This is a genomic window from Xanthobacter autotrophicus ATCC 700552 (assembly GCF_043194565.1).
Taxonomy (GTDB): Bacteria; Pseudomonadota; Alphaproteobacteria; order Rhizobiales; family Xanthobacteraceae; genus Xanthobacter; species Xanthobacter autotrophicus_F.
The window spans coordinates 54872-110639 of record NZ_JBAFVS010000010.1 but is presented as its reverse complement, the minus strand read 5'-3'; the positions used below and the strand labels follow the sequence as shown (position 1 = coordinate 110639).

The following is a 55768-nucleotide window of genomic DNA, read 5'->3' as shown; positions in this document are numbered from 1 at the left end:
GGCCCGCCCATGTTGCCGAGGCCGATGAATGCGATGGTGGTCATGTGGTTCCTCCCCGATGCTGCAGGGGGCCTGCCCCCTCCCCACCCCTCCCCCGCAAGCGGGAGAGGGAGCCGACCGTTTCCTACGGCCTCAATCTTCGTGCCCCAGCCGCGCGGCCGGGAGCGCTGCAAACCCTCTCCCGCCCGAACTCGCCTGTTGCCGAGTTCGGTTCCCAAGAGCCGAAGCCGGAAACATTCGGCTTCGGAGCGGGGGAGGGCAGGGTGGGGGCTGGTGCCTCCCCCCGGCGTGATGTCTGCGGGAAGGGCCTGCCCCCTCCCCAACCCTCCCCCGCAGGCGGGAGAGGGGGCGGGCCGGTGTTTCCGGCCAGAATTGTCCTGCCCCAGCCTCAGCTGGGAGCGGTGCAAACCCTTCCCCGCTTGCGGGGAGGTCCGCTCCGCTCAATTCCCCTGCGCGATCAGCGCGCGGGAGATGATGAGCCGCATGATCTCGTTGGTGCCTTCCAGGATCTGGTGGACCCTGAGGTCGCGCACGATCTTCTCCACCCCGTAGTCGGCGAGATAGCCGTAGCCGCCGTGGAGCTGGAGCGCCTCGTTGGCGACAGTGAACCCGGCATCGGTGGCGAAGCGCTTGGCCATGGCGCAGAGCTGTGTCGCGTCAGGCGTCTTGGCATCCAGCGCCGCCGCCGCGCGCCACAGGAAGGTGCGCGCCACCTCCAGCTCGGTGGCCATGTCGGCGAGGCGGAATTGCAGCGCCTGGAAGGCGTCGAGCCGTTGGCCGAACGCCTTGCGCTCGCGCATGTAGGCGAGCGTCTTGTCGAGGGCCGCCTGGGCCCCGCCGAGGGAGCAGGCGCCGATGTTCAGCCGCCCGCCGTCGAGGCCGGCCATGGCGATCCTGAAGCCGTCGCCCTCGGCGCCGAGGCGGTTTTGCACCGGCACCCGCACGCCCTCGAGGATGACGGCGCGGGTGGGCTGCACGTTCCAGCCCATCTTCTTCTCGTTGGCGCCGAAGGAAAGGCCGGGGGTGCCCGCCTCGATCACCAGGGTGGAGATGCCCTTGGACCCGTCGCCGCCGGTGCGCACCATCACCACATAGATGTCGGAGGCGCCCGCCCCCGAGATGAACTGCTTCTGGCCGTCCACGATGTAATGGTCGCCGTCGCGCACCGCCTTGGTCTTCAACGCGGCGGCGTCCGATCCCGCGCCCGGCTCGGTGAGGCAGTAGGAGGCGATGTGCTCCATGGTGGTGAGGCGTGGCACCCACCGGTTGCGCTGGTCGTCGTCGCCGAAGCGGTCGATCATCCAGGTGGCCATGTTGTGGATGGAGAGAAAGGCCGCCGTGCCGGGGCAGCCGGTGGCCAGCGCCTCGAAGATCAGCGCCGCATCGAGGCGGGAGAGACCGGAGCCGCCCACGTCGTCGCGCACATAGATGCCGCCCATGCCCAGCGCGGCGGCCGCGCGCAGCGTGTCCACTGGGAAGTGCTTCTTCTCGTCCCATTCCACGGCAAAGGGGGCGATCTCGGCGTTCGCGAAATCCCGCGCCATCTCGCGGATGGCGATCTGGTCCTCGGTGAGCGTGAACATGTCAGGGGCGCCAGTGATCGAGGGGGAGGATGGAGGAGGCATAGGGCGACGCCGAGAATTTCCGGACAAGGCGCAGGTCGGCGGTGACGAGGGGAAGGTCGAGACGGCGCGCGCCTTCCACATAGAGGCAGTCATAGACGGGGTGGTCGAACGCGCAGGCCATCCGCAGGGCCTCGGTCATAAGGTCTCCTGTGGCGAAGACGTTGCCGATGAAGCCCGGCAGGAACCCGATCGCATCGAGGGCTGTCCCCGACGTGATGTCTCCTTTGCGGGCCTTCTTCCACAAGGCATTGGCGACCTCTCCGAAGACAATCTGCGGCGCCCTGATGTCATCGGCGCCTTCGAGCAGGCGGAGGGCGCTTTCGACGTCCTCCTCCTTCACCAGCCATTTCACCGCCACGCTGGCATCGACGACGACGGCCTTGCTCATTCAAGGCCTTCCCGGATTTCATCCAGCGTGAGCGGGGGCGAAACCTTCAACGTCTTGGAATGGAGATAGCGGGTGATCGCCACCCGCTCCTCCGGCGTATAGGGCCGGTTCTTTTCCAGCAGGTTGCGGATTTCCTGCTCCAGCGAGATCCCGTTCCGTTTGGCCCGCTCCCGGTAGACGTTGAGGGTCTCGTCGGGAATGTTGCGGATCAGCACCTGGGCCATGGCATCCTCCTGCGTTCCTCTCGTGCTATCAAAAATGATAGCACGAGATTTCGGTTGCAAGGAGGAGGATGCACGTCTTCGCTCAGGCGCCGCGCGGGCTTGACCCGGCCCCGGCAGGCCGGGACCGGGGGCCTCACCCCATGGTGGGGATGACGAAGTCCGCGCCGTCCTTGATGCCCGAGGGCCAGCGGGAGGTGACGGTCTTGGTCTTGGTGTAGAAGCGCACGCCGTCCGGCCCGTGCTGGTTGAGGTCGCCGAAGCCCGAGCGCTTCCAGCCGCCGAATGTGTGATAGGCCAGCGGCACCGGGATCGGCACGTTGATGCCCACCATGCCCACGTTCACCTTGGAGGCGAAGTCGCGGGCCGCGTCGCCGTCGCGGGTGTAGATGGCGACGCCGTTGCCGTATTCGTGCTCGGTGGGAAGCCGCAGGGCTTCCTTGTAGTCGGGCGCGCGCACCACGGAGAGGACGGGTCCGAAGATCTCCTCCTTGTAGATGCGCATGTCGGCGGTCACGTGGTCGAACAGGCAGCCGCCCATGTAGAAGCCGTTCTCATAGCCCTGCATCTTGAAGCCGCGGCCGTCCACCAGCAGCTTGGCGCCCTCCTGGAGGCCGATGTCCACGTAGTTCTTGACCCGCTCCACCGCCTCGCGGGTGACGAGGGGGCCGAAGTCCGCCGCGCCGTCGGTGGAGGGGCCGATCTTCAGGTTCTCCACGCGGGGCACCAGCTTTTCCAGCAGCCGCTCGGCGGCGTCCTCGCCCACCGGCACCGCCACCGAGATGGCCATGCAGCGCTCGCCGGCGGAGCCGTAGCCGGCGCCGATGAGGGCGTCCACGGCCTGGTCCATGTCGGCGTCGGGCATGATGATCATGTGGTTCTTGGCGCCGCCGAAGCCCTGCACCCGCTTCCCGTTGGCCGCGCCCCGGGCATAGATATACTGGGCGATGGCGGTGGAGCCCACGAAGCCGATGGCCTGGATGTCCGGATGGTCGAGGATGCCGTCCACCGATTCCTTGTCGCCGTTCACCACGTTGAGGATGCCCGCCGGCAGGCCGGCTTCCAGCATCAGCTCGGCCAGCAGCATGGGCACGCCGGGATCACGCTCGGACGGCTTCAGGATGAAGGCGTTGCCGCAGGCGATGGCGGGGCCGAACTTCCACATGGGGATCATGGCCGGGAAGTTGAACGGGGTGATGCCCGCCACCACGCCCAGCGCCTGGCGCATGGAATAGATGTCGATGCCGGGGCCGGCGCCGTCGGAATAATCGCCCTTCATGAGGTGGGGGATGCCCACCGCGAACTCCACCACCTCCAGCCCGCGCTGGATGTCGCCGCGGGCGTCGGGCACGGTCTTGCCGTGCTCGCGGGCGAGCAGGTCGGCGAGCTTGTCATAGTCGCGCTGCACCAGCTCCAGGAACTTCATCAGCACGCGGGCGCGGCGCTGGGGATTGGTGGCGGCCCAGGCCGGCTGCGCGGCCTTGGCATTGGCGACGGCGGCGTTCAACTCGTCCGTGGAGGCGAGGGCCACGTGGGCGATCACCTCGCCGGTCATGGGCTGGTAGACGTCGGCATAGCGGCCCGACGTGCCGGGCACGTGCTTGCCGCCGATGAAATGGCCGATCTCGCGCATGATGGGGGTTCCCTTGTGGTGCGTTTCCAAAGCGGGGGTCGCCTGACCGGCGCCCTGTGTTGGCCGGCACATTGCCCTATCCTTTTGTGCACAGCTACGGCAATCTTCGCACCATTGATGTGCGTCAATCCACACCAACGGCTCCGGTCCTCGACCGCTGCCAGGGTGCCACCCAAGCGCCATGCGGGTTTGTCCCGGCGGCCTCCGGGATCACATGGGCGGGATCACATGGGCGGGATCATATGAGGGGGAGCCGTGCGCGCGGGCGATTTCGAGTGGTCGGACCTCACCTTCTTCCTCGCCGTGGCGCGTGCCGGCCGGCTGACGGCGGCGGCTGCGCGTCTGAAGGTGGAGCATTCCACGGTGAGCCGGCGCATCGGCGCGCTGGAGGCGGCGCTGGGGGCGAAGCTGTTCGATCGCCGGCCCCACGGCTACGGCCTCACCGCCGCCGGCGAGCGGCTGATGGCCGCCGCCGAGGGCATGGAGACCCTGGCGCTGGCGGCGCAGGGCGAGATCGGCGGGACGGACCTGGGCGTCGCCGGCACCGTGCGCATCGGCGCGCCGGACGGCTTCGGCACCTTCTTCCTCGCCCCGCGCATCTCGGCGCTGGCCGATCTTCACCCGGAGCTGGACATCCAGCTGCTCGCCATGCCGCGCCTGTTCTCTTTGTCGAAGCGCGAGGCGGATATCGCCATCTCTTTGTCGCGGCCGAAGGAGGGGCGGCTGCATGCCCGCAAGCTCACCGACTACCGGCTGGGGCTTTATGCGGCGCGGTCCTATCTGGAGCGGCATGGGCCCATCGAGAGCCGCGCCGGCCTCCAGCGCCACCCCTTCATCGGCTATGTGGACGACCTGATCTATGCGCCGGAGCTGGATTATGTGCCGCTGGTGGCCAAGGACATAAGGGTGCGGCTGAAGAGTTCGAGCCTCGTCGCCCAGCTCACCGCCACCCAGTCGGGCGCCGGGGTGTGCGTGCTGCCCTGCTTCATGGCGGACCGGTTCGCGGGGGAGGGACCCGACGCTTTGGTGCCCATCCTGCCGGGCGAGGTGGGGCTGACGCGCACCTTCTGGCTGCTCACCCATACGGATACGCGGGACCTCGCCCGCATCCGCGTGGCGGCGGATTTCATCGCCGGGGTGGTGCAGAAGGGCAGGGGCGTGCTGCTGCCGGGGTGATCAGGCGATGTCGTCGAGATCCACGTCGAGCGCGTTCGCGACTTTGCGCAGTATGCCGACGCTGCCCTTGCGCGCGCCGCTCTCGATCTGGGAGAGCGTCGCCGGGGCGATGCCGGCGGCCTGCGCCACCGTGCGCGCGGTGAGGCCGCGATGCTCGCGCCAGACGCGGACCTTGTTGTCCCCGTCGACAATACGCTTCACCACGGACGCGGGAACCAGCTCCTCTTCCCCCGCGGCGAGGCGCGCGCGAAAGGTGTGCACGGCTGCGAGGTCGCCGGCGGCTTCCACGGCGTCGAGCAATGCCTGGTAATCGGCTTCCGGCAGCACCACCAGCCGCTCGCCGCCGGGGGCGACGATGGTCTGGACGCTGGGACGCGCAGTGGCGGTCATGACCGGCTCCTATTCATAAGCGGACCCGCGCGGCGCGATGCGGATGATCGCGAGCACCGTGCCGTCCTCCGAAAACACCACCCGCCAGTCGCCTATCCTCAGGCGAAAGCAGCCCGGCTCTCCCTTGAGTGCGCTGACATTGTTGGCAAGCGATGCGGGATCGGCGGCATATTGCTCGATCTTGGCGAGGATGGTGCGAGATACATTGGCCGGCAGGCGCGTCAGGACCTTGAGCGCCGCCCGGCTGTATGTGATCTCTTTCATGGGGCAAAGTTAGCATAGTGCTAACATTCCGGCAACGCGCTGGTGGCGGAAGACCTTGCCCCATACCTTGACTGGCGGCCCCTATCCCCCTATACGAGCCGCTTCCCGATAGAGCGGGTGAGTGCGGCAGGGTCGTCTGGCCCCGCTTCGCGTTCCCCGCTGAAGACCAGATAAGAAGGACTTCTGCCATGTCCCGGCGGTGTGATCTGACCGGCAAGGGGGTTCTGAGCGGCCACAAGGTGAGCCACTCGAACCACAAGACCAAGCGCCGGTTCCTCCCGAACCTGTGCAACGTCACCCTTGAGAGCGAGACGCTGAAGCGCACCATCCGCCTGCGGGTGAGTGCCAACGCGCTCAAGAGCGTGGATCATCGCGGCGGCCTCGACGGCTTCCTCAAGAAGGCCCACGACGAGGAACTGTCCCCCCGCGCCCTCGAGTTCAAGCGCCTGATCGCCAAGGCTGCGACTGCCGAGGCGGAACCGGCCGCGGCCTGAGGCTGTCGTCCGGGGTTCCGGGCGTTCGAGACGAATCAACCCGCGGGCGGCCATGCCTCCGCGGGTTTTGTCGTTTCCGGCCGGGCGTGCTTCTGCCTCGGGGCCGAGCCGGCCTCACGCCAGTTCGGCCACCGCGTCGGTCAGGCGCTCCAGGTCTTCCGGCCGCGACAGGCGGTGGTCGCCATCCTTGATCAGGGAGAACACCACGTCGTCCTCGGCCAGGCAGCTGACGAGGCGCATGGCGTGCGGCCACGGCACGTCCTCGTCTTGCGCGCCCTGGAGGATGCGCACCGGGCAGCCCACCGCGAACGGCGCGCCGAGCAGCAGGTGGCGGCGCCCGTCCTCGATGAGGGCGCGGGTGATCACATAGGGCGAATCAGAATAGGCGGACGGCTTCTCGAATCGCCCCGTGGTCTCGATGGTCGCGCGCACCTCCGGCGGGAAACCCGCCCACATCAGGTCTTCGGTGAAGTCCGGCGCCGGGGCCACCAGCACCAGCCCCTTCAGGCGCGTCTCGCCCCGCCTGGCCAGCAGCCGCGCCAGCAAAAGCGCGATCCAGCCGCCCATGGACGAGCCGATCACCACCTGCGGGCCCTGCGTCTTCGCATCGAACACCGCCACCGCCTCCTCCAGCCAGCGGGAGATGGTGCCGTCCTCGAAGGCGCCGCCGGAGGTGCCGTGGCCCGAATAGTCGAAGCGCAAATTGGCGCGGCCATGCTCGGCGGCCCAGCGGGCCAGATGCTCGGCCTTGGTGCCGGTCATGTCCGATTTGAAGCCGCCCAGCCAGAACAGGCCCGGCGCCGCGCCGGCCAGCGCGCGCACGGCGATGGCGCGGCCGCCCACGTCGAGCCGGGAGAAGGTTTCATCGAGCGTCATGTCAACGGATGTCATGGGGCTCACGCGAAGGTTGAAAAATAGCGGGCGATGATGCGGCCGTAGATGGCGGTGAGGGCGTGGATGTCCTTAACCGGCGTCGCCTCGTCCACCTTGTGCATGGTGCGGCCCACGAGGCCGAATTCCACCACTGGGCAGATATCCTTGATGAAGCGCGCATCCGAGGTGCCGCCCGAGGTGGAGGGCGCGGGCCGGCGCCCGGTCACCTCCTCCACCGCGCCGGCCACCAGCTCGGTGAACGGGCCGGGGGTGGTGAGGAAGCTCTGGCTGGCCCCCGGCCGGAATTCGAGGTCATAGGCCGCCCCGGCGGTGTCGAGGCGGCGGACGATCTCGGCCTTCAGGCTCTCTAGCGAGAACAGGTCGTTGAAGCGCACGTTGAAGCGCGCGGTGGCCTGGGCCGGAATGAGGTTGAAGACCGGATTGCCCACGTCCACCGAGACCACTTCGAGGTTGGAGGGCGGGAAGAAGTCCGAGCCTTCATCCAGCGGCGCGGCGGTGAGCGCGGCCACCAGCTTCACCAGCCGGGGAATGGGATTGTCCGCCAGGTGCGGATAGGCCACGTGCCCCTGCACGCCCTTCACGGTGATGATGCCGGAGAGGCTGCCGCGCCGGCCCACCTTGAAGGCGTCGCCCAGGGCGTCCGGATTGGTGGGCTCGCCCAATATGCAATGGTCGATGGTCTCGCCCTTCTCCTTCAGCCACTCCACCACCTTCACCGTGCCGTCGAGGGCCGGGCCCTCCTCGTCGCCGGTGATGAGGAAGGAGAGGCTGCCCCGCTCCGGCCGGCCGAAGGCGAGCGCGGCGGCGAGGAAGGCGGCCACCGCCCCCTTCATGTCCACCGCCCCGCGCCCGTGCAGCACACCGTCCTGAACCGTGCCGGCGAAGGGGCCGTGGGCCCATTGGGCGGCATCGCCTTCCGGCACCACGTCCACATGGCCGGCGAAGCACAGGTTGGGGCTTTCGTCGCCGATGCGGGCGTAGAGGTTGGGGACGGGTACGCCGCCGGTGGCGAAGGTCAGGCGTTCCACCCGGTATCCGGCAGCCTCCAACCGTCGGGCCACCAGCTCCAGCGCATCGTCCGAGCGGGGTGTCACCGAGGGCGCGCGGATCAGCTCGGCGGCCAGCGCCACGGGATCGGTGGCGGCGTCCATGGGCGCGGGCGGCCTGGAAGGTTCAACCTGGGGCTTGACGGGAGCGGCGCCGGTCATCAGGACAGTCTCTCTGCGTCCGGCAGTGGCCGGAGGATGCAAAATCACGAAAATCGCAACAATCGGGACGACTTTTATACCGATTTTCGCGATTTCGAAGCCCCGCCCCGCCGCCTTTCTCTCCCATCCGCCACGAACATGCCGCCTTCGGGCGACAGGAACACCGCCGCGGAGGTCCGATATGCATGTAACGAAGCCCGCGGCCGTTCTGGTCGCGCTCTTCCTGTCGATGGGTCTGTCGATGGTGCCCCTGGCGCCGGCCGGGGCGCAGAGTGCGCAGGGGCAGGGCGCGCCGGGGCAGGGCGCCCCGCACCAGAGCGTGCCCGCCGCCGGCGCGCCGGCTGTGCCTGCGCCGGCCGCTGGAACCCCGCCCGCCGTTCCGCCGGCCGCCGGCACGGCGGCGCCCGCCGCTGCGCCGGAGGCGGCCAAGCCGGTCGTGCTGCCGACCGATCCCACGATCACCGCCGCCCGCGAGAAGCTGGAGGCGGCGCGCGCCACCCTGGATGCCCTCGACGCCTCGCTGGCGCTGGAGGGGCTGCGACCCAACGACCTCGATGAGGTGCGCCAGCGGCTCGACCCGGCGCGCCGGGATCTCGCGGCGGTGAGCGACCAGATCGCCCCCCGCGTCGCCGATGCCGAGAGCCGGCTGAGCGGGCTCGGCGCCAAGCCCGCCGACGGCGCCGCCGAGGACCCGGCGGTGGCTGCCGACCGCGAACGGCTGCAGAAGATCAACTCGGACCTCGGCGCGGTGCTGAAGCAGAACCGGGCGCTGCTGCTGCGTGCCGACCAGATCTCCGACCGCATCAGCACCCGCCGCCGGGCGCTGTTCACCGGCCAGCTGTTCGAGCGCTCGGACTCCATCCTCGATCCCGACCTGTGGGGCAATGCCCTGTCCTCGGTGTCGTCCGAGTGGCGGTCCATCCGCTATTTCGTCAACGATTGGTCGACCTTCGCCGGGCGCCGCCAGGACACCCTCACGGTGCTCGGGATTTTGCTCGGCGGCTTCGGCATCGGCGCCGCGGTGGTTCTGGGCGGGCGCCTGCTGCGCCGCCGACTGCGCACGCCGCCGCCCGCACCCGGCGAGAGCTTCACCCGGCTGCGCTCCGCCCGCGAAGCGCTGAAGGTGCTGCTGCTCAACGCCTGCGTGGCGCCCGCCGCGACCCTGGCCGCCCTGGCCTTCGTGGGCGGTTTCGATTTGGTGCCGCCGCGCGCCTCAGACCTGCTGCACGGTCTGGTGGTGGCGGTCTTCATCAAGGCCATCGGCAATGCGGTGGCGCGCGCGCTGCTCGCCCCCGACGAGCCGTGGCGCCGCCTGCCGCCGCTCCCGGATGCGGCAGCCTCGCTCGCCTTCCGCTATTTCTCGTTCGCGGTGTGGACGCTGGCCATCGCCGCCTTCCTCAATGCCCTGCACAAGGTGCTGTTCGCACCCGTGGGCCTCACGGTGGTGACGAGCGCCCTCCTCGCCCTGTTCATCGCCGGCTTCATCGCCCGCTTTCTCGTGGGGGTGGCGCGCTCCGAGGATGACGAGACGGAAGCCGAGGGCGAGGCGGCGACGGCCTCCGGGAGCCGCCCGCAATGGCTGGGCCTCGGCATCTGGCTGGCGGTGATCCTGCTCCTCGGCGCGCTGGTGGCGGGCTATGTGAGCTTTGCCGCCTTCATCGCCGCCCGCATGATCGTCGCGACCACGGTGCTGGGCGGGCTCTACCTGCTCTACGCCCTTATCGATTCCTTCTTCGGGGAGGGGCTGTCGGCCGAGACGCCGCGCACCCGCCACCTGTCCAAGGCCCTCGGCCTGCAGCCCACCAGCCTTGAACTGATCGGGGTCGTGTTATCGGGCCTCCTGAAGCTGCTGCTGTTCGTGGTCGCCGGCTTCCTCATCGCCGGCAGCTGGGGCACCTCCACCGCCGACGTGATGGACACGGTGGAGCGCGCCTCCTTCGGCGTGCGCATCGGCACTGCCACCATCACCCTGTGGAGCGTGTTCTACGCGGTGCTGCTGCTGCTGGTGAGCCTGGTGGCCGCCCGCGCCTTCCAGCGCTGGGTTTCCACCGCCCTGTTGCCCCGCTCGGGGCTGGAAGCCTCGCTGCAATCCTCCATCGCCACCATCGTCAGCTATGTGGGCACCATCATCGCGATCATGATCGCCATGAGCGAGGTGGGGCTGAACCTTGAGAACATCGCGCTGGTGGCCGGCGCGCTCTCGGTGGGTATCGGTTTCGGCCTCCAGGCCATCGTGTCCAACTTCGTGTCGGGCCTGATCCTGCTCGCCGAGCGGCCGATCCGGGTGGGCGACACCATCAATGTGAAGGGCGAGGAAGGTTATGTGCGGCGCATCTCGGTGCGCTCCACCGAGATCGAGACCTTCGAGCGCGCCACGGTGATCGTGCCCAATTCCGACCTCATCACCGGCATGGTGAAGAACTGGACGCACTCCAACACCACCGGCCGCGTCATCGTGGCGGTGAACGTGTCCTACGACTGCGATGCGGAAGAGGTGCGGGACATCCTTATCGGCTGCGCCTGCGACCATCCGCAGGTGCTGCAGACGCCGCCGCCGCGGGTGTTCCTCATCAAGTTCACCGATGCGGGCATGGCCTTCGAGCTGCGCTGCGTGGTGGCGAACGTGGATTACGGGCTGACGGTGAAGAGTGACCTGCATTTCCAGGTGCTGTCGCGCTTCCGCAAGGCCGGCATCGGCATGGCGATCCAGCCCTGGGCCTCGCTCTCCCGCGCGCCGGTGGACATGGTGCCGCCCCCGCCGTCACCGCCTGACCCGCAGCAGTGAGGCGCGGGACGGTGCGCGCGTCCTGCCGGTCCCTCGCGAGCCGTCGCCCCCGCCCGCTAACGCTTCCTCAACCCTGAGGGCGCACAAGGCAGGCGGTCCCGCCGAGCCGGATCGCGCCCTTTCCTTCCGTCCGGAGGGCGCGCCGGGTGGTCCCGGCGGGATGTGCCAAGGGGCGGGGAGCCCCCGAACCAGCTGGAAGAGAGAAATGCGCGACCCGATCCTCCGCCGTCCCCTTCTCGCCGGTGCCGGGCTCGCGCTGCTGCTGACCCTTGGCGCCTGCGGCACCACCGACACCCAGCTCGACAGCCAGCCGGCCTTCTATATCAACCTCGCCAAGACCGGGAAGCCGGTGGATGCGGCGGCGGCCGCCTCCATCATCTCCGATTACCGGGTCGGGCGGGGGCTGAGCCCCGTCACCATCGACGACCAGCTCAACAAGATCGCCCAGGACCAGGCCAACGCCATGGCGCGGGCCGACAACCTCTCCCACGAGGTGGGCGGGCGCAATTTCATGAGCCGCATGAAGGCCTCCGGCTACAACGCCTCCAAGGCGGTGGAAAATGTGGGCGCGGGATATCACACCCTTGCGGAAGCCTTTTCCGGCTGGCGCGATTCCCCCTCCCACAACAAGAACATGCTGGAGCCGGGGGTGAGCCGCATGGGGATCGCCACGGCCAATGCGCCCAATTCCAAGTACAAGGTCTATTGGGCGCTGGTGCTGGCCGAGCCGGACAAGAGCGGGCGCTGACCTGACGGCGCTGCTCCCGGCCGGCGCCCCCTGTCGGAACCCGGCAAAAGACCCCTTGCACCGCGGTGCCGCGAAGCTGTAGCGTGCGCTGCAACATTGTGGGGGCAGAAGGGTCGGCCGGGTTATGCTGGCGCACGCAAGCGAATATGAGCGCCGGCGCCGGGCGTTCGTCTGGGACATTCCGCGTCGCTACAACATGGCGGTCCACGCCTGCGACGCCATCGCCGCCCGCGCGCCCGATCGGCCGGCCCTGTTCCTGCCCCACGGCGCCGGCTTCCGGCCGCTGTCCTATGGCGCGCTCGCGGCGGCCTCCAACCGGCTCGCCCACGCGCTGCTTGCCCACGGCATCGGCTGCGGCGACCGGGTGGCGATCCTGTTGCCCCAGTCGCTGGACGTGCTGGTCACCCATCTCGCCGTCTATAAGATGGGCGCCATCGCGGTGCCGCTGGCCGGCGCCTTCGGGGTGGACGCCATTGCCTATCGCCTCGCCGATTCCGGCGCGAAGGCCCTCGTCACCGACGATGCCGGCCTTGCCAAGGTGGTGGAGCGGCCTGAGGCGCTGGGGCTGGTCATCAATGTGGACGGCGCGCGGACGGGGGTGCTCGATTTCAACACCCTGCTGGATACGGCCTCCGACCGGTCCTTGCCCATCACCTCCGGCCCGGACGATCCGGCGCTGATGATCTACACCTCCGGCACCACCGGCCAGCCCAAGGGCGCGCTGCATGGCCACCGGGTGCTGCTGCCCCATGTGAGCGGCGTCACCTACACCCATGACGGCATCGGGCAGGCGGGCGACCGCATGTGGACGCCGTCCGACTGGGCGTGGGCCGGCGGGCTGCTCAACACTGTCCTGCCGGCGCTGGCGCTGGGCGTGCCGGTGGTGGCGCAGCCGCGCGGCAAGTTCGATCCCGAGGCCGCCTTCGATCTGATCCGGCGGGCGCAGGTGCGCAACGTCTTCATCCCGCCCACCGCGCTCAAGATGATGCGCGCCGTGCCCAACCCCAAGGCCCGCTTCAGCTTCGACCTGCGCACCGTGGGCTCGGCGGGCGAGGCGCTGGGGGCGGAGACCTTCGAATGGGGCCGGCAGGCCCTCGGTGTGCCGGTGAACGAGTTCTACGGCCAGACCGAATGCAATTACGTCATCGGCTCCTCGGCCGCTTTGGGCGTGGCGAAGGCGGGCGCCACCGGCAAGGCGGTGCCGGGCCACGAGGTGGCGGTGCTGGGCGAGAATGGCGAAATTCTGCCCCCCGGCCAGATGGGCCAGATCGCCGTGCGCGCGCCCAATCCGGTCATGTTCCTTCAATACTGGAACCAGCCCGACGCCACCAAGGAGAAGGTGCGCGACGGCTGGCTCATCACCGGCGATCTCGCCACGCGGGACGAGGAGGGCTATTTTCATTTCCTCGGCCGCGACGACGATGTGATCACCTCGGCCGGCTATCGCATCGGCCCGGCGGAGATCGAGGACGTGCTGCTGCGCCATCCGGCGGTGTCCATCGCCGCCGCGGTGGGCAAGAAGGACCCGCTGCGCACCGAGATCGTCAAGGCGGTGATCGTGCTGATGCCGGGGATCAAGCCCTCGGCGGCGCTGGAGGACGACATCCGCGCCTTCGTGCGCACGCGCCTCGCGGCTTATGAATATCCCCGCGAAATCGAATTCGTGGACGAGCTGCCCCTGACCACCACAGGCAAGGTCATCCGCCGGCTGCTCAGGGACTGACGGCGTGGCGGGACGGCAGGAACCGCCTCACCCCCCTCTCCCGCTTGCGGGGGAGGGCTGGGGAGAAGGGTCCCATCGCGGTCGGCCTCAGCCGCCGCCTTTCAAGCCAAGACACCGGCTGCCCAGCATTTCGGCTTGCCCGCGGGGCGCGTGCGCCTACACTGAAGTCTTTCCAGCTTCATCCCTTTTCATTCGACGGATACTGTTATGCATAACAAGAGGCTTGAAGCCTTGCGCGCCAATCCCGGCGGGGAGTGGCGGCCCGCCGACATCGAGATCACCGCGTCCCAGTATGCGATGAAGTTCCGCAAGGTGACGGGAACCCACGTGGTCTTCACCCACCCGTCCGTGCCCGATTGCGTCGCCGTGCCCATGAAGCAGAAGATCCGCTCCGTCCACGTGAAGGCGTTCGTCGCCATGGTGGATCGCATGGATGAGATGGACCAATGAGCGCCCCCGTCCCCACCGATCTTGAAGCCTATCCGGTCACGGTGGCACCCATCCCGCCCGAGGAGGGCGGCGGGTTCGTGGCGAGCTTCCCGGATGTGCCCGGCTGCCACGGCGTGGGCGAGACCGAGGAGGAGGCCCTGGCCGACGGCCGGCAGGCCCTGTTCGCCTGCATCGACGCCCTGAAGGCTGCCGACCGCGAGCCGCCCGCGCCCGGCTCGGCGAAGGGGTGAGGCGGTGCCGGCCTCAGCGTCTGCCGCCGCGCGCCTTCTCTTCCAGGTAGGAGGAAACCGTGTCGAGCAGGCGGATGGCGCCGGGCAATTGGGCGTGGGCCTCGGTCTGCGCCTCGTTTTCCGGCTCCAGGGTGCGCCACCACACGATGAAGCGGCGCATCAGCGCGCGGCCGGGGATGGCCTCGAACGGCATGCCGGGAAAGCCTTGCGTGCCGAAGGCCGCCTCCACCTGCCGCAGGCACCCTTCGATATAGGCGCGGTCGTCGGCGTCGAGGGCGTATGGCCCCTCCGGCGCGCGCCGCTCCATGCGCACTTCGCTGAGTTCGGGAATATAGTCGGTCTTGACCAAGATGTGCCCTCTCGCCCGCCGCGCCTCGGGGGCGATCCGGGCCAAGCAGGAACAATGCCAGCGGGATTGATCCCGGCCGGCCTTTTCTCGGGCGCGCCTGCATGAGCGCGCCGCTGCAGCCGCCGCTCGGCGCCGTCGCGTCTGTTCATGACGAGGCGGTGGCCATCCATGCCGTTCCCGCCCTGGCGCTGGAGCACGGCTTCCGCGTGCTGGTGCTGCGCGAGCTTGCCACCGGCGACGGGCCGGCGGGCTTCGCCGTCATCGAGCAGGGGCTGGTGCGGCCGCCGCCCCGCACGATCCGGCACGGCATCGCCTTTGCCCTCGCGTTTCGCCCCGAGGTGGTGGCCTTCCTGAGCGTCCATCTCGGCCGTCCGGGGGAGCGGGGACCCGATGGCCTGCCCCGGCGCAACCCGCGCTGGCCGGTCTTGTCGTGGCATCGCGCCGAGCGGATCTGGCCGGACGGCACGCTCAGCATCGAGTGGAACGCCGACATCCTGTTCGCGCAGGCGGACGACCACGCCGCCTTCGCCCGCCAGTTCCGCGCCGCTCTCGCCGGAGGGGCGCGCGACGCGGCCTGAGGCCCGCTTCTTGCTTCCTCGCAAGGCGGGCCACGCCTTTTGTTTGATCGCCTTTTTGGGAGTTCCGTCCATGTCGGATGTTATCGAGACCCGCTCCATCGTCACCGAAGCCGAGTTCGAGCAGCCGGTGGACATCGTATGGCGCGCCATTACCGATTCCGAGTGGCTCGCCGTCTGGTTCTTTCCCAACGACATCCAGCCCCTGGACGGGCACAGGTTCACCATCTGGGGCCGGCCCATCGAGCGCTGGGACGGCGAATTCCAGTGCCAGGTGAAGACCGCCATCGCCCCGCGCGAATTGTCCTTCAGCTGGAAGGGCGGCCACGAGGAACTGAAGGGCTTCGGCCATTATATCGATACGGTGGTCACCTGGACCCTCACGCCGACCGAGAGCGGGGGCACCCATTTCCACTTCGTCCATGACGGCTTCAGCATGGACGCCACCTCGGACGCGGTGTTCGACGTGATGAACAAGGGCTCCCAGAGCGTGCTGCGCACCCTGACCCGCCGCCTGCCGGACCTGATCCTCCACGGCGCGTGAGCTGAGGCGCAAGCCATCTCGCGCCCGGGATGAGGGAACCCTTCGGCGAAGGCCGCGTTCATTCTCCGGTGGCCATGATGCGCCCGCGCGGCGCGCCGGCAGTGGAGATCACCATGGGACGCAGCCTTCCGCCGACCGATCCCTTTTCCCTGCGCATCGTCATCGGCGATGCGGAGACGCAGGCCTCCAGCATCGACGACGTGGTGCGCTTCCTGCGCCAGCAGGAGGCCGACGATTTCGCCGACCTGCTCCTGACGGCGCCGGGCGATGGCGCCGCGCCGTCCCTGAGCGATGTCTGCGCCCGCATGGAAGCGCTCTGCGCCATGGTCTGAGGCGCCGACCGACTTCCGCCGTGCGGCTGTGCTTGACTTTCCCTCGCTGCGCCGCAGTCTGCCCCGTTGCTGGGGGCTGAAGTCGGGGGTTGAAGGTTGGGCGCAGACGAGAGGGCCGAAGCTGGCGAGATCCATTCGCTCGACGCCGCTGCGCCCGGACCCGCGCCTGAAGGCCATTCGCTGGACGGCCATTCGCTCGAAGCCCTGTCGGCACGCATCCACGCGCGCCACCGCGACCTCATCAAGGTGCAGAAGCCCCATGTGGCGGTGGCCAACCTCGCCCGCATCATCGCCGCGGCGCTGAAGCTCTCCAACCGCCAGGGCTTCCATGCCATGACCCTGCGCCAGCTGGCCGCCGAATCCGGCCTTAGCATGGGCGGGCTCTATTCCTATCTGGACAGCAAGGACACCCTGCTGCTGATGATCCTCGGCGAGGTGTCCCACGCCGTCGAGGCGGCGCTGGGCAACGCGCCTGAGGCGGTGCGCGCCGATCCGGTCGCGCACCTCAACTGGCTCATTGCGGCACACGTCCAACTCTCCGAGGCCATGCATCCCTGGTTCGTGTTCGCCTACATGGAGGCGAAGGCCTTCCCGCCCGAGGCGCGCAAGCGCGCGGTGGACAGCGAGCGGCTGACCGAGCGCATCTTCGCCGACGTGATTGCGGAAGGTATGCGGCAGGGCGTGTTCGTGGCCGAGGACCCCCTGTTCGCCGCCGCCCTCATCAAGCCGCTGCTTCAGGACTGGTACGTGAAGCGCAGCAAGTATCGCGCGCGCGGCATCGATGCGCAGGCCTATGCGGCGCAGGTGACGCGCTTCGTGGCCGGCGCGCTGGCGGTGCGAACGGTGTGAGCGACTGCCTACAAGGCGCGAACGGATGGGGAGGCTTTCGCCTCCACCGCGAGGCCGGCGCGAGACGGCTCCCTCTCCCCTTGCGGGAGAGGGTCGGGTGAGGGGTTCTCAGGTAAATTCCGCCGCGCGCCGGGCGAAGGCTGCGGCCAGCGCGCCGGTTTCCGCCGCGCCTTCCGCGGCCGCGTTGCCGGCTTTCGCCCGCGCGGCAATGCCCTCGAAGATCACCGCCCAGCGGAACAAAGCGAACGCCATGTGGAAGTTGGTGAGCGTCAGGCCGTGGGTCGCCGCCGCCTCGTACTGCGCCACGAAATCCGCGCGGGAGGGGATGCCCAGCGCGTCGAGGTCGAGCCCGGCGATGCCGCCATATTCCTGAGGCCGCGACACCCAGGCCATGGCGCAATGGGCAAGGTCCGCCAGCGGATGGCCCAGGGTGGACAATTCCCAGTCCAGCACCGCCACCACCTCGGGCCGGGTGGGGTGGAACATGAGATTGCCCACGCGGTAGTCGCCATGGGCGATGCGTGTGGTGTCGTCCGCCGGCAGATGGGCCGGCAGCCAAGCCACCAGCCGGTCGATGTTGGCGTCCTCGCGGGTCTTCGACAGCTCCCATTGGCGGGTCCAGCGGGTGATCTGGCGGCCGAAATAATTGCCGGGGCGGCCGAAATCGGCGAGGCCAACGGCGGCAAAATCCACGTTGTGGAGCGAGGCCAAAGTCTGGGCCATGGCGGCGTACATGGCGGTGCGCTCCTGGGGCGAGACGCCGGGCAGGGTGCAGTCGTGGAACACGCGGCCCTCCACCTTGTCCATCACATAGAACAAGGTGCCGATGACGGAACGGTCCTCGCACAGCAGCAGCGTGGGCGGCACCGGCACTGGCGTGTCGGCCAGCGCCCGCATGATGCGGAATTCCCGGTCCACCGCGTGGGCGGAGGGCAGCAGTTCCCCCGGCGGCTGCTTGCGCAGCACCAGCGCGCGGTTGGCGTAGGTGACGAAGAAGGTGGGGTTGGACTGGCCGCCGGAAATGGGCTGGAGCCTGGGCGCGCCTTCGAGCCCGGCGATATGGGCTTTCAGATGGGCGTCGAGGGCGCCGACGTCGAAGCCGTAAGCGCTGGAGCCGCAGGCGTTGCTTTCGGATCCGCTCATGCGTCCGCTCCCACCGGCCAGTTCCAGAAGGCGCCTTCTTCCTTCTCCAAAAAGCGGTTCAGCACCATCTCGTGCACCGCGTCGGCGCCGTCCACCAGGCGGGCCTGGCGGGCGTAGCGGTAGATCCACTCCAGCACCGTATCCTTGGAATAGCCACGCGCGCCATTGATCTGGATGGCGCTGTCGGCGGCGAGGTGCAGGGTGTTGGCGGCCTTGATCTTGGCCATGGACACCTCCTTGCGGGCAAGCCCGCCGCGATCCAGCTCCCACGCCGCCTTCATGGTGAGCAGGCGGCTGATCTCGATGTCCATGGCGATGCGGCCCAGCAGGGTCTGCACGCTCTCCCGGTCGGCGAGGCGCACGCCGAAGCCGTAGCGCACGTCCGCATAGGCCCGCGCGATCTCCACGCAACGCATGGCAAGGCCCAGCCAGCGCATGCAATGGGTGAGGCGCGCCGGCCCGAGGCGGATCTGGGTCACGCGCAGGCCCTTGCCCTCGCCCAGCAGCACGTCCTCGCGCGGGATTTCGAGGCCGTCGAACTCCAGCTCGCAATGGCCGCCATGCTCCTCCGGCCCCATGATGGGGATGCGGCGCACGATGCGCCAGCCCGGCGCGTCGCGATGGAAGGCGAAGGCGGTGAGGCCGGTGCGGGGATCATCGCAGGTGCGGGCGACGAGGATGAGGTGCGCCGCCTCCTCCGCGCCGGTGATGAACCATTTGCGGCCGAAGATGCGGTAGCTGCCGTTCGGCTGCTTCTCGGCGCGGGTGAGCATCATGGTGGGGTCGGAGCCGCCGCCGGGATGGGGCTCGGTCATCACGAAGGCCGAGCGCACGGCGCCGGAAGCGATGGGGGCGAGCCATTTCGCCTTCTGCTCCGGCGTGCCCACGGCCTCCAGCACCATCATGTTGCCGTCATCGGGCGCGGCCGAATTGAACACCACCGGGCCGAAGATGGAGCGGTTCATCTCGGTGTAGCAGACCGCCATGCCCACCCGGCCGACACCAAGGCCGCCGCTCTCCGGCTTCAGCTGAAGGTTCCACAGGCCCTCGGCCTTCGCCTTCTCCCGCAGCCGCGCCAGGGGCTCGGGCGCGATGTTCTCATGGGCGTCATAGGCGGCGGGGTCGGCTTCCAGCGGAATGATCTCGCGATCCACGAACGCGCCGATGCGGCGCCGCAGGTCCTCGAGGGCGGGGGAGATGGTGAAGTCCATGGTGACCTCGATGGCAGTGGCGAAAAAGAACGAGCGCTCGCTTTTATATCGCTGCCTGACAAATCTCAAGCGGCCAGCACTCGCAGGCCATGGTCGGCCCGGGACGCGTCAGCAGCCCGTCCGCCAAAATTCACCCGCTGCCTGATGGTCTTTGGCGGTCTTTTGGTTGAATCCGGCGCGCGGATGCCCCGAGAAAATGGGTTCGATCGGCGCGCACCGCCGTCAGGCCCGCACCGGCTGCGTCGCGCCTCCGGACGAGCGGTCTGCTGCCCACCGGCGTCAACCGGCAGGAGCAGTTGTCATTCCGCGGCGGATTTGGCCGCGGATTTGGCCGAAGCCTCGGCCACCGCGGCCGTGTGGGCCGCCGCGCTCCCGTCCGGCACGGCCGGCGCCTTCGGGCTGATGAAGCGCAGGCTCAGTTCCCGTGCCCCCAAAAGGGTGAGCGAAAGGGCGAAGGGCACGATGTAATAGAACAGGCGGAACAGCAGCAGCGCGCCCACCATTTCGTTCAGGTCGAACTGCGGCAGCGCCGCGAGCAGCGCCGCGTCGAACACGCCGAGCCCGCCGGGAGCGTGGCTGGCGAAGCCGAGCAGCGTGGCGGTGACGAAGATGACCGCCAGCGACACCGGGTCGATATAGGGCGTCGACGGCATCAGCATGTACATGGCGGCGGCGCACAGGGTGAGGTCGAGGATGCCGATGCCCACCTGCACCAGGGTGGTGCGCCCGCGCGGCAGCGTCACGAACCACGACGAGCGGCCGATGTTGCGCGGCGCCAGCGACACCCAGGTGATGTAGCCCGCCAGCACCGCCAGCGCGCCGATGCCGATCATGCGGTTGATGAAGGGGGGCAGCCGGTCCACCGCCGTGGCGGCTTCGGGATGGATGGTGATGCCGAGGCCCAGCACCGCGATGTTGCCGAGCCAGAAGGTGAGCCCCGCCACGAAGCAGATCTTGGCCACGTCGATGGCCCCGAGCCCCCACGCGGAATAGATGCGGTAGCGCACCGAGCCGCCGGTGAAGACGGTGAAGCCCACGTTGTGGCCGATGGAATAGGAGCAGAAGCCCGCCAGCGCCGCGATGCGGTACGGCACATGGTGCTTGCCGATGGTGCGCAGGGCGAACCAGTCATAGAAGGTGAGGGTGAGATAGGCCCCGGCCACCAGCAGGAAGCCGATGATGACGTTGCGTGGGTCCTTCGCGGCGAGGGCGTCCATCACGTCCGCGAGCTTCAGGTTGTGAAGCATGCGGTAGAGCACTGTGGCGGCGAACGCGATCACCACCAGGCTGAGAACGAAGCCCAGCCCGTGCAGACCGACCCGATCCCGCAGAAAAACCCAGATTTTCGAACCGACCGCCCGGACACCCATTGCGTCACCGATATCCCCGCCCGCACCGTCACCGGCCCGCCCACATCTGCACGCTTTCGCGCGAGATTGAAGGGCCATTCGCACTCTTTTGCTTGGTGACGCCGCCGGCTCGCTCAGATTGCGTTGTTCGATTGCCGCCCTTCAAGAACGGCGCGCTCCCCGCCGCCGCTCCGTGGCGGCCTGCCGAATTCTACCCGTCTTGCCCACCGTGACGGTGCCGAACCGACCGGCGCGGCCATTCAAAGCTTCACCGGATAGCCGATTTCCACCGTGCGGGCCCGCGGCAGGCCGAACCGGTCCACCGAGCGTTCCGCGTTCCGGGCGAGGAAGGCGAACACATGCGCCACCACGTCCTTGATCTTGGTCACCTCGTCCGGCGGGATGATCCGCTCGTGGCCGATCACGTAGATGGCCGCGTCCGGATCGATGCCGCGGGCGCTAAGCGCCGGGCCGAGCACGGAGGGAACGTCGATCTGCTGCATGTAGCCGAAGCGCAGATCCACCCGCACGAAGCCCTCGTTGAGGGTCGTCACCTTCACCCGGTCCTCCACCGAGACCCGGGGCCGCGCGGCGATCCACACCGAGACGATCACCGCCTTCTCGAACCGGACCTTCAGCAGGTCCGCCATGCGCGAGAGGGCAACCGGCGTCATCGCACCCGCTCGCGACAGAAAGATGGCGGTGCGCGGGGCTTCCACGTCGTTCACCCGGTCCTTGCGGGCGACGAAGCTGTCGAGGGGCTCGGTGAAGCGCACCTGCTGGGCCACCACGCCCTCCAGTCCGCGCCGCCAGCTCACCATCACGAAGATGACCGCGCCGGCGATGCTCAGGGGCAGCCAGCCGCCGTCATGGATCTTGGTCATGTTGGCCGTGGCGAAGGCCAAATCGATGACCAACAGGCCCGTGGCCATCGCCCACACCGCCGGCGCCGGCCAGCCCCAGGCCCGGTGCACCTGGGCGATGAACAGGATGGAGGTGGTGACCATGGCGAACGCCACCGCGATGCCGTAGGCCGAGGCCAGCCGCTCGGAGGCCTCGAAGCCCAGCACCACGGCGATGCAGGCGATCATCAGCAGCCAGTTCAGGCGGCCCACATAGATGTGCTGCTCGTTGTGCTCCGAGGTATAGCGGATGCGCATGGGCGGCAGGTAGCCGAGCTCGATGGCCTGCTTGGCCAGCGAGAACACGCCGGTGATGATGGATTGGGAGGCGATCACCGTCGCCGCCGTGGCGAGGAACAGCAGCGGGATGTCGAACCAGTCCGGCGACAGGTCGTAGAACGGGTTGCGCACCGCATTGGGATCCACCAGCAGGATCGCGCCCTGGCCGAAATAATTCAGCAGCAGCGCCGGCATGGCCACGAACAGCCAGGCGCGGGCGATCACCGGGCGGCCGAAATGGCCGAGGTCCGCATAGAGCGCTTCGCCGCCGGTTACCGCCAGGAAGCAGGCGCCGAGGATGACACCGGCGAGCCCGGGATGCTGCACCATCAGCATGATGCCATGGCGCGGATCGAGCCCGGCCAGCACCTGGGGCGCCTGCAGGATGCCATAGACGCCGAGCGCCGCGAGCGAGCCGAACCACAACAGCATGACCGGCCCGAAGAAGGCGGCGATGCGCTCCGTGCCGAGCCGTTGCGACAGGAAGATGGCGAGCAGGACCAGCACGGTGAGGGTCACCACCCAGTGCTCCAGCTCCGGCGCGATGACCTGGAGCCCCTCGATGGCCGAGAGCACCGACATGGCCGGGGTGAGCACGCCGTCGCCGATGAGCATGGCGGCGCCGAGCAGGCCGGCCGCGAGCAGGTACCAGCGCATGCCCAGCGCGCTGCGGTGGAGATCCAGCAGGGTGACCAGGGCGAGGATGCCGCCTTCGCCGTCATTGTCCGCCCGCAGCACCAGCATCACGTATTTCACCGTGACGGAAAGGATGATGCTCCAGGTGATGAGGGAGAGCAGGCCGAGCACGTCGGCGCCGAGGAAATTGGTGCCGCCCACCGCCAGCACGCCCTGCTTGAGGGCGTAGAGCGGGCTGGTGCCGATGTCGCCGAACACCACGCCGAGGGCGCCGATTTCGGCGGCGAACGGCAGGGGGCGTGTGCGGTCGCGGGAAAAGCTGAGGGCCATCGAGGGCGATCGCGCTCAGTGCCGCGCGTCGGGCAGGGGGGAGGGGGGGCGCCCACCGGCCCTCTCAGTTGCGGCTCGGCACCCGGCGGTGCCGCGGTGCCCAGTCAACTGGAAGCCTGAGACGCTTGGTATCACGTCGCGCAGTGTCACGCCTCGCGACCGTCGCACGAAACCGTTCAAGGCAAGCCCCCGCGCGTTTCCCGTCCGTGGCACATGGGCAGGGACCGGACCGCGCCACGTCCGGTCCGAAGTCGTGGACCGAAAAGACGCCGCTTTGAACCGTCCGGCTCTGCCCGCATGGGGCGGGTACGACCAACACCTAGCCCCGTTCGCGGGGGAAGACAATGCACTGCCGCAAACCCCGCACAACGCCCTCCAAACGACGAACGCCGGCCCGGGGGCCGGCGTTCCGCTGTGGAATGGGTGCAGCGCGAAGCGCCGCGGGGCACCGCTCAGTAGCGGTAGTGCTCGCTCTTGAACGGGCCCTGCGGGGGCACGCCGATATAGGCGGACTGCTGGTCGGTGAGCGTTGTCAGCTTCACCCCGATCTTGTCGAGGTGCAGCGAGGCCACCTTCTCGTCGAGGTGCTTGGGCAGGGTGTAGACTTCCTTGCCGTACTGGCCGGGCTTGGTGAACAGCTCGATCTGCGCCAGCGTCTGGTTGGTGAAGGACGCGGACATGACGAAGCTCGGGTGGCCGGTGGCGTTGCCGAGGTTCACCAGGCGGCCTTCCGAGAGCAGGATGATGCGCTTGCCGTCGGCGAACTCCACCTCGTCCACCTGCGGCTTCACATTGTGCCACTTCAGGTTCTTGAGGCCGGCCACCTGGATCTCGCTGTCGAAGTGGCCGATGTTGCAGACGATGGCGCGGTCCTTCATGGCCCGCATGTGATCCACCGTGATCACGTCCAGGTTGCCGGTGGCGGTCACGAAGATGTCCGCGCGCCGGGCGGCGTCGTCCATGGTGGTGACTTCATAGCCTTCCATGGCGGCCTGGAGGGCGCAGATGGGGTCGATCTCCGACACCATGACCCGGCAGCCGGCATTGCGCAGGGAGGCGGCGGAGCCCTTGCCCACGTCGCCGAAGCCCGCGACCATGGCCACCTTGCCTGCCATCATCACGTCGGTGCCGCGGCGGATGCCGTCCACCAGCGACTCACGGCAGCCGTAGAGGTTGTCGAACTTGGACTTGGTGACGCTGTCGTTGACGTTGATGGCGGGCCACAGCAGGGTGCCCTTCTTCTGCATCTCGTAGAGACGATGCACGCCCGTGGTGGTCTCTTCCGTCACGCCGCGGATGGTCTTGGCCAGCAGGGTGTACCAGCCGGGCTTGTGCTTCAGGCGGCGCTTGATGGCGGCGAAGAGCACTTCCTCTTCTTCATTGGTGGCGCAATCGAGGAAGGCGGTGTCGCCGGTCTCCGCGCGCAGGCCGAGGTGGACGAGGAGGGTGGCGTCGCCGCCGTCGTCCAGGATCATGTTCGGCGCGCCGCCGTCGGCCCACTCGAAGATGCGGTGGGTGTATTCCCAGTATTCCTCCAGCGTCTCGCCCTTCACGGCGAAGACGGGCACGCCGGCAGCGGCGATGGCGGCGGCGGCATGGTCCTGGGTGGAGTAGATGTTGCACGAGGCCCAGCGCACGTCGGCGCCCAGCGCCTTCAGCGTCTCGATGAGTACGCCGGTCTGGATGGTCATGTGCAGGGAGCCGGCGATGCGGGCGCCCTTCAGCGGCTGGGACGGGCCGTATTCGGCGCGGGTGGCCATGAGGCCGGGCATTTCGATTTCGGCGATGTCCAGCTCCTTGCGACCCCAGTCCGCAAGGTTGATGTCCTTCACCACGTAATCGTTGCTCATGGATTGCTCCGCTGGAATGCGCCGCGCCGCACTGGGCGCAGGTCGGGATGCGCGCCTGTAGCACGAAGCCTTTGTTGCGGCAATAAGGATATAAAGAAATGCTTATATCGAAGGTGGCAACTGGGTGTGGCAAGCTCGACCAAGCCGCGCGCCTTCGCGCCGGGCAAGGTCCCGGCCAAGGTCCCGGCCAAGTTGCCGCTCGCGCCCGCCCAAGTAAGGTTGGCGACAGGCGCGCTTTGATTCCGACAAAAATTGTGATATACGTGACTTTACAGTCGATTGCTTTCACCCAACCAGCCGCTTCGCGCCCGCTCAGTGTTCGCGCATGACCATGGGCGTATTCTCGGGAATACACGGGCGAGAATTTACGTGCCTGCCGACACTTACGGCGCGGCGCGGGGGCTGTCCATCGCCATCGACTGGCTGAGCGGGTTGGCGGGCGTTCCGGCCGCGACCCAAGTCCGCAGCGCCAGGTGCGCGCCGTCCCGGTACCGGACCGGCCGGCCTCCGCGCCAACAGGTTCGGCCCCAGGCTTCATGTCCCAGGGCCGGATCAGGAGTGTCAAGAGCATGTCGGCAAAGAAGAACGCGCAGACCCGTCTCGGCTTCAAGACGGGTGAGCACATTGTTTACCCGTCACATGGCGTGGGCCGCATCGTGTCCATTGAGGAGCAGGAAGTCGCCGGTTTCAAGCTCGAACTCTTCGTGATCTCGTTTGAAAAGGACAAGATGACGCTGCGGGTGCCCGTTCCCAAGATCGCCACCGTTGGCATGCGCAAGCTCTCCGAGACCAATATCGTCGACAAGTCGCTGGAGACTCTTCAGGGGCGCGCCCGCGTAAAGCGCACCATGTGGAGCCGCCGCGCGCAGGAATACGAAGCCAAGATCAATTCCGGCGATCTCGTCTCCATTTCGGAAGTGGTGCGCGATCTCTACCGGTCCGACGCCCAGCCCGAGCAGTCCTATTCGGAGCGCCAGCTTTACGAAGCCGCTCTGGATCGCATGGCCCGTGAGCTTTCGGCGGTGAACAACATCACCGAGACCGAAGCGGTAAAGCTCATCGAGCAGAACCTGCTCAAGGGTCCGCGCCGCGGCGCCACCAAGGTGGTGGAAGAGGCCGACCTGGACGCGGAGATCGAGGCCGACGAGGCCGCGTGACCGTGACGGCGTGATCTTTGATCGCGTGATTCTGCTCCAAGTCAAAGACCCGGCTTCGGCCGGGTCTTTCTTTTTGCGCGTTCTCCTTTGAGAGGCTGCGCACTGCTGTCATGCGAAGCCTCCGGGGAGGCTGCGCAATACTGCCATGCGAAGCCTCCTTCGAGGCCGCGCACTGCTGCCATGCATGCGCTAAGCGCGCGCCAGCCATGCGTTGGGGCTCCGACCGCGCGGCGTGTGCGCGGCATGTCTTTGCGCCATGTCCGCGCGCCATGTGCCGGTCTCCCGCGGCTCTGGCATAAGCCGGTCGGGCGACACCAAACATTCCGACGAGCTGGCGGAACCGGGCGATGCCATGGGGCGTTACATCCCACGGGGCTGGCTTGGAGAAGCGATCATGTCCAATCGTGACCAGGATCAGCGCAATCCACCGAACCAGAACCCGAACCAGAACGAAAAAGGCCGCGAAGGCCAGGGCAAGGACAAGGGCCAGCAGCAACAGGCCCAGGTGCCGGGCCAAAAGGGCGGCCAGCAGCAGGGAGGCCAACGGAACGAGAATCAACGGGACGAGCGGCGCGACCAGCGCTAGGGCACGCGCCCATCAGCGCGCAAGCTGATGGGACAAGCGTTCTCTCGGCCGAAGTGAGAGTGGGATCCGCCCGGGTGACATTCGCCTGAGCGGCGACCGGTCCCTCACGTCGGCAGCATGCCCGAAGACAAGAGCCGAAGCCGCCGGCTGTCCTCTCCCCGGGGGGCAGCCGGTTTTATTTTGGCGGCCTGCGCCTCGGGTATCCACGCCGAACCGCTTGGGAAAGCGTGGGAAATGAATCCCCGGCCGCGCCGCGTGGATGGCCGGGACAAGCCCGGCCATGACGATGATAAAGCCCTCCGAGGGCTGCAAGCGCCCATCCGGGCGCAATGTGAAAAACCGGCTCTAAACCCCCGCCGCACCCCCGTCGGAGCGCGGATCATGCGCCCCTTCCATGCGTCCGCCGGGATGCAGCACCACCGCCCCCGCATGGCCCATGGTATCGCTGTAGGCGTCGGGGACCAGGGCCAGGTCGTGCCCCACCAGCTTGAGGCGCTCCACCACTTCGTCGTCGAAGCGCGGCTCCAGCCGCAGCCGGGTTTCCACGTCGCCCCAGGTGCGCCCCAGCAGCCAGCGGGGCCGGGCGATGGCCTCCCCCAGCGGCACGCCGAACATCACATGGCGGCTGAAGACGGCGGACTGGGTCTGCGGCTGGCCTTCCCCGCCCATGGTGCCATAGGCCATCACCCGCCCGTCGGCGAGCACCGCCAGCGCCGGGTTCAGCGTATGGAACGGCCGCCGGCCGGGTTCCAGTGGATTGAGCGCCCCCGGCTCCAGCGAGAAGCTGGCGCCGCGATTCTGCATCAGCACCCCGGTGGAGGGCAAAACGCAGCCGGAGCCGAACTCGAAGAAGATGGACTGGATGTAGGACACCACCAGCCCCGACTTGTCCGCCGCGCCGAGCCACACCGTGTCGCCGCCGACCTTGCCCTGCGGCCAGGGGAGGGCGCGGCCCATCTCGATCTCGGCGGCCCCCTTGGCGATGGCCTCGGGGGTGAGCAGGGCGGCGAGGTCGTGGGTCAGGTGCTGGTAGTCGCACACCACTTTGTCGCGCACCATGAAGGCGCGCTTGGTGGCCTCGATCAGGCCGTGCACGTGCTCGAAGCTGTCCCCCCGCTTCACCTTCAGCCGGTCGAACAAAGCGAGGATGAGCAGCGAGGCCAGCCCCTGGGTGGGCGGCGGGGCGTTGAACAGCCGTCCGGCGCCCATGTCCACCGCCAGCGGCGCCCGCTCCACCGCCGCGTAGCGCTTGAGGTCCTCGCGGGTGACGGGGCTGCCGATGCGGTCCAGGTCGGTGCCGATCTCGCGGCCCACGTCGCCGTGGTAGAAATCGGCGAGGCCGGCGCGGGCGAGGTGGTCCAGGGTATCGGCGAGGCGCTGCTGGCGCTGGAGCGTTCCCGCCTTGGGCACCTCGCGATCCGGCGTCAGGAAGGCGTCCGCGAAGCCCGGGGCGCCTTCCAGCTCGGCCTTCTTCTGCGCGGTGAGGGCGGCCTGCGAGCGCGAGACGGCCACCCCCTCGCGGGCATGGCGGACGGCGGGCTCCAGTAGCCTCTTGAGCGTCATGCGCCCGCCGTGGGCGCGCGCGGCCTCAAGGGCGAGGCGCCAGCCGTCCACCGCGCCGGGCACGGTGACGGCGGCCAGCGGCCCGCGGGTGGGCACCACCCCCAGGCCGAGATCGTGATAGAAGGGGATGGTGGCGCGGGCGCCGGCGAAACCGCAGGCCTCGATATAGCGCACCCGGCCCGAGGGCTCGCGGATGAGCCAGAAGCCGTCGCCGCCCAGATGGTTCATGTGCGGATAGACCACGGCGATGGCGGCGGCCGCCGCCACCATGGCCTCGATGGCGTTGCCGCCTTCGGCCAGGACCTCGCGTCCAGCCTCCGCCGCCAGGTGGTGCGGGGCGGCCACCATGCCCCCCATGGCGTGGATGCTTTCGTGGGCTTCGGCCGGCAGCATGCAAGGTCTCCTTTTCAGCGTTCCGGCGGGGCGGACTTGACCCGGCGGCGCGCGCGTCGCAGTTTCCCGACCCGTTCAGGACCATGGACCTGGGCTTTGGCGGGCGCCGGGCGGGTTTGTTTCAGGCGCCGCCGGGCGGCGGGCGAGTGAGGCTCAAGCGCTTAGGTATCACGGACCCGAGCAATCTTGAGCCAGAGAATAGGCAGCGGCAGGCCGAGGCCGAAGCCGCGGGAGATGAACATGGCAGGTTCGCAGGAGGCGGGTTCCAACGTGGCGGGTTCCAACGTGGTGGGTGCACCGCGCGGCGGCCATCTCTTCACGGTCCTGAGCGCGACGGCCCTTGTCGCCACCGAGGCCTTCGCCACCGCCATCGCCGCGGGGTGGGCGCTGGCCGGCCTGCTCAACCTGGGCGATGTGGGCGAATACGCCCTGATGGGCCTGTTCGCCCTGGTCGCCGTCTATGTCAGCATCGTCTATTTCCGGCGCGCCGTGCGCGTGGAAGCATCGTTGGCCGTCTGAGGCGCCTCAAGGCTCGGGTCGCCAGCGCGTCACCACCTCGTCGAGGTGCGGGCGGGGCCGGTCCTCGGCCAACGCCGCCGGCCGGCCCATATGGATGAAGCCCGCCACCTTTTCCGTCCCGGCGACGCCCAGCAGGGCTGCGGCATCCGCATCGCGGCCGGGCCATTTCAGCAGCCACAGGGCGGAAAAGCCCATGGCGGTGGCTGCGATGACAAGGTTCATTGCAGCGGCGCCCGCGGATAGCACCTGATTGAATTCCGGAATTTTCGCCGCCGGATCGGTCCGGCTCACCACCACCACCGTCACCGGTGCTCGCAGCAGATAGTCTCGCCACATATGCGCTTTCTCGGGCGCGAGGCCGGGGTTTTGTGTCGCATAGAGCGCATCCAGCCGATCGCCAGCGATGGCGCGGGCCTCCCCTTCGAGCACGATGAAGCGCCACGGCACCAGCCGGCCATGGTCGGGCACCCGCGCGGCGATGGCGAGCATGCGGTCGAGTTCTGCGCCGTCGGGGCCCGGTTCCACCAGCGCACGCAAGGGCAGGGAGCGGCGCGTCTCCAGCAGCGCCAGCGTCTCCGGCGCGGGCGCGACCGCGATGGGCGTGAGCGGCGCCGTGGGGGTGGCAGCGGTCTGGTGATGGTGGCGGGGAACCGATTGCGTCATGACGAGTCCTGTGGGGAAATCCTGTCGGGGTGATCGTCCGGGGGAGGAGCATGCGCCGATCAGGTGCAGTCTGAACCGGATCACGCGGTGTCGTGCATGGAGTTTAGACGCGGACCGGGCTCTTGCGCGAGAAACCGGTCGCCCGGCCCGGCAGGTGGAGAAGAACACAGGGCCTCGACAATAGAAATGGAGTTGTTCCACGCCCCGGACGGAGCGGAACGGGCTGCGGTTACGCGCCTGTTTCCAGGCAACCGCCGCCGCCGGCCTGTCACGGACCCAGGGTCCGCGCGCCCCGCGCCACAGATGGCGCCTTGTGGCCCAACATTCATGTACCAAAGCGAGGCAGATGTGTTAGTCTGGTTGTTGGCCGGAGGAGTGCGCCCATTGTCATGGGTCCTGTTTCCGGCCTGTCCATTAGGCTGCGAGGCGAGACGCGGGTGGCTGGATTGAGCGTTGTGCGAAGGCGGAGTTTAAGACGCCCGGAACGTGCAAGTTAAAGCACGAGAAACGCATTTCATCCGGCAGTGGTGGATGGCCCTAAGCCAAAATTGGCGACTGACCTCAACGGAAATACACATGAGCCGTAACCGAGACTTCCGAGAGCCGCGCCGCCGTGGCTTTGATGACGACTTTGCGCCGCCGCGTGATCGCGGCTTCGGAGGGGACCGTCCGTTTTCTTCGCCCAGCAGCAGCAGCAGCAGCTTCAGCGCACCCGCCCCTTCCGGCCCGCCGATCGACGCCACCGTCAAGTGGTTCAACCCCGAGAAGGGCTTCGGCTTTGTCGAGCTCGCCGATGGCTCGGGTGACGTGTTCCTTCACGCGCGCGCCCTTGAGGCGGCCGGGCAGGAAAGCGTGCCTCCCGGCTCCAAGCTCTCGGTCCGCGTCGGCCAGGGCCAGAAGGGCCGCCAGGTGACCGAAGTCCTGGAGGTTGACACCTCCACGGCCGAGGCCGCGCCCGCCCGTCGCAGCTTCGGCGCCGGTCCCGGCGCTGGCGGCGGCGGCTTCGGTGGCGCCCCCCGCGCCGGCGGCGCCGGTGGCGGTCCCCGTGCGGCCACCGGCCCCACCGAGGAGCGCGTCGGTACCGTGAAGTGGTACAACCCCGACAAGGGCTTCGGCTTCATCGCGGTGGAAGGCGGCGGCAAGGACGTGTTCGTGCACGTCACCGTCATCTCGCGCTCCGGCCTCACCGACCTGGCCGAAGGCCAGCGCGTGGTGGTGCAGGTTGGCCAGGGCCCCAAGGGTCCTGAAGCCCGCGGCATCGAACTCGCCGACTGATCATTCATCCTCCCGCCGTCCTTCCGGGACGGCGGGATTGGATCAACCGAACGGGCGAGGCTACTTCCCGCTTCGCCGGTTTTTTTGTCATTTCTGGAGTTCAAGACGAAAATGGCGCAACAGGCAGAGGCCGACCTTTCGAGTCTGCTCGATCGACTCAAGGCGGCTCAACGAGACCTGGTACTGACCGCAGCAAAGAGCACCGCCCTTCCTTCCGACGGCATGCTGCGCAAGATTTCCGAGCTGGAAGGCGCCATTGCCGCCACCGAAGCTCTTATCCAGGAAGAGGGCGACCGCCGCTGAGCGCGTCCCCGGCGCCGGTTGCCGTTTCGGCCCGAACCGGTTGGTGGTTGGTGGTTGGTGGTTCTGGGGCGCGGGGCCGGGGGCACCTTGCTGGTTTGCCATTGGGCCCTGAAATGCCGCTTCTGCCGCGTCGCATCCCGTTTTCCATTCGCAGGCGAAGGTGCGGCTTTGCGGCCCCCCTGGCCCGAGGCGTCTTTCAAGTCTTAAGTCTCTCCAAGTCTTAAGTCTCTCCAAGTCTTAGGTGTTCTTCAAGTCTTGGGTATTCCCCAGGTCTTGGGTCCCCGCGTCCGGTGGATCAACAGGAACGGCCCCTCCGTTTCGAGACGTTTATCTCCCGGATCAGAGAATTGTGGTTTGCCCCGGTCGCGGCAGATGGGTTCCTCTGTCGCGGTCGAACCACCGGCTGTTCCCGGTTTGCGGTGCGCCTCGCTGGTGCGCCTCGCCTTTGAGCGCGAGACCGGATCGTTTCGGGTGCCAGTTGCACGGGCCTGATTTGGGCGACGGTTTTGGGCGCCGGTTTTGGGCAACTTGGCCGCAGCCGCCCGTCGGCGTGTGCGGCTTGCCTGCGGACGGCGCCGGGGTGTATGGCTCGCGGCATCCTTCCTTTTCAGTCCGCCATTGCCTTGCCCCTCACCATCTGCACCTGGAACATCAATTCCGTCCGTATTCGCCTCGACATCGTCCGTGCGGCGGTGGAGACGTTGCGGCCCGACGTCCTGTGCCTTCAGGAAACCAAGTGCCAGGACGACAAGTTTCCCCTGAACGCGATCCGCGACATGGGCTTTCCCCACATCGCCCTCAACGGACAGAAGGGCTGGCACGGGGTTGCGACGCTGTCCCGCCGGCCGTTCCTGTCGGTGGAGAAGGGCGATTTCTGCGGCAAGGGCGATGCGCGGCATGTGGCGGTGACCCTCGCGCCCGAGGATGCGCTCGGCAAGCCGCTGACGGTGCATAATTTCTACGTTCCCGCCGGCGGCGACATTCCGGACCCGGAGCTGAACCCCAAGTTCGCCCATAAGCTCGCCTTCCTCGACGAGGTGACGGCCTGGTCGTCGCTCGGCGCCGCCGCGGCCGATGCCGGGCGCCACGCGGTGGTGGTGGGCGACCTCAACATCGCCCCCCTCGAAACCGACGTGTGGGGCCACAGGCAACTGCTCAACGTGGTCAGCCACACCCCCATCGAGGTGGATAAGCTGAACCGCTTCCAGGCCTCGGGTCCCTGGATGGACGTGATGCGCACCTTCGTGCCGCCGAGCGACAAGCTGTTCACGTGGTGGAGCTACCGTTCGCCCGACTACACCGCCAACGACCGTGGCCGCCGCCTCGACCATGTCTGGGCCAGCCGGAGCCTCGCGCCATCCGCCCGGGCGATGACGGTGCTGAAGGACGCGCGCGGCTGGGAAAAGCCCTCGGACCACGTGCCCGTGGCTGTCACCTTCGGCTGAGCGGATCGCGCCGCCGGCGTGGCTCCCATCATCGCGGTTCGGCGCCCCGGCCGGTGCTCAGGCCATGGGGCTCAGGGCATCGGTGCTCAGGCCATCGGTGCTCAGGGCAGCGGGGCTCAGGGTTTGGGTACGAGGTCGAGCAACGGCCCGCCGAGCCCGGGCAGTCCGAGGGCGGAGCCGATCTTGCCCTTCGGCACCTTCATCACCTGCACACCCGCCGGCAACTGGAACAGCTTGGGATCCTGCGGCGCGCGGGTGAGCTTGAGCGCCTCGAACACTGTCTGCTTCTTGCCCTGCACCTCCACCTCGGTGCGCAGGGCGATGCCGTCCGACGTGATGCAGGCGGTGGTGGGACCCACCGATGCGCCCATGGCGGTACCACCAGCTGCACCACCAGCCGCGCCACCTGCGGGAGTGTCGATCTTCCACAGGTCGCAGGGCTCGCCCGCCGCCTGGCTCTCGCCCACCCGCAGGCCGGAGCCGTTGAGGATGCCAAGGGCAAATTCGGGCGGCAGCTCGATCTCCACCGCCATGTTGGGCAGGTTGGGGGTGCGCACCACCATGCGGCGCGCCCTGAGGTCGATGATGCCGACGATGCTGCCCGGCACGTTGGGCTTGGTCATCTCCACCCGCAACTTGCCCTGGCTATGGGCGACATCCATGCTGCCGCCGCGGCGCACATCAGCACTCAGGGCAAAATCCACCGTCGGCAGCGGAACCGGGTCCGCGCACGCCACTCCGGTTCCCAGCAGCGGCCCGACCAGAACGCTGGCCATGGAAACGGCGGCCAGAAGGGGGCCGTGCCGCGGTGCCCGGCACGATTGGGGCTGTCGCATGGTCGGGTCCTCCGCTTGAACCCCCTCATAGCAGATGGTGGGCGGCGCGCGATCCGTTTAGACGCAATTGGATGTGTTTCAATGCAGCGGCTGATTCATGGTGGGCTCCTGTGGGGACGGGGTCCGGCCCGCGCCGTGCCCGTGCCATGAAAATGCGATACTGCTGGCACGGCGTCATCCCATGGCGGCGGGCCTAAATCACCAGCCCGGCATGGGACGACTGTGGATCCGCGCAAGAACGCGCGCAAGCTGTCGTAATGGCTTCGTTTAGCGGCGCGAGCATCCAAATTCGCGCCGCCCAAGGGTGATTCGCAAGACCGGCGCCGGCAAGGTGCCCAAGACCGGCGCTCGACCGGTGTCCAAGACAGACGCCCAAGACCGGTGTCCAAGATAGGCGCCCAAGACAGGCGCCCAAGACAGACGCCCAGGGAGGCGCGAAGAGGATGGCGATGGCCGGACCCACGAGGGACACGGACTTCCAGCACGCCGCGACGCCGCACGGCGCCCCCGACCGCGCCAGCGATCCGGGGAGCGCGGCGGCGGCCGACGCCCAAGTGCATGGGCAGGTGCATGGGCAGGTGCATGGGCAAGTGCGAGGCCAAGTGCATGGCCAAGGGCAAGGAGCAGAGCCGCGAGTTGCGCACGTCCGCCCGGTTGAATCGCCGGCCGTCGCTTCGCCGGCGACAGAGCCGGATACAGGTGAATTGAGCGCGGGCCCTGCGGGCGCGTCCACGCCCGGCTCGACCGGGAGCGGGGACACGCGCCACCGGGCGATCTTCCTCATTGCCGCCCTGGCGCTCGCCGCCGCCGTGGGCGTGGCGCTTGGGGCGCTCAATCCGGCGCTCGCCGCGCTCATGGTCGCATTGCTCGTGGCCCTGCTGTTCAGCCTGCCCAAGGCCCCGGCCAGCCGGTCCCTGCCGGAGGTGACGGCGGTGCCCATGCCCGCGCTTCCGGTGCGCGGCGATGCACAGGCCGCGGCGGTGGTGGCCGCCCTGCCGGAACCGGCCTTGCTGCTTTCGGCCGCCGGAGAGATCATCACCGCCAACGAACGCTTCGCCCTCGCCATCGGGCCGACCCGCGTGGGCGATCCCCTGTCCTTTGTGGTGCGTGTGCCCGAGGTGCTCGACGCCGTGCGCGCCGCCGCCGAAGACGGCCTGCCGCGGCGCGTGGAATTCGCCGAGCGCATTCCGCTTGATCGCTGGCTGGAGGCCCATGTGGTGCCGCTGCGCCTGGAAGCCCAATCTGGCATCCACTCGGGCATCCGCTCCGGCGGCCGGCGCGCGGCCGATGCGCCGGACGCGGTGCTGCTCACCTTCCGCGACCTCACCCAGCAGCGGCGGGTAGAACAGATGCGGGCCGACTTCGTGGCCAATGCCAGCCACGAGTTGCGCACGCCGCTGGCCTCCCTGTCCGGCTTCATCGAGACCCTGCAGGGGCCGGCCCGCAACGATACGCCGGCGCGTGAGCGCTTCCTCGTCATCATGGCGGCGCAGGCGCGGCGCATGTCGCGCCTCATCGACGATCTTTTGTCCCTGTCGCGCATCGAGCTCAACGCCCATGTGCGGCCGCAGACCAAGGTGGACCTCGCCGGCATTCTCGCCCATGTGTGCGACACCCTCTCCCCCCTCGCCAGGGATCGCGGCGTGACGCTGGAGCAGGTGAAGGACGCCGTGCCCCTGGAGGTGCTGGGCGACCGGGACGAACTCATTCGCCTGTTCGAGAACCTGGTGGAGAACGCGCTGAAGTATGGCGCGCCCGGCAAAAGGATCGAGGTCCGCCTGTTCCGCGAGAACGGCACGGCGGTGGTGAGCATCCGCGATTTCGGCCCCGGCATCCCGCCCGAGCACCTGCCGCGCCTCACCGAGCGCTTCTACCGGGTGGACGTGGCGGCGAGCCGTGACCAGGGCGGTACGGGGTTGGGGCTGGCCATCGTCAAGCACATCGTGGCGCGCCATCGGGGCCGGCTTGGCATCGATAGCGTGCTGGGCCAGGGCGCAACCTTCAGCGTGCGGCTCGACGCTTTGCCGGGTCCGGAAAAAAATAACGATCAAACAATCGCTTAACCTGTCATCTCCATGTCATGCGGGCGTCATAGAACCTTGGCCAACCGGGGCTAAGAGTCCCGAGCCCAATGTTGCCCCCGGCGTCAGGCTTGGAATGGCAACGGATTTGGCAAGGAGAATTACCGTGAAGCTCACCACCGCTCTCGGCGCCATCGCCGTGGCTGGCACCCTGTTCGCAGGCAGCGCCCAAGCCGTCGACTTCACCGGCGCCGGCGCGTCCTTCCCGGCCCCCGTCTATCAGGCCTGGGGCGCCAAGTTCAAAGAGAAGACCGGTAACACGCTGAATTACCAGTCCATCGGCTCCGGCGGCGGTCAGAACCAGATCATCAACCGCACGGTCGATTTCGGCGCTTCCGACGCCACCGTGCCCGGCGAGAAGCTGGCGGCGAACAACCTGCTCCAGTTCCCGACCGTGATCGGTTCGGTGGTCGCCACCGTCAATCTCGACGGCATCGTCACCAACCAGCTCAAGCTCACCGGCCCGATCCTCGCCGACATCTATCTCGGCAAGATCACCAAGTGGGACGACAAGGCGATCGCCGACATCAACCCCGGCGTGAAGCTGCCGTCCTCGGCCATCGTGCCGGTGTACCGTTCGGACTCCTCGGGCACGACCTCCATCTTCACCTCCTACCTCTCGGCGGTGAGCCCCGACTGGAAGTCCAAGGTCGGCTCCGCCACCTCGGTCCAGTGGCCCGTCGGCGCTGGCGCCAAGGGTAACGAGGGCGTGACCGGCACCGTGAAGAACACCAAGGGTGGCCTCGGCTACGTGGAGTTCATCTACGCCGCCGCGAACAAGCTCGTGGTGACCCAGCTGCAGAACAAGGCCGGCAAGTTCGTCGGCCCCGAGGTTGCCGGCTTCCAGGCCGCCGCCGCCTCCGCCGACTGGAAGGGCGCGAAGGATTTCGCCGCTTCCATGATCGATGCCCCGGCTCCCGAGGCGTGGCCGATCGTCAGCCCCACCTACATCCTTCTCCCGAAGGATCCGAAGAATGTGGAAGCCTCGCGCGCGACCATGGAATTCTTCAAGTGGGCCTACACCAAGGACGGCGCTGCTGTCGCTGAGCAGCTGCACTACATCCCGCTTCCCGAGTCGGTGGTGAAGCAGGTGGAAGAAGCCTTCAAGAGCGAGATCAAGGGTCCGGACGGCAAGCCCGTTCTCTGATCGCGGACGAAACCGGCGCCGCCCCCACCGGGGCGGCGTTTCTTTCACGACCGGGTGCGCCGTCCTGCCGCCATGAGGCGCGCGAGGTGGCACCCAGATGACGGGCGGCGCGGGCAGCGCGTGCGGCCCTGGCTTCGGATTGGCCGCCGGCTGCGGCGCGCGGGGGACAGGCATCCAATGGACGCGACGGTGGAGAGCATGGGGTCTGGATCGGTCCAGCCCATCACCAAGGCGAAGGCGACCGGCCGGATCTCGGACCCGATCTTCGTCGCCCTCTTGTGGGCGAGCGGCATCTTTGTCCTCATCCTGCTCGGCCTGATCATTGCCGAGCTGTTCCAGGGCGGCCTGCCGGCGCTGCAGCATTTCGGGCTCGACTTCATCTGGTCGCCCGCCTGGAACCCGGTGACCGAGAATTTCGGCGCCCTGGTGATGATCTACGGCACGCTGTTCAGCGCCATCATCGCCGTTGTGGTCGCCCTGCCTTTGTCCTTCGGCATCGCCTTCTTCCTTACCGAGATCGCCCCCCAGCCGCTGAAGCGGCCCATCGGCGTTGCGGTTCAGCTGCTCGCCGCCGTGCCCTCCATCATCTACGGCATGTGGGGTTTCTTCGTTATCGTCCCGCTGATGGCCGTCTATGTGCAGCCGCCGCTGATCGACACCATCGGCAACCTGCCCATCATCGGCGCGCTGTTCGCCGGCCCGCCGCTCGGCTCGGGCATGTTCACCGCCGGCCTCATCCTCGCGGTGATGATCCTGCCCTTCATCACCGCCATGTTCGTGGAGACGCTGGAATCGGTTCCGCCCATGCTGAAGGAATCCGCCTACGGCATCGGCGCCACCACCTTCGAGGTGTACAAGAACGTCTCCGTTCCCTACGGCAAGACAGCCATGGTGGGCGCCATCATGCTCGGCCTCGGCCGCGCGCTGGGTGAGACCATGGCGGTCACCTTCGTCATTGGCAACGCGACGCGCATGTCGGCCTCCCTGTTCGCGCCGGGTGCCACCATCGCTTCCACCATCGCCAACGAGTTCCCGGAAGCGGCGATCGGGTCCCTGAAGCTGACCTCGCTGCTGCAGCTTGGCTTCATCCTGTTCGTCATCTCATTCATTGTGCTGGCTCTGTCCCGGGCGCTCGTGCGCTCGCGGCTCGACTGATCAAGGAGCAGGCAATCATGGCCTCCCTCGCCGCGCGCCGCGCCAAGGACACCACCGTCAAGGTGATCTCGACGGGCTTTGCCGTCCTGGCCATCTTCCTCCTGGGCTGGATCCTGTGGACCCTGCTCTCCCGCGGGCTGCCCGCCCTCGGCCTCAATGTGTTCACGGAAGTGACCAAGCCGCCGGGCCAGAACGGCGGCCTGTTGAACGCCATCGTCGGCTCGCTGATCCAGATCGGCATCGCCATGGTCATCGGCGGCCCCATCGGCCTCTTCTGCGGCACCTTCCTGGCCGAGAACGGCAAGGGCACCAAGATCGGCGCCGCCGCCCGTTTCGTGAACGATATCCTTCTGTCCGCCCCCTCCATCCTGGTGGGCCTGTTCATCTACACCCTGCTGGTGGTGCCGTTCGGCGGCTTCTCCGGCTGGGCCGGGTCGTTGGCGCTCGCCATCCTGGTGATCCCGGTGATCGTGCGCACCACCGAGGACATGCTGAACCTGGTTCCCGTCGGCCTGCGCGAGGCCGCCTTCGCCCTCGGCTCGCCGCAGTGGAAGGTGGTCATGTTCATCACCTGGCGTGCGGCACGGGCGGGCATCGTTACCGGCGTCCTGCTCGCCATCGCCCGCGCGGCCGGCGAGACGGCGCCGCTGCTGTTCACCTCGCTCGGCAACAACGCCCTGTCGACCGACCTGTCGAAGCCGATGGCGAGCCTGCCCATCGCCATCTACCAGTTTGCCGGCAGCCCGTTCGACGACTGGGTCTCCCTCGCCTGGGCCGGCGCGCTCCTCATCACCGTGGGCGTGCTGGTGCTCAACGTGGCGTCCCGCCTGTTCCTGGCGCGGAGCCACTAGCGGCGCCCCCCGGCGCCGTACCCGAACCCTTCCGAATTCATCCTCCGAAGCGAGGCCAAAATGACTTCAGCCGTCGACCCCACCTTCAACATCTCCTCCTCCGTCTCCGCCCGTCCGGATGCGCTGGCGGCGCCCGCCAAGATCAAGGTGGAGAACCTCCAGTTCTACTACGGCAGCAACCACGCCCTGCGGAACATCAACTTCCATGTTCCGGAAAAGCGGGTGACCGCCATGATCGGCCCCTCGGGCTGCGGCAAGTCCACCCTGCTGCGCGTGTTCAACCGCATGTACGACCTCTATCCCGGCCAGCGGGCCGAGGGTGCGGTGCTGTATGACGGCGTGAACATCGTCGGCAAGGAGCTGGACCCGACCATCGTGCGCACCCGCATCGGCATGGTGTTCCAGAAGCCTACCCCGTTCCCCATGTCCATCTATGACAACATCGCCTTTGGCGTTAAGCTTCATGAGAAGCTGAACAAGGCGCAGATGGATGAGCGCGTGGAATGGTGCCTGCGCAAGGCTGCCATCTGGGACGAGACCAAGGACCGCCTGCACACCTCGGCGCTCGGCATGTCTGGCGGCCAGCAGCAGCGCCTGTGCATCGCCCGCACCATCGCGGTGCGTCCCGAGATGATCCTGCTGGACGAGCCCACCTCGGCCCTCGACCCCATCTCCACCTCGAAGATCGAGGACCTGATCGACGAGCTGAAGCAGGACTTCACGATCGTCATCGTGACGCACAATATGCAGCAGGCTGCGCGCTGCGCCGACATCACCGCCTTCTTCTATCTCGGCGAGCTGATCGAGGTGGCGCCTTCGGACGTGATCTTCACCAATCCGAAGGAAATCAAGACGCGCGACTACATCACCGGCCGCTTCGGCTGAGGAGCCAGTGGATCAACCGAAACGGATGGTAGCCATCCGTTTCAAAAAGTTGATCCACCAGATCAAAGTGTTGTGGCTGGACCGGGTCGAGCCACATGGTGGCTTTGCGGTCAAGTCCATCGCCGGGCCACTCGACCATTTTGCTTTAGCGCATTTTCGTCACGCGAACCGGTGCCCACTTCGCTGGAAAATGCTTGAAAAGGATCTTTCCGATGCCGGAGCATACCGTTTCGTCCTTCGACCAGGAGTTGAAGGAAGTCGGCCGCAAGGTGGTGGAGATGGGCGGCCTGGCCGAGCGGCTGGTCGCCGATTCGGTGAGTTCGCTGATCAAGCGTGACGGCGCTCTCGCCCAGAAGGTGGTGCTGCTCGACACCACGGTGGACCAGATGCAGCGCGAGATCGAGGACCGCGCCATCCTCGTCATCGCCAAGCGCCAGCCGGTGGCCAACGATCTGCGCGAGATCGTGTCGGCCATCCGCATCGCCAACGACCTGGAGCGCATCGGCGATCTTGCCAAGAACGTGGGCAAGCGCGTCATGGCCATCGAGGGTGAGTATCATCCGGCCAAGCTGGTGCGGGGCGTGGAGCACATCTCCGACCTCGTGCTCGAGCAACTGAAAGAGGTGCTCGACGCCTACGCCGCCCGCAACGAAGCGAAGGCGGTTGAGGTGTGGGGCCGCGACAGCGCCATCGACACCATGTACACGTCCCTGTTCCGCGAACTCCTCACCTATATGATGGAGGATCCGCGCAACATTTCCGTGTGCACGCACCTGCTGTTCTGCGCCAAGAACATCGAGCGCATCGGCGACCACGCGACCAATGTCGCGGAGATCGTCTATTACATGGTCACCGGCCAGAACCTGCCGGAGAGCCGCCCCAAGGCGGATGCTTCCAGCGAGACCACCCTGGCCTTTCCGGGGCGTTCCGCCCAGGCCTGAGTGGATGGCGTGAGTGGGACGTGATGGCCAGCCTGGCCCTGGTTCCGGTTCGTCCGGACCGGGCCGGGTGGGTCGAAGCAGTCAAGACGGGTGATGTACAGTGCCGGCGCATATTCTGATCGTCGAGGACGAGGAGCCCCTGACCCTTCTGCTCCGCTACAATCTGGAGTCGGAGGGCTACGGCGTGGAAAGCGTCGGCCGCGGGGACGAGGCGGAGACGCGGCTGCGCGAGAGCGTGCCCGATCTCGTGATCCTCGACTGGATGTTGCCGGGCCTGTCCGGCATCGAGCTGTGCCGGCGCCTGCGCACCCGCCCCGAGACCGAGCGCCTGCCCGTCATCATGCTCACCGCCCGCGGCGAGGAGACCGAGCGCGTGCGCGGCCTCGCCACCGGTGCCGACGATTATGTGGTGAAGCCGTTCTCGGTGCCCGAGCTGCTCGCCCGGGTGCGGGCGCTGCTGCGCCGGGCCAAGCCCGAGCATGTGGCCACCCTGCTGCGCGCCGGCGACATCGAGCTGGACCGCGAGACCCACCGGGTCCATCGCGCCGGGCGCGAGGTGCATCTGGGCCCCACCGAGTTCCGCCTGCTGGAATTCCTGATGCAGAGCCCCGGCCGGGTCTTCTCCCGCGAGCAGTTGCTCGACGGGGTGTGGGGCCAGGACGTCTATATCGACGAGCGCACCGTGGACGTGCATGTGGGCCGGCTGCGCAAGGCCATCAACCGCGGCCGCCAGTCCGACCCCATCCGCACCGTGCGCGGTGCGGGTTATTCCTTCAACGAGATGTTCGCCCGCTCCCATTGATGCCATCGGCATCGGTCTTCTGCCGATTGCCGAGTGGGCTTCGCTCAAGTGCCGCGCGTGCGTGACCAATGACCGACGAGCCAAGCTCACCGGCCATTGGTACGAATGGGGGCCGACGGCACCATCCTATCCCGAGCGCACCCCGATCAGCCCCAGCACCTGCCTGGCCGCCCGCTCGCCGGAGAGCCAGGCGCCGCCCACCGTGCCCCACAGGGTTTCGTGGGCGTGCTCGCCGGCAAACACCATGCGGCCGCCCACGGTCTCGATGAAGGCGCGGCGCATGTTGCCGTAGCCGGGCAGGGCGCAGGAGAAGGCGCCGAGTGCATAGGGCTCGCGGCTCCAGCGCGTGGCGTGCACCTTGCCCATCCGCGCCGCGGCGTCGGCGCCGAATTCCCGCGTCAGCGCCTCCTTGGCGAAGGCGGCTGCCGCTTCGGGCGCGGCGTTGGCGAGGCCCATCGCGGTGTCGCCGGCCACGTCCAGCGTATAGAGGTCGCTGCCGCCGATGCGGGCGCGCATCATGTAGGCGCGGGGGCCGTCCGCCTTGAAATAAAGCGTCTCGTCCGCCGCGAGGCCGGCCGGGTTGCGCGGCAGGCGGAAGGCGATGTGGTCGTAGGCGCCCAGCGTGATTTTATCCACCGCCATGCGGTAACGCGGCTGGAGCGGCAGGATGCGCAGCCTGCCGCTGGCGATCACGCTCGGCGGCACCGCGACGATGACGGAACGCCCCTGCAGGTTGCCCTTGTTGGTCAGCACCGTGACCAGGCGCCCGCCCAATTCCACGCTGCGGGCCACCGTCTCCAGCCGCACCGTCAGCGGCCGCGCCAGCTGGGCCACCAGCGTGCCGACGCCCTGGCGGCAGATCTCCTCGCCTTCACGCTCCTCGGCGCGGGCAACGTCCACCGTGGAGATTTGATCGAGTTCCTTGGCGCAATTGATGGGTCCCACCACGAAACGGGCGGAAGGTCCCCACGGGCCGAGGTCCGGCAGGGCGCGGGCGGCGGGCATGTCGCGCCCCGCATCGCCGGCGGCGCCGATGGCGCGTTCGGCGCGGCGCACCGTGGCGACAAAGGCCTCATAGTCGGCGTCGCGGGCTTCGCGCCCATTCACATAGAGCCGCGCGCCCTCGGGAGCGCGGGTAATGTCGAGGCCTTCCGCCCGGCCATAGGCGGCCATGGGGCGGGCCGCCGGCATGTTCAGCCGCGCCGCGCCGAGGTCGAAGGGCACGCCGAACACAGCGGTGTCGGTGGCGGTGCGCCCGCCCACCCGGTTCGACGCCTCGATGAGCACGTAGGAGCGGCCGGCCTCGGCGATGCGGCGTGCGGCGGAGATCCCGGCGGCGCCGGCGCCGATGATGATGACATCCGGCTCGCTCTGCTGGCCGAGCGCGCGGGTGACGCCCATCGGGAGCGCGGCAAGCGCGGCGCCTCCGGCGATGAAAGCGCGGCGGGTGAGGGGGGAAAGGCGCGGATCGGTCACGGGCCGGACGCTAGCATGGCCCGCGCGCGGGCGGGAGGGGGTGGCATAGTCCCGCGCGTGCCGGTGTCGCCGCCCTTGGCAGCATGGCCCGCGCGCGGGCGGGGGAGGTGGAAAGGAGGGCGAACGGGCATGTCGCAGTTCGGATCCTGCGCCAAGGTTGCTTCCGTCGCATCCCCATCCGGCCCGGCATGCGGGAGGGGGAGCGGCCATGCTGCACCATTTCACATCGGGACATGGCACGGCGGGTCACCCGGGCGCTCGGTCGCACGCGCCCCGGCCCCGAGCACGGCTGGCGCCCCGATATCAGCTCCGCCGGTCCGCCACGAAACGGGCGGCTTCGGCGAGCACCGCGCCGCGCGGGCCGAAGGGGGAAAGGGCGGCGCCCGCATCCTCCACCAGCCCGTCGAGCAGGGTGCGGGCGGCGGGCAGGCCGAGGCGGGAGACGAGGGTCGCCTTGCCGGCGGCGGCGTCCTTGCCCACCTTCTTGCCCACCTCCTCGGCGGTGCCTTCCACGTCGAGGATGTCGTCGGCGATCTGGAAGGCGGCGCCCAGCGCCCGGCCATAGCCCAGCAGAGCCTCGCGCTCGGCCACGGTGGCGCCGCCCAGCAGCGCGCCTGCTTCCACGGCAACGGCCAGCAGCGCGCCGGTCTTCATGGCCTGAAGGTCGCGGATGGCGTCTTCGGCCAGCGCGAGGGGGGCGCCGCCGGAGAAGCGGCCTTCGGCGGCGAGGTCCAGCATCTGCCCGCCCACCATGCCGCCGATGCCCGCCGCGCGCGCCAGCGCCCGCACCAGGGCGATGCGCACGGCCGCATCCGGATGGGCATCCTCCCCCGCCAGCAGGTCGAAGGCGAGGGTGAGCAGCCCGTCGCCGGCGAGGATGGCGGTGGCCTCGTCATAGGCGCGGTGGACGGTAGGGCGGCCCCGGCGCAGGTCGTCGTCGTCCATGGCCGGCAGGTCGTCATGGACCAGGGAATAGCAATGGATGCACTCGATGGCGGCGGCGGCCGTCACCGCCCGTTCCGCCGGGAGGCCGAACAGGGCGGCGCTCTCCATCACCAGGAACGGCCGCAGCCGTTTGCCGCCACCGAGCGCGCCGTGGCGCATGGCGGCCATCAGCCGCTCGGGCCGCAGCCGCTCGCCGGGCAGGGCTGCATCGGCGAGGGCCAGGGCCAGGCGGGCCTCGGTGGCCGCGGCGGAGGCGTCGAGCCGGTCCTTGAGGGAAAAGGTCACGATCGGGTCACCTTGGGGCCAGCGTGCCACGAAAGGGGCGGGAGGGAACGCCCAGGCCGGACGCGCCGTTGACGGGGGCCACCGGGTGCCCCAACCAGAAGGCCGGGTCAAGCCCAACCGGCACCCGAGCCTTCAGCCGGAAGAATTCCGCTGTCGTGGCCCGTTCCGGTGTGGCGGCCTGTAAGGTCAGGTGAAGCCGGCGGGGCGCCCGGCCGGCGAGGGAGGGTCTGGAATGGTCGCTCTGGTGCTGCGCGTGCTGCTGGCCCTCGCCGCGCTCCCGCTGGTCCTGTCCATCGCCTACAACGTGGTCAATCCGGTCTCCACCCTCATGCTGCTGCGGTGGGTTCAGGGCGAGCGGGTGGAGCGGGTCTGGACCCCCATCGCGCAGATGTCGCCGGCGTTGGTGCGCACCGTCATCGCTTCCGAGGATGCGAGCTTCTGCACCCATTGGGGCGTCGATCTCGACGAGATGCGCGCCGCCATCGACAAGGCCGACGAGCTGGAGGACGCCCGCGGCGCCTCCACCATCCCCATGCAGATCGCCAAGAACCTGTTCCTGTGGCCGGGGCGGGCGCTGATCCGCAAGGCGTTCGAGATTCCGCTGGCCCTGTGGCTGGACCTGGTGGTGAGCAAAAGGCGGCTGATCGAGATCTATCTCAACATCGCCGAATGGGGGCCGAACGGGGAGTTCGGGGTGGAGGCGGGCGCGCGCCAAGCCTTCCGCATTCCGGCGGCGAAAGTGGATGCGCGGCAGGCGGCCCTGCTGGCGGTCATGCTGCCCAACCCGCACCGGCGCGATGCGGGCAATCCCTCCGCCGGGGTGGAGCGCCTCGCCGCCCGGCTCCAGGCGCGGGTGCCCCGGGAGGGGCCGGAGCTGACGGCCTGCCTCGGCCCGCTGCGGTAGGGGCGAAGGCCGGCGTCGCTCCGGAACCCCGGTTGCGCCGGGGCCATGCGGGCGAAACCGCCTTGATTGTGCCGCGCGCAAGCGCCACATGGAAGCGTGAGGCGCCGATCCGAGCGCCTGTTCCTGCCACCGGCCCGGTCATGACGCAATCCACCGCCCCCGCCCGCCCCAAGATGAGCCCTTGGCTCAAGATCGGCCTCGAGATCGGCCCGCTGGTGCTGTTCTTCGCCGCCAACGGCCGTGGTGGCATCTATGTGGCCACCGGCGTGTTCATGGTGGCGACGCTGGCGGCGCTGGCCGCCATGTGGGTTCTGGCCCGGCGCATCGCGGTGATGCCGCTGGTGTCGGCGCTGGTGGTGATGGTGTTCGGCGGCCTCACCCTGTGGCTGCAGGACGATCATTTCATCAAGCTCAAGCCCACCATGGTGAATGCCCTGTTCGGCGTGCTGCTGCTGGGCGGGCTCTATTTCAGGAAGCCGCTGCTGCCCTACGTGTTCGACGGCATGGTGAAGCTGACGGACGAAGGCTGGCGGGTCCTCACCATTCGCTGGGGCGTGTTCTTCCTTGTCATGGCGGTGCTCAACGAGATCGTGTGGCGCTCCGTGTCCACGGACACTTGGGTGACGTTCAAGACCTTCGGCTACCTCCCGCTCACCTTCGCCTTCGCCATGGCCCAGGCCCCGCTGATGGCCCGCCACGAGTTGAAGGACGCCCCGCAGGAGGGCTGAACGCCATGCCCCAAGCCGCCTGCGCCTTCCTGGAGCCGATTTTACAAGCGCCGGCCGGTTGACGGCGGCCGTGCACATCCGCATAAGCCCGAAAGAGGGCGCAGAATGCTGACGAAAAAAGGAAAGTATGGTCTCAAGGCCGCGGTCCACCTGGCCCGCCTGCCGCCGGGCGGGTCCACGCAGGTGGCCGATATCGCCGAGGCCAACAACATTCCGAAGAAATTCCTCGACGTCATCCTCGGCGAACTGCGCAATGCCGGCTTCCTGTCCTCCAAGAAGGGCAAGCTCGGGGGCTATCGCCTCGCCAAGGCACCCGAGGATATCGTGGTGGGCGAGATGATCCGCGCCCTCGACGGGCCGCTCGCGCCCTTCCCCTGCGCCAGCCGCAACGCCTACGAGCCGTGCGAGGATTGCGACGTGGCCACCTGCGAGGTGCGCATGCTTATGGTGCAGGTGCGCGACGCCATCGGCACCGTGCTCGACACCTACACCCTCGCCGAGATGCGCGACCTTTCGCGGGAAGCCCTGTCCTCCTTCGTGGACTACATCTGAGCGCAGCGGCCGCCCCCGCCGCGCCGGTCTTATTGCTGGGCGGCGAGGAAGGTGCGGAAGCGCACCAGCGCCACGGCGAAGAACAGCATGCCCATGCCGAAGGTGGCCGCAAAGCGCGGCCACACGGTCTCGATCCCCGCCCCGCGATAGAGGATGGCCTGGGCGAAGGCCACGAACTGGGTCGAAGGCGAGGCCTGCATCACCACCTGCAGCCATTGCGGCATGCTCTCCAGCGGGGTGAAGCCGCCGGACAGCATGTTCATGGGCAGGACGGTGAGGAAGAACAAAAGCCCGAACTGCGGCATGGACCCGGACAGGGTGCCGAGGAAGATGCCGAGCGACGCGGTGAAGAACAGGTAGAGCGCCGTGCCCGCCAGGAACAGCGGGATGGAGCCGGCGATCCCCATGCCGAGCCCCCATTTCAGCACCACCACGATGCTGAAGGCGGAACCGGCGAGGATCACCGCGCCATTGGCGAGGATCTTGGCCAGCATGATCTCGGACGGGCGCACCGGCAGCACCAAAAGGTGTTCCAGCGTGCCGTGCTCGCGCTCGCGGATGAGGGCGGCGCCGGCCAGCAGCACCGAGAGCATGGTGATGTTGGTGATGAGGCCCATGGTGCCGGTGAACCAGGACGATTCCAGCCCCTGGTTGAAGGCGACGCGGACCTGAAGCTCCACCGGGCTCGCCACCCCTTCCGAATGCCGCAGCACGAAGCGGTTCACCTCCTCCTCGAAGATGGCGGAGATGTCGTTGGCCCCGAGGCCCGCCTGCATCAGCGACGTGGCGTCGATGAGAAGCTGCACGGCGGGCGCGCGGCCGGCCAGCACGTCGGCCTGGAAGTCCGGCGGAAAGTTGATCACGAAGGTGTAGCGCGCCGCATCCATGCCCTTGTCCACCTGCTGCGGGGCGAGCGGCACCGGCCGCTGGAACCGCGGCGGCAGCAAAGCGTCGAGGATGGCGTTGGAGAGGGCGGAATTGTCCTCGTCCACCACGCCCACCGTGGCGCGGTTGAGGTCGTGCTTCATGCCGTTGGCCTGGAGCACGATGGCGAGGGTGAGGGAATAGACCACCAGCACCAGCAGCGCGCGGTCGCGCCACAGGCTGATGAGTTCCTTCACCACCAGCTCGCGCACATTGCCGAGGAAGGCGAGCCAGCGCGGCGGGCTCTCCACGGGGGTCTTGGGGGCGGAAGGGGAGGGCGCCGTCATCTCACGCCTCCTGCTTGCGCAGGATGAGGAAGGCCAGCCCCAGCAGCGCCGGCCAGAAGGCGGCGGTGGCCAGGATGAAGGGCAGGAGGTCGGCAAACCCCAGTCCCTTGGTGAAGGCGCCCACGCTGATGCGCATGAAATAGGTGGTGGGGAAGAAGGTGCCCAGCACCCATGCACCACCCTCCAGCGTCGCCACCGGCTGCATCATGCCGGAGAACTGGGTGGCCGGCATCATGGTGCCGATGGCGGTGCCGAACAGGGCCGCCACCTGGGTATTGGTGAGGGTGGATGAGACAAGGCCGATGGCGGTGGTGGCAAGCACATAGGCGAGCGCCCCCAGCGCCAGCCCGAGGAACGAGCCTTTCAGCGGCACCCCGAACAAAAACAGCGCCATCAGCACCATGACGAAGAAGTTGAAGAAGGCGACGCCCGCATAGGGCAATTGCTTGCCCAGCAGGAATTCCAGCTTGGTCACCGGCGTCACGTAGAGATTGGTGATGGAGCCCAGCTCCTTCTCCGTCACCACCCCCAGGGCGGTGAGGATGGCCGGGATGAAGATGAGCATGAGGGCGATGGTGGCCGGCACCATGGCATCCAGGCTGCGGAACGACTGGTTGTAGCGATAGCGCATCTCCAGCGTCGCTGCGGTCGACAGGGTTTGGCCGGCCTGTTGCGCGACGTCCGACAGGAACAGGGCGTGCACCGCCGCCACATAGCCCTGGATGGTCTCGGCGCGGAACGGCATGGCGCCGTCGATGGTCACCAGCACCTCGGTGGGCCGTCCCGAGCGCAGGTCGGCGCCGAAATCGGGCGGCAGCTCGATGGCGAAGGCGATGGCGTTGGATTTCAATCGGCGGTCGAGGTCGGTGGGGTCACTGAGCGGGGGCTGCACCAGGAAATAGGGGGAGTGGGCGAAGCCGTCCACATAGGCCCGGCTTTCCGGCGTCTGGTCGCGGTCGAGCACGGCGAAGCGCAGCTTGTCCACGTCGAGGGTGATGCCGTAGCCGAAGATGATCATGAGGAAGGCCGTGCCCAGCAGGGCGAAGCCGAGCCGCACCGGGTCGCGCTTCAGCTCCAGCGTCTCGCGCCAGGCATAGGCGCCGAGGCGGCGCGGGGAGAAGGCGGCGGGCCGGCCGGCGGCCTTCGGTGCCGGAGGCGGCAGGCGGGCGTCGCCCTGCGCCGTGCGGCCGCCCATCTCCATATAGGCGACGAAGGCCTCCTCAAGCGTGGCCGCCTGCTTCTCTTCCTTCAGCGCCTGCGGCGTGCCGGTGGCGATGACCTTGCCCGCATGCATGAAGGAGATGCGGTCGCACCGCTCCGCCTCGCCCATGAAGTGGGTGGAGACGAAGATGGTGACGCCCTCCTCCCGTGACAGGCGCTGGAGATGGTCCCAGAAATTGTCGCGGGCCACCGGGTCCACGCCCGAGGTGGGCTCGTCGAGGATCAGCACCTCCGGCTCGTGCAACACCGCCACCGCCAGCGACAGACGCTGGCGCACGCCCAAAGGCAGGCCGTCGGCGAGGGCGTCGAGGTGGGGGGCAAGGTCGAAGGCGCGCACCAGCTCGGCGATGCGCCGGTGCGCCTCCTCTTCCGGCAGGGAGAAGATATGCGCGTGCAGGTCGAGGTTCTGGCGGACGGAAAGTTCGCCATAGAGCGAGAAGGCCTGGCTCATGTAGCCCACGCGCCGGCGGGTCTCGATGTCGGTGGGGTCCACCGGGACGCCGAACAGCAGCGCCTCGCCGGACGAGGCCGGCAACAGGCCGGTGAGCATCTTCATGGTGGTGGACTTGCCGCAGCCGTTGGAGCCGAGGAAGCCGAAGATCTCGCCCTTGCGGATCTTGAAGCTCACATGGTCCACCGCGACGAAATCCCCGAACTGCCGGGTCAGGCCGCGCGATTCGATGGCGATGGGCGCGTCGGGCGCGATGGGCTCGATGTGCTCCGTGCCGTCGCCGTCGCCGCGCCGGCCTTCGGGCAAAAGCGAGATGAAGGCGCGCTCCAGATTGGGCTGGCCGGTGCGCGCCAGCAGCTCCGCCGGGCTGCCGTCGGCGAGGATGCGGCCGGCATTCACCATCACCACCCGTTCGAAGCGGGCCGCCTCTTCCATGTCGGCGGTGGCGACCAGCAGGGTGAGGCCCGGGCGGGCGGCGCGAATGGTTTCGATGAAATCCCAGAACTGGCGGCGCGACAAAGGATCGACGCCGGTGGTGGGCTCGTCCAGCAGCAGCAGGTCGGGGTCGTGCACCAGGGCGCAGCACAGGCCCAGCTTCTGCTTCATGCCGCCGGACAATTTGCGCATGAGCCGGTCGGCGAAGGGATCAAGGCCGGTGGCCGCGAGCAGGGGCGCCACCCGCGTGCCCTTGGCGCCGGCCTCCTCGCCGAACAGGCGGGCGAAGAAGGCGATGTTCTCCGCCACCGTGAGGTTGGGATACAGGTTGCGCCCCAGCCCCTGCGGCATGAAGGCGATGCGCGGCTGGATCGCCTCGCGGGCGCGGCGATCGGAAAAATCCGCGCCCAGCACCTCCACCTTGCCGTGCTGGATGCGCTTGGCCCCGGCGATGAGGCCCAGCAGCGTGGACTTGCCCACCCCGTCCGGCCCCACCAGCGCCACCGAGGCGCCTTCGGCGATGGCGAGGCCAAGCCCCTCCACCGCGACGGTTTTGCCATAGAGGTGGCGGATGCCCGCTAGATGGACCGCGGTGCCCACGGTGTCAGCCGGGATGGCTTCGGCGCGTGGACTGTCCGCCCCGCCGCCCGCCCCGCCGCCCGCCGCGTCCTCGCTCACATCCTCGCTCACATCCTCGCTCACTTGGCGGCCTCGCCCACGAGGTCGGACTGGAGCCAGGAGGGCCACTGCGCCTTGGGATCCATCCGCACATAGCCGACGCCGGTCACGCCGGTCTTCACCTGCTCCAGATATTTCTCCACCAGCGGGCGGGCCACGCGCAGCTTCACGCGGAACATCATGCGGTCGCGCTCGCGCTGGGTCTCCACCTGCTTGGGGGTGAACTGCGCCCGCGCCGAGACGAAGGAGACGTTCGCCGGCACGGCGCGGTCGGGCATGGGCTCCAGCAGCAGGCGGGCTTCGGCGCCGAGGGTGACGGCGCCGGCGTCGGCGGCGGGCAGGAAGATGGTCATGTACACATCGGACAGGTCGATGAAGGTGAGCACCTTGCCCCCCGCTCCCAGCACTTCGCCGGGCTCGGCGAGGCGGTAGATGACGCGGCCGGATTTGGGCGCCGTGAGCGTGCCGTCCTCCACCATGCGGGTCAGGCGCTCCACCTCCGCCTCGGCGGCGCGGATGGCGGATTCGCTGGCCGCAAGGCTGCTCTGCGCGGCGGCCAGCGCCGCCTGCGCGGTGAGCTTGGTGGTGCGGTATTGATCGACCTTCTGCTCGGTGGCGAAGCCTTTGGTGACAAGGGTTTCCTGCCGCTCCAGCTCCTTGGCGGCGAGGTCCAGCTCGCCCTTGCGCTGCTCCACCACATGGGTGGCGGTGTCACGGGACTGGCGGGCCTGGCTCGCCTGCGCATCGGCGGTGCGCAGGGCGGCGGCGGTCTCCGCCACATCCATATGGGCCACCACCTGGCCCTGATGGACGAAGTCGCCTTCCTCCGCGAGCACGTCGAGCACGCGGCCGGCGGCCTTGGTGGCCACATCCACCTGCGTCGCCTCGATGCGGCCGTTGCCGGAGGCGAAGCCCGGCGGCAGGGCGCGGCTGCGGCTCGCCATGTACCAGGCGCCCGCTCCGCCGGCGCCGACGACGGCGAGGAGGGCCAGGAGGATGACAAGCGTGCGCTTCATGAAAGGACACCTTTTCGGCGTGCAGATGCGCCCGCGGAAGGTGCTGCGAAAAATGCCGGCCATGGAATGCAACGGCAAGGGCCGGCACGGAAAGCCACTCCCGCGGGGCTTCGGGACGGACTTGAGACTACAACTTACGGCGGTGCAACAATACGGCGTTGATCGAGGTCAAGGGCCATCGATCCGCGCCTGCAGCGCCATGGCGGCGGCCGGATTGCGCACCTTGGCGCCGCTGATCAGGTAGATGAACACGTCGCGGCCGTCCTTCCCGATTTTCGCCGCTGGCGCGAGCGTCGGCAGCCCCTCCGGGACCACGCCTTTCTCCCAGGCGCGGGCGGCGCTGGCCCAGCGGTCCAGCTCGGCGGCAGCATAGCCGGTCTCTTCCTCCTCCCGGGTGCGCTGGAGCCGGGCATAGGTGAAGTCCGCGGTCACATCGGCGATGGCGGGGTAGTCGTCGTGGTCGGCATAGACCACCGCCACCTTGTGCTTGCGGGCCAGCGCCACGAAGTCCGGCACCGCGAACGAGGGGTGCCGCACCTCCACCGCATGGCGCAGCTTCACCCCTTCGTGGCTCTCCGGCAGCAGCGCGAGGAAGGCTGAGAAATCCTCCGGGTCGAAGGCCTTGGTGGCCGCGAACTGCCAGTTGATGGGGCCGAGCCGGTCGCCCATCTCGACGATGCCGCTGGCGATGAATTTGCCGATGCTCTCCTGCGCCTCCGCCAGCACCCGGCGATGGGTGACATAGCGCGTCGCCTTGAGGGCGAAGACGAAGCCGTCCGGCACCTGCCCCGCCCAGTCGGCGCAGGATTTGGCGCTCGGCGTGCGATAGAAGGTGCCGTTGATCTCGATGGTCTTCAGCCGTTCGCCCGCGAAGGGCAATTCCTTCTTCTGGACCAGTCCTTCCGGGTAGAACACGCCCCGCCAGGGCTCGAACGTCCATCCGCCGATGCCGACGCGCACGCTCATGGGGCTTCCTCCTGCCAAAGATGCTGCCAAAGATCCTGCCGACCGCGTTGGCGACACCGGCGCGCCTTCGGGGCAGCGGCAGGACGTGGGACTATTTCACCTGCTCCAGCGAAACCGAGCTTTCGCTTGAAGGCAAGCGCGCCCTCGTCCCCGATCTTTCTGCCCGGGTGGAGGAAAGGCCGTCGCCCAGGAGGCTGTCTGCTCCCAATCGCGACACAATGGCGCAAGGGAGAGATTCATCCCTGAAGTGCCCATAATATTCGACGATGAATGTAGCCAGTCACGAAAATATATACAATATAATGATTTAAACTACTCAAATCACTGTCCTATAAATTGATGATTATCAAGAATGTTTGTTATATAAAGGTCAAGATATCACGATAAAGCTCCATCCCATGCGGCGCGAGAAGGGTCGTGCATGTGCTGCGCGACGAACGACGCAATTCGGGGGAGCCATGTTCAGCCTGCAGGGAAACAAGGCACTGGTGGTGGGTGTCGCCAACGATCAGTCCATTGCCTGGGGTTGCGCGAAAGCCTTCCGGGCGCAGGGGGCGGATGTCGCCATCACCTATCTGAACGAGCGCGCGGAGACGTTTGTCCGCCCGCTGGCGGAAGACCTTGGCGCGAGCCTCATCCTGCCGCTGGACGTCGGCGTTCCGGGACAGCTCGAGCGGGTGTTCGAGGAGATCGGCGACAAATGGGGGCGCCTCGACACGCTCCTGCATTCCATCGCCTTCTGCCCGCGGGAGGACCTGCACGGACGGGTGATCGACTGTTCGGCGGAGGGCTTCGCCAAGGCCATGGACATTTCGGTCCATTCGTTCCTGCGCATGATCCGCCTCGCCGAGCCCTTGATGCCGCAAGGCGGCAGCTGCATGACCGTCTCCTTCTACGGCGCGGAGAAGGTGGTCGAGAATTACAACGTCATGGGCCCGGTGAAGGCGGCCCTGGAATCGGTCGTGCGCTACGCGGCGGCGGAGCTGGGCGAAAAGCGCATCTGTGTTCACGCCCTCTCGCCGGGACCGCTCATGACCCGCGCGGCGTCGGGCATTGATCACTTTGACGAGCTGCTGAACGCTGCGGCCGAGCGCGCGCCGACCCATGTCCTCGCCTCCATCGAGGACGTGGGCGCGTATGCCGCCTTTCTCGCGAGCCGCGAGGCCGCAAACGTCACCGGCAACGTCCACCAGATCGACGGTGGATACAACATTATCGCGTGAACCCGCGGCGGTGCAGGTGGAGGTCGGCCCTGCGCCCCAGGATGCGCGGGCTCCGTGCCGGTCCGCGGCGCCGGATTTCCGAGGTCCTCCCTTCTCCCCTTGGTCGAGAACATCAGAGGCGAGCCCGCCATGAAGCGTGAGAACAGGACATTCGACGAGTTGCAGGTGGGCGATGCCGCCGAGCTGAAGCGGGTTTGCACGGCGGACGATCTCTTCGTGTTCGCCACCGCGTCCGGCAACCACAATCCGGTTCACCTGCCGGGGTACGACCTTAACCGGGACGGGCAACCCGATGAGGTGACCGCTCCCGCCATGTGGGTCGGTTCCCTGATCTCGGCGGTGCTCGGGAACATCCTGCCGGGCGCCGGCACCCTCTACCGCGCACAGAGCTTCGAGTTCCGCGGGCGGGCGAAGGCCGGCGACGATCTGGTGGCGCGGGTGCGGCTGGTGGAAAAGCGGGCCGACGGCACCGTGGTCTTCGCCACCTCGGTGCACAGGGACGAACCCGAAGAGCTGCTGCTGCGCGGCGAGGCGGTGGTCACGGCGCCGCGCGTCAAGTTCCAGTACGATGAGCGCGATATCCCCGGCCTGCTGGTCCAGCGCCACCGCCATTTCGATGCGCTGGTGGCACGCGCCGAGCCGCTGGAGCCCCTCGCGATCGCCGTCGTGGCGCCGGAGGAGGCCAATTCCCTCGGCGGGGCGCTGCTCGCCGCCCGCCACACCCTCATCACGCCCATCCTCGTGGGCGCCCGCGACCGGATCGAGGCGGCGGCCGAGGCGATCGGGGAAAGCCTCGACGGCATCGAGATCATCGATCTGGCGGATCACGCGGCCGCAGCCCACGCGGCGGTGGACCTGGTGGCGGACGGACGCGCGAAGGCGGTGATGAAGGGGCATTTGCACACGGACGAGCTGCTGCGCGCGGTGCTGCGCAAGGATCGCGGCCTGCGGACGGGCCGCCGGCTCACCCACATTTTCGTCATGGACGTGCCGGGCGTGTCGCATCCGCTGCTCGTCACCGATGCAGCCATCAACATTCTTCCGGACCTCGCCACCAAGGTGGACATTGTCCAGAACGCCATCGACCTCGCCATTTCGCTCGGCATAGGGCAGCCCAAGGTCGGCGTCCTCTCGGCGGTTGAGACGGTGAACCCGCAGATCCCGTCCTCGGTGGACGCGGCGCTGCTCTCCAAGATGGCGGAGCGCGGCCAGATCACCGGCGGCCTGGTGGATGGGCCTCTGGCCATGGACAATGCCATCGACATCGCGGCGGCCCGCACCAAGGGCCTCGTCTCGCCGGTGGCCGGGCGCGCCGAAGTGCTGGTGGTGCCCAATCTCGACGCCGGCAACATGGTGGCGAAACAGCTCACCTACCTCTCCCACGCGGAGGGGGCCGGGCTGGTCATGGGCGCCCGGGTGCCGATCATTCTCACCTCCCGCGCCGACAGCGCGAAGGCCCGGCTCGCATCCTGCGCTGTCGCCGCCATCCACCATGCCCGCATGGCCGACAAGGCCAAGGAGATGCAGCACCCATGACGCAGCCGGTCACCCTTACCCTCAACGCCGGCTCGTCGTCCCTCAAGTTCAGCCTCTACGACATCACCGGCGCGCCGGTGCAGCTCGCCATCGGCAACGTGGAGAACATCGGCAGTCAGCCGCGGCTGAAGGCGAACTTCGGGGATGGCGTGCCGCGCGTCGAGCGCGAACTCCCGGCATCCGCAGCCTGCGACCACCAGAGCACGCTCAGAACGGTGCTGACGCTGCTGCGGGAGCATTTTCCCGATGCCCGCGCCGCGGTGGTGGGGCACCGGGTGGTGCATGGCGGCCCGCACTTTTCCGCGCCGGTGGCGGTTACCGATGACGTGATGGCGGAGCTGAGGAAGCTCTCGCCCTTCGCGCCCATCCACCAGCCGCACAATCTCGCCGGCATCGAGGCGGCCAGGTCGGCGTTTCCCGACGCGCTGCAGGTGGCCTGCTTCGATACGGCATTCCACCGCCACCACCCCAAGGCGAACGACGTCTTCGCCCTGCCGCGCGAATATTACGACAAGGGCATCCGGCGCTACGGCTTCCACGGGCTCAGCTACGAATATGTCTCGGGGGAACTGAAGCGCATCGCCCCCCTCGTCCACGCCGGCCGCGTCGTGGTCGCCCATCTGGGCAACGGCGCCTCCATGTGCGGCATTCTCGACGGGCGCTCGGTGGCCTCCACCATGGGCTTCACGGCTCTGGACGGCCTGCCCATGGGCACGCGATGCGGCCAGGTGGATCCCGGCGTGATCTTCTACATGGTTCAGCAGGAAGGCCGCACCATCGACGAGGTGCGGGACATTTTCTACAACAAGTCCGGCCTGCTCGGCCTGTCGGGCATCTCCAACGACATGCGGGTGCTGGAGAGCGCCGGCGTGCCGGAGGCCAACGAGGCCCTGGATTATTTCGTCTTTCGCATTCGCCGCGAACTGGGCGGCCTCGCCGCGGCCCTCGGCGGCCTCGACGC

General features: G+C 68.2%; 54 protein-coding genes (2 of these 54 cut by a window edge). 30 read left to right on the top strand and 24 right to left on the bottom strand.

Annotated features, from left to right (window positions below):
* The 5 genes from mmsB to V5F48_RS12805 all read right to left on the bottom strand — a co-directional run.
* Positions 1-44, bottom strand: partial view of a 3-hydroxyisobutyrate dehydrogenase gene (gene mmsB, locus V5F48_RS12825; protein ID WP_394259040.1) — the 5' portion only. It extends 856 nt beyond the left edge of the window; only the first 44 of its 900 coding nucleotides appear in the window; its start codon is at positions 42-44; its stop codon lies beyond the left edge, outside the window.
* 396 nt (positions 45-440) lie between these two features.
* Positions 441-1583, bottom strand: a complete 1143-nt coding sequence (locus V5F48_RS12820; protein WP_394259039.1) for an isobutyryl-CoA dehydrogenase — start codon at positions 1581-1583, stop codon at positions 441-443.
* A 1-nt stretch (position 1584) separates the two neighbouring features.
* Entirely contained in the window at positions 1585-2013 is a 429-nt protein-coding gene (locus V5F48_RS12815) for a type II toxin-antitoxin system VapC family toxin (RefSeq protein WP_394108936.1), read from the bottom strand.
* On the bottom strand, positions 2010-2237 hold the full coding sequence (locus tag V5F48_RS12810) for a FitA-like ribbon-helix-helix domain-containing protein (protein ID WP_394259038.1): 228 nt from the start codon (positions 2235-2237) through the stop codon (positions 2010-2012). The genes V5F48_RS12815 and V5F48_RS12810 overlap by 4 nt, the downstream gene beginning before the upstream one ends.
* Before the next feature lie 133 nt (positions 2238-2370).
* A complete protein-coding gene (locus V5F48_RS12805) occupies positions 2371-3867 on the bottom strand; it encodes a CoA-acylating methylmalonate-semialdehyde dehydrogenase (protein WP_394038322.1) in 1497 nt (498 codons plus the stop codon).
* A gap of 255 nt (positions 3868-4122) precedes the next feature.
* Here V5F48_RS12805 and V5F48_RS12800 point away from each other — a divergent pair, with 255 nt between their 5' ends.
* Positions 4123-5043, top strand: a complete 921-nt coding sequence (locus tag V5F48_RS12800) for a LysR family transcriptional regulator (RefSeq protein ID WP_394259037.1) — start codon at positions 4123-4125, stop codon at positions 5041-5043.
* Here V5F48_RS12800 and V5F48_RS12795 read toward each other — a convergent pair whose 3' ends face one another.
* Both V5F48_RS12795 and V5F48_RS12790 read right to left on the bottom strand, forming a co-directional pair.
* The gene (locus tag V5F48_RS12795; protein WP_394259036.1) at positions 5044-5433 is read right to left on the bottom strand and encodes a helix-turn-helix domain-containing protein; all 390 of its coding nucleotides are present in this window, start codon (positions 5431-5433) and stop codon (positions 5044-5046) included.
* Positions 5434-5442: 9 nt separating this feature from the next.
* Entirely contained in the window at positions 5443-5697 is a 255-nt protein-coding gene (locus V5F48_RS12790) for a type II toxin-antitoxin system RelE family toxin (protein WP_394259035.1), read from the bottom strand.
* A gap of 188 nt (positions 5698-5885) precedes the next feature.
* Here V5F48_RS12790 and rpmB point away from each other — a divergent pair, with 188 nt between their 5' ends.
* Positions 5886-6191, top strand: coding sequence for a 50S ribosomal protein L28 (gene rpmB / locus V5F48_RS12785; RefSeq protein WP_394259034.1), 306 nt, complete (start codon positions 5886-5888; stop codon positions 6189-6191).
* Between the two features lie 114 nt (positions 6192-6305).
* Here the strand turns inward: rpmB and V5F48_RS12780 are convergent, their stop codons facing one another.
* On the bottom strand, positions 6306-7067 hold the full coding sequence (locus V5F48_RS12780; protein ID WP_394259033.1) for an alpha/beta hydrolase: 762 nt from the start codon (positions 7065-7067) through the stop codon (positions 6306-6308).
* Positions 7068-7087: 20 nt separating this feature from the next.
* Positions 7088-8236 (bottom strand): succinyl-diaminopimelate desuccinylase, encoded by a 1149-nt coding sequence (gene dapE / locus V5F48_RS12775; RefSeq protein ID WP_394259032.1) that lies wholly within the window; start codon positions 8234-8236, stop codon positions 7088-7090.
* A 238-nt stretch (positions 8237-8474) separates the two neighbouring features.
* Here dapE and V5F48_RS12770 point away from each other — a divergent pair, with 238 nt between their 5' ends.
* From V5F48_RS12770 to V5F48_RS12750, 5 genes are all read left to right on the top strand, one after another.
* Positions 8475-11078 carry a DUF3772 domain-containing protein gene (locus tag V5F48_RS12770; protein ID WP_394259031.1) on the top strand — a complete coding sequence of 868 codons (2604 nt, stop codon included), beginning with the start codon at positions 8475-8477 and terminating at the stop codon, positions 11076-11078.
* A gap of 205 nt (positions 11079-11283) precedes the next feature.
* The gene (locus V5F48_RS12765; RefSeq protein ID WP_394108944.1) at positions 11284-11826 is read left to right on the top strand and encodes a CAP domain-containing protein; all 543 of its coding nucleotides are present in this window, start codon (positions 11284-11286) and stop codon (positions 11824-11826) included.
* A 124-nt stretch (positions 11827-11950) separates the two neighbouring features.
* Positions 11951-13549 (top strand): AMP-binding protein, encoded by a 1599-nt coding sequence (locus V5F48_RS12760; RefSeq protein WP_394259030.1) that lies wholly within the window; start codon positions 11951-11953, stop codon positions 13547-13549.
* A 207-nt stretch (positions 13550-13756) separates the two neighbouring features.
* A complete protein-coding gene (locus V5F48_RS12755) occupies positions 13757-13999 on the top strand; it encodes a hypothetical protein (protein WP_282640312.1) in 243 nt (80 codons plus the stop codon).
* On the top strand, positions 13996-14229 hold the full coding sequence (locus V5F48_RS12750; RefSeq protein ID WP_394259029.1) for a type II toxin-antitoxin system HicB family antitoxin: 234 nt from the start codon (positions 13996-13998) through the stop codon (positions 14227-14229). The genes V5F48_RS12755 and V5F48_RS12750 overlap by 4 nt, the downstream gene beginning before the upstream one ends.
* A gap of 13 nt (positions 14230-14242) precedes the next feature.
* Here the strand turns inward: V5F48_RS12750 and V5F48_RS12745 are convergent, their stop codons facing one another.
* Positions 14243-14578, bottom strand: a complete 336-nt coding sequence (locus tag V5F48_RS12745; RefSeq protein ID WP_394259028.1) for a hypothetical protein — start codon at positions 14576-14578, stop codon at positions 14243-14245.
* A gap of 101 nt (positions 14579-14679) precedes the next feature.
* Between V5F48_RS12745 and V5F48_RS12740 the strand changes: the two genes are divergently transcribed.
* The 4 genes from V5F48_RS12740 to V5F48_RS12725 all read left to right on the top strand — a co-directional run bounded on the left by V5F48_RS12740 (position 14680) and on the right by V5F48_RS12725 (position 16878).
* A complete protein-coding gene (locus tag V5F48_RS12740) occupies positions 14680-15156 on the top strand; it encodes a hypothetical protein (RefSeq protein WP_394259027.1) in 477 nt (158 codons plus the stop codon).
* Between the two features lie 70 nt (positions 15157-15226).
* The gene (locus V5F48_RS12735) at positions 15227-15697 is read left to right on the top strand and encodes an SRPBCC family protein (RefSeq protein WP_394108949.1); all 471 of its coding nucleotides are present in this window, start codon (positions 15227-15229) and stop codon (positions 15695-15697) included.
* A gap of 113 nt (positions 15698-15810) precedes the next feature.
* Positions 15811-16029: a hypothetical protein gene (locus V5F48_RS12730; protein WP_394259026.1), complete on the top strand. Its 219-nt coding sequence runs from the start codon at positions 15811-15813 to the stop codon at positions 16027-16029.
* Positions 16030-16125: 96 nt separating this feature from the next.
* Positions 16126-16878, top strand: a complete 753-nt coding sequence (locus V5F48_RS12725; protein WP_394259025.1) for a TetR/AcrR family transcriptional regulator — start codon at positions 16126-16128, stop codon at positions 16876-16878.
* Between the two features lie 108 nt (positions 16879-16986).
* Here V5F48_RS12725 and V5F48_RS12720 read toward each other — a convergent pair whose 3' ends face one another.
* The 5 genes from V5F48_RS12720 to ahcY form a co-directional block, all read right to left on the bottom strand.
* Positions 16987-18021 carry a phosphotransferase family protein gene (locus V5F48_RS12720; protein ID WP_394259024.1) on the bottom strand — a complete coding sequence of 345 codons (1035 nt, stop codon included), beginning with the start codon at positions 18019-18021 and terminating at the stop codon, positions 16987-16989.
* Positions 18018-19232: an acyl-CoA dehydrogenase family protein gene (locus V5F48_RS12715; protein ID WP_394259023.1), complete on the bottom strand. Its 1215-nt coding sequence runs from the start codon at positions 19230-19232 to the stop codon at positions 18018-18020. Before V5F48_RS12715 ends, V5F48_RS12720 begins: the two co-directional genes overlap by 4 nt.
* 299 nt (positions 19233-19531) lie before the next feature.
* Positions 19532-20602, bottom strand: coding sequence for a putative bifunctional lysylphosphatidylglycerol flippase/synthetase (locus tag V5F48_RS12710; protein ID WP_394259022.1), 1071 nt, complete (start codon positions 20600-20602; stop codon positions 19532-19534).
* Between the two features lie 239 nt (positions 20603-20841).
* A complete protein-coding gene (locus tag V5F48_RS12705) occupies positions 20842-22728 on the bottom strand; it encodes a potassium transporter Kup (protein WP_394259021.1) in 1887 nt (628 codons plus the stop codon).
* 452 nt (positions 22729-23180) lie between these two features.
* On the bottom strand, positions 23181-24578 hold the full coding sequence (gene ahcY / locus V5F48_RS12700) for an adenosylhomocysteinase (protein ID WP_394259020.1): 1398 nt from the start codon (positions 24576-24578) through the stop codon (positions 23181-23183).
* Between the two features lie 569 nt (positions 24579-25147).
* Here ahcY and V5F48_RS12695 point away from each other — a divergent pair.
* Together V5F48_RS12695 and V5F48_RS12690 are read left to right on the top strand one after the other, a co-directional pair.
* Entirely contained in the window at positions 25148-25735 is a 588-nt protein-coding gene (locus tag V5F48_RS12695) for a CarD family transcriptional regulator (RefSeq protein WP_394259019.1), read from the top strand.
* Positions 25736-26129: 394 nt separating this feature from the next.
* Positions 26130-26321, top strand: coding sequence for a hypothetical protein (locus tag V5F48_RS12690; RefSeq protein WP_282640299.1), 192 nt, complete (start codon positions 26130-26132; stop codon positions 26319-26321).
* A 345-nt stretch (positions 26322-26666) separates the two neighbouring features.
* Here V5F48_RS12690 and V5F48_RS12685 read toward each other — a convergent pair whose 3' ends face one another.
* Positions 26667-28277 (bottom strand): gamma-glutamyltransferase family protein, encoded by a 1611-nt coding sequence (locus V5F48_RS12685; protein WP_394259018.1) that lies wholly within the window; start codon positions 28275-28277, stop codon positions 26667-26669.
* 240 nt (positions 28278-28517) lie between these two features.
* On the opposite strand from V5F48_RS12685, the gene V5F48_RS12680 reads away from it, so the two are divergent.
* A complete protein-coding gene (locus V5F48_RS12680; RefSeq protein WP_394259017.1) occupies positions 28518-28796 on the top strand; it encodes a hypothetical protein in 279 nt (92 codons plus the stop codon).
* A 6-nt stretch (positions 28797-28802) separates the two neighbouring features.
* On the opposite strand, the gene V5F48_RS12675 is transcribed toward V5F48_RS12680, so the two are convergent.
* Entirely contained in the window at positions 28803-29459 is a 657-nt protein-coding gene (locus tag V5F48_RS12675; protein WP_394259016.1) for a nitroreductase family protein, read from the bottom strand.
* Between the two features lie 576 nt (positions 29460-30035).
* Here V5F48_RS12675 and V5F48_RS12670 point away from each other — a divergent pair.
* The 3 genes from V5F48_RS12670 to V5F48_RS12660 all read left to right on the top strand — a co-directional run bounded on the left by V5F48_RS12670 (position 30036) and on the right by V5F48_RS12660 (position 32482).
* Positions 30036-30734 (top strand): cold-shock protein, encoded by a 699-nt coding sequence (locus tag V5F48_RS12670; RefSeq protein ID WP_394108962.1) that lies wholly within the window; start codon positions 30036-30038, stop codon positions 30732-30734.
* A 111-nt stretch (positions 30735-30845) separates the two neighbouring features.
* Positions 30846-31037 (top strand): hypothetical protein, encoded by a 192-nt coding sequence (locus V5F48_RS12665; protein WP_041575010.1) that lies wholly within the window; start codon positions 30846-30848, stop codon positions 31035-31037.
* Positions 31038-31660: 623 nt separating this feature from the next.
* A complete protein-coding gene (locus V5F48_RS12660; protein WP_394259085.1) occupies positions 31661-32482 on the top strand; it encodes an exodeoxyribonuclease III in 822 nt (273 codons plus the stop codon).
* 116 nt (positions 32483-32598) lie between these two features.
* On the opposite strand, the gene V5F48_RS12655 is transcribed toward V5F48_RS12660, so the two are convergent.
* Positions 32599-33258: a hypothetical protein gene (locus tag V5F48_RS12655; protein WP_394259015.1), complete on the bottom strand. Its 660-nt coding sequence runs from the start codon at positions 33256-33258 to the stop codon at positions 32599-32601.
* 503 nt (positions 33259-33761) lie between these two features.
* Between V5F48_RS12655 and V5F48_RS12650 the strand changes: the two genes are divergently transcribed.
* The 7 genes from V5F48_RS12650 to phoB all read left to right on the top strand — a co-directional run bounded on the left by V5F48_RS12650 (position 33762) and on the right by phoB (position 41180).
* Positions 33762-35381, top strand: a complete 1620-nt coding sequence (locus tag V5F48_RS12650) for an ATP-binding protein (protein ID WP_394259014.1) — start codon at positions 33762-33764, stop codon at positions 35379-35381.
* Between the two features lie 124 nt (positions 35382-35505).
* Positions 35506-36546: a phosphate ABC transporter substrate-binding protein PstS gene (pstS, locus tag V5F48_RS12645; RefSeq protein WP_394108965.1), complete on the top strand. Its 1041-nt coding sequence runs from the start codon at positions 35506-35508 to the stop codon at positions 36544-36546.
* Positions 36547-36723: 177 nt separating this feature from the next.
* The gene (gene pstC / locus V5F48_RS12640) at positions 36724-37701 is read left to right on the top strand and encodes a phosphate ABC transporter permease subunit PstC (protein ID WP_394108966.1); all 978 of its coding nucleotides are present in this window, start codon (positions 36724-36726) and stop codon (positions 37699-37701) included.
* Between the two features lie 17 nt (positions 37702-37718).
* Positions 37719-38552 carry a phosphate ABC transporter permease PstA gene (gene pstA / locus V5F48_RS12635; RefSeq protein WP_394259013.1) on the top strand — a complete coding sequence of 278 codons (834 nt, stop codon included), beginning with the start codon at positions 37719-37721 and terminating at the stop codon, positions 38550-38552.
* Positions 38553-38612: 60 nt separating this feature from the next.
* Positions 38613-39437, top strand: a complete 825-nt coding sequence (gene pstB, locus V5F48_RS12630; RefSeq protein WP_394259012.1) for a phosphate ABC transporter ATP-binding protein PstB — start codon at positions 38613-38615, stop codon at positions 39435-39437.
* A gap of 212 nt (positions 39438-39649) precedes the next feature.
* The gene (phoU, locus tag V5F48_RS12625) at positions 39650-40378 is read left to right on the top strand and encodes a phosphate signaling complex protein PhoU (RefSeq protein ID WP_394108970.1); all 729 of its coding nucleotides are present in this window, start codon (positions 39650-39652) and stop codon (positions 40376-40378) included.
* Between the two features lie 100 nt (positions 40379-40478).
* Positions 40479-41180, top strand: a complete 702-nt coding sequence (gene phoB / locus V5F48_RS12620; RefSeq protein WP_011995880.1) for a phosphate regulon transcriptional regulator PhoB — start codon at positions 40479-40481, stop codon at positions 41178-41180.
* 126 nt (positions 41181-41306) lie between these two features.
* Here phoB and V5F48_RS12615 read toward each other — a convergent pair whose 3' ends face one another.
* The gene (locus tag V5F48_RS12615; RefSeq protein ID WP_394259011.1) at positions 41307-42656 is read right to left on the bottom strand and encodes a flavin monoamine oxidase family protein; all 1350 of its coding nucleotides are present in this window, start codon (positions 42654-42656) and stop codon (positions 41307-41309) included.
* Positions 42657-42959: 303 nt separating this feature from the next.
* Positions 42960-43886 carry a polyprenyl synthetase family protein gene (locus V5F48_RS12610; RefSeq protein ID WP_394259010.1) on the bottom strand — a complete coding sequence of 309 codons (927 nt, stop codon included), beginning with the start codon at positions 43884-43886 and terminating at the stop codon, positions 42960-42962.
* A gap of 232 nt (positions 43887-44118) precedes the next feature.
* Here V5F48_RS12610 and V5F48_RS12605 point away from each other — a divergent pair, with 232 nt between their 5' ends.
* The 3 genes from V5F48_RS12605 to V5F48_RS12595 all read left to right on the top strand — a co-directional run bounded on the left by V5F48_RS12605 (position 44119) and on the right by V5F48_RS12595 (position 46070).
* Complete coding sequence (locus tag V5F48_RS12605) at positions 44119-44790, top strand: biosynthetic peptidoglycan transglycosylase (protein WP_394259009.1); 672 nt, start codon at positions 44119-44121, stop codon at positions 44788-44790.
* A gap of 140 nt (positions 44791-44930) precedes the next feature.
* Positions 44931-45518 (top strand): septation protein A, encoded by a 588-nt coding sequence (locus V5F48_RS12600; protein ID WP_394259008.1) that lies wholly within the window; start codon positions 44931-44933, stop codon positions 45516-45518.
* Positions 45519-45623: 105 nt separating this feature from the next.
* Positions 45624-46070, top strand: a complete 447-nt coding sequence (locus V5F48_RS12595) for an RrF2 family transcriptional regulator (RefSeq protein WP_394108975.1) — start codon at positions 45624-45626, stop codon at positions 46068-46070.
* A 29-nt stretch (positions 46071-46099) separates the two neighbouring features.
* Here the strand turns inward: V5F48_RS12595 and V5F48_RS12590 are convergent, their stop codons facing one another.
* The 4 genes from V5F48_RS12590 to V5F48_RS12575 all read right to left on the bottom strand — a co-directional run bounded on the left by V5F48_RS12590 (position 46100) and on the right by V5F48_RS12575 (position 52048).
* Entirely contained in the window at positions 46100-47281 is a 1182-nt protein-coding gene (locus tag V5F48_RS12590; protein WP_394259007.1) for an ABC transporter permease, read from the bottom strand.
* 1 nt (position 47282) lies between these two features.
* Positions 47283-49988, bottom strand: coding sequence for a ribosome-associated ATPase/putative transporter RbbA (gene rbbA, locus V5F48_RS12585; RefSeq protein ID WP_394259084.1), 2706 nt, complete (start codon positions 49986-49988; stop codon positions 47283-47285).
* 98 nt (positions 49989-50086) lie between these two features.
* On the bottom strand, positions 50087-51082 hold the full coding sequence (locus tag V5F48_RS12580) for an HlyD family secretion protein (protein ID WP_394259006.1): 996 nt from the start codon (positions 51080-51082) through the stop codon (positions 50087-50089).
* A gap of 168 nt (positions 51083-51250) precedes the next feature.
* Positions 51251-52048 carry a DUF72 domain-containing protein gene (locus V5F48_RS12575; protein ID WP_394259005.1) on the bottom strand — a complete coding sequence of 266 codons (798 nt, stop codon included), beginning with the start codon at positions 52046-52048 and terminating at the stop codon, positions 51251-51253.
* 458 nt (positions 52049-52506) lie between these two features.
* Between V5F48_RS12575 and fabI the strand changes: the two genes are divergently transcribed.
* From fabI to V5F48_RS12560, 3 genes are all read left to right on the top strand, one after another.
* Positions 52507-53271 (top strand): enoyl-ACP reductase FabI, encoded by a 765-nt coding sequence (gene fabI / locus V5F48_RS12570; protein WP_394259004.1) that lies wholly within the window; start codon positions 52507-52509, stop codon positions 53269-53271.
* Positions 53272-53400: 129 nt separating this feature from the next.
* The gene (locus V5F48_RS12565) at positions 53401-54807 is read left to right on the top strand and encodes a bifunctional enoyl-CoA hydratase/phosphate acetyltransferase (protein WP_394259003.1); all 1407 of its coding nucleotides are present in this window, start codon (positions 53401-53403) and stop codon (positions 54805-54807) included.
* Positions 54804-55768, top strand: partial view of an acetate/propionate family kinase gene (locus V5F48_RS12560; RefSeq protein WP_394108981.1) — the 5' portion only. It continues 235 nt past the right edge of the window; 965 of the gene's 1200 nt are visible here — the first part of the coding sequence; it begins with the start codon at positions 54804-54806; the stop codon falls past the right edge of the window. Before V5F48_RS12565 ends, V5F48_RS12560 begins: the two co-directional genes overlap by 4 nt.

What these genes read in the sequence shown, in the direction of transcription:
- V5F48_RS12820 (WP_394259039.1), bottom strand. Translation starts at nt 1,583, where the DNA reads ATGTTCACGCTCACCGAGGACCAGATCGCCATCCGCGAGATGGCGCGG.
- V5F48_RS12815 (WP_394108936.1), bottom strand. Translation starts at nt 2,013, where the DNA reads ATGAGCAAGGCCGTCGTCGTCGATGCCAGCGTGGCGGTGAAATGGCTG.
- V5F48_RS12810 (WP_394259038.1), bottom strand. Translation starts at nt 2,237, where the DNA reads ATGGCCCAGGTGCTGATCCGCAACATTCCCGACGAGACCCTCAACGTC.
- V5F48_RS12805 (WP_394038322.1), bottom strand. Translation starts at nt 3,867, where the DNA reads ATGCGCGAGATCGGCCATTTCATCGGCGGCAAGCACGTGCCCGGCACG.
- V5F48_RS12795 (WP_394259036.1), bottom strand. Translation starts at nt 5,433, where the DNA reads ATGACCGCCACTGCGCGTCCCAGCGTCCAGACCATCGTCGCCCCCGGC.
- V5F48_RS12790 (WP_394259035.1), bottom strand. Translation starts at nt 5,697, where the DNA reads ATGAAAGAGATCACATACAGCCGGGCGGCGCTCAAGGTCCTGACGCGC.
- rpmB (WP_394259034.1), top strand. Translation starts at nt 5,886, where the DNA reads ATGTCCCGGCGGTGTGATCTGACCGGCAAGGGGGTTCTGAGCGGCCAC.
- V5F48_RS12780 (WP_394259033.1), bottom strand. Translation starts at nt 7,067, where the DNA reads ATGACGCTCGATGAAACCTTCTCCCGGCTCGACGTGGGCGGCCGCGCC.
- dapE (WP_394259032.1), bottom strand. Translation starts at nt 8,236, where the DNA reads ATGGACGCCGCCACCGATCCCGTGGCGCTGGCCGCCGAGCTGATCCGC.
- V5F48_RS12770 (WP_394259031.1), top strand. Translation starts at nt 8,475, where the DNA reads ATGCATGTAACGAAGCCCGCGGCCGTTCTGGTCGCGCTCTTCCTGTCG.
- V5F48_RS12765 (WP_394108944.1), top strand. Translation starts at nt 11,284, where the DNA reads ATGCGCGACCCGATCCTCCGCCGTCCCCTTCTCGCCGGTGCCGGGCTC.
- V5F48_RS12760 (WP_394259030.1), top strand. Translation starts at nt 11,951, where the DNA reads ATGCTGGCGCACGCAAGCGAATATGAGCGCCGGCGCCGGGCGTTCGTC.
- V5F48_RS12755 (WP_282640312.1), top strand. Translation starts at nt 13,757, where the DNA reads ATGCATAACAAGAGGCTTGAAGCCTTGCGCGCCAATCCCGGCGGGGAG.
- V5F48_RS12750 (WP_394259029.1), top strand. Translation starts at nt 13,996, where the DNA reads ATGAGCGCCCCCGTCCCCACCGATCTTGAAGCCTATCCGGTCACGGTG.
- V5F48_RS12740 (WP_394259027.1), top strand. Translation starts at nt 14,680, where the DNA reads ATGAGCGCGCCGCTGCAGCCGCCGCTCGGCGCCGTCGCGTCTGTTCAT.
- V5F48_RS12735 (WP_394108949.1), top strand. Translation starts at nt 15,227, where the DNA reads ATGTCGGATGTTATCGAGACCCGCTCCATCGTCACCGAAGCCGAGTTC.
- V5F48_RS12730 (WP_394259026.1), top strand. Translation starts at nt 15,811, where the DNA reads ATGGGACGCAGCCTTCCGCCGACCGATCCCTTTTCCCTGCGCATCGTC.
- V5F48_RS12720 (WP_394259024.1), bottom strand. Translation starts at nt 18,021, where the DNA reads ATGAGCGGATCCGAAAGCAACGCCTGCGGCTCCAGCGCTTACGGCTTC.
- V5F48_RS12715 (WP_394259023.1), bottom strand. Translation starts at nt 19,232, where the DNA reads ATGGACTTCACCATCTCCCCCGCCCTCGAGGACCTGCGGCGCCGCATC.
- V5F48_RS12710 (WP_394259022.1), bottom strand. Translation starts at nt 20,602, where the DNA reads ATGGGTGTCCGGGCGGTCGGTTCGAAAATCTGGGTTTTTCTGCGGGAT.
- V5F48_RS12705 (WP_394259021.1), bottom strand. Translation starts at nt 22,728, where the DNA reads ATGGCCCTCAGCTTTTCCCGCGACCGCACACGCCCCCTGCCGTTCGCC.
- ahcY (WP_394259020.1), bottom strand. Translation starts at nt 24,578, where the DNA reads ATGAGCAACGATTACGTGGTGAAGGACATCAACCTTGCGGACTGGGGT.
- V5F48_RS12695 (WP_394259019.1), top strand. Translation starts at nt 25,148, where the DNA reads ATGTCGGCAAAGAAGAACGCGCAGACCCGTCTCGGCTTCAAGACGGGT.
- V5F48_RS12690 (WP_282640299.1), top strand. Translation starts at nt 26,130, where the DNA reads ATGTCCAATCGTGACCAGGATCAGCGCAATCCACCGAACCAGAACCCG.
- V5F48_RS12685 (WP_394259018.1), bottom strand. Translation starts at nt 28,277, where the DNA reads ATGCTGCCGGCCGAAGCCCACGAAAGCATCCACGCCATGGGGGGCATG.
- V5F48_RS12680 (WP_394259017.1), top strand. Translation starts at nt 28,518, where the DNA reads ATGGCAGGTTCGCAGGAGGCGGGTTCCAACGTGGCGGGTTCCAACGTG.
- V5F48_RS12675 (WP_394259016.1), bottom strand. Translation starts at nt 29,459, where the DNA reads ATGACGCAATCGGTTCCCCGCCACCATCACCAGACCGCTGCCACCCCC.
- V5F48_RS12670 (WP_394108962.1), top strand. Translation starts at nt 30,036, where the DNA reads ATGAGCCGTAACCGAGACTTCCGAGAGCCGCGCCGCCGTGGCTTTGAT.
- V5F48_RS12665 (WP_041575010.1), top strand. Translation starts at nt 30,846, where the DNA reads ATGGCGCAACAGGCAGAGGCCGACCTTTCGAGTCTGCTCGATCGACTC.
- V5F48_RS12655 (WP_394259015.1), bottom strand. Translation starts at nt 33,258, where the DNA reads ATGGCCAGCGTTCTGGTCGGGCCGCTGCTGGGAACCGGAGTGGCGTGC.
- V5F48_RS12650 (WP_394259014.1), top strand. Translation starts at nt 33,762, where the DNA reads ATGGCGATGGCCGGACCCACGAGGGACACGGACTTCCAGCACGCCGCG.
- pstC (WP_394108966.1), top strand. Translation starts at nt 36,724, where the DNA reads ATGGACGCGACGGTGGAGAGCATGGGGTCTGGATCGGTCCAGCCCATC.
- pstA (WP_394259013.1), top strand. Translation starts at nt 37,719, where the DNA reads ATGGCCTCCCTCGCCGCGCGCCGCGCCAAGGACACCACCGTCAAGGTG.
- pstB (WP_394259012.1), top strand. Translation starts at nt 38,613, where the DNA reads ATGACTTCAGCCGTCGACCCCACCTTCAACATCTCCTCCTCCGTCTCC.
- phoU (WP_394108970.1), top strand. Translation starts at nt 39,650, where the DNA reads ATGCCGGAGCATACCGTTTCGTCCTTCGACCAGGAGTTGAAGGAAGTC.
- V5F48_RS12605 (WP_394259009.1), top strand. Translation starts at nt 44,119, where the DNA reads ATGGTCGCTCTGGTGCTGCGCGTGCTGCTGGCCCTCGCCGCGCTCCCG.
- V5F48_RS12600 (WP_394259008.1), top strand. Translation starts at nt 44,931, where the DNA reads ATGACGCAATCCACCGCCCCCGCCCGCCCCAAGATGAGCCCTTGGCTC.
- V5F48_RS12595 (WP_394108975.1), top strand. Translation starts at nt 45,624, where the DNA reads ATGCTGACGAAAAAAGGAAAGTATGGTCTCAAGGCCGCGGTCCACCTG.
- V5F48_RS12590 (WP_394259007.1), bottom strand. Translation starts at nt 47,281, where the DNA reads ATGACGGCGCCCTCCCCTTCCGCCCCCAAGACCCCCGTGGAGAGCCCG.
- V5F48_RS12580 (WP_394259006.1), bottom strand. Translation starts at nt 51,082, where the DNA reads ATGAAGCGCACGCTTGTCATCCTCCTGGCCCTCCTCGCCGTCGTCGGC.
- V5F48_RS12575 (WP_394259005.1), bottom strand. Translation starts at nt 52,048, where the DNA reads ATGAGCGTGCGCGTCGGCATCGGCGGATGGACGTTCGAGCCCTGGCGG.
- fabI (WP_394259004.1), top strand. Translation starts at nt 52,507, where the DNA reads ATGTTCAGCCTGCAGGGAAACAAGGCACTGGTGGTGGGTGTCGCCAAC.
- V5F48_RS12565 (WP_394259003.1), top strand. Translation starts at nt 53,401, where the DNA reads ATGAAGCGTGAGAACAGGACATTCGACGAGTTGCAGGTGGGCGATGCC.